Genomic DNA, 55,396 nt, shown 5'->3' with positions numbered 1-55,396 from the left:
GCACGTCAAACACCTCATCGACCTCGCCAGCCTGGGCGCGGGGCTGAAACGGGGCATGCACCCGCGCCATAACAGGCGTTACGTCAAAGCCGGTGACGGTTTCATGTTTGGGCAGGTATCCGAGCACCTCGACATTGCCGGGATCCAGACCGATTTCCTCGGACGCCTCGCGCAGGGCGGTTGCGGTGATGTCCGGATCCTGCGCATCCTGCTTGCCACCCGGAAAGGCGATCTGGCCGGGATGATGCTTGAGCGCGGAGGAGCGTTTGGTCAGGATCACCCGCGCCGGGCCATGGCCGCACAGCACCGGCACGAGCACCCCGGCTGCGCGCAGCTTGCGCCCCGGCGGCAGGATGACGCCGGGGTTGAGGTCATAGTCGGAAGAGCCCGTGCGCGCATCGCCCAGCGCCGCGAGAATCCGGTCGAGCGGATCAGTCGCCATCACCGGACCCCTCCGGCGCATCAAAGCCCACGGTCGCCGGATCCAGCCGGTAATGAGCGCCGCAGAACTGGCAATCGGCGGTCACGATCCCGTCGGCGGTGGTCATCGTCTGGATGTCCCTGGCGGAATAGATCGACAGGCTGTTGCGCACGCGCTCCTCGGAGCAGGTGCAGCCGAAACGCACCGCCTGAAGGTCGAACACGCGCGGCCCCTCCTCGTGAAACAGGCGCACCAGCAGATCGGTGGGCGCGACCGACGGGCCGATCAGTTCCAGATCCTCGACCGTATCGAGCAGCAGATTGGCGCGGGACCAGTTCTCGGCATCCGCGCCGCCGACGATATCCCGCGCCGCCAGCAGCCCGCCCTCGCCCGATCCGCCACCGGTGGCAAAGGGCGAAGCCTTGGGCATATGTTGCAGCATCACGCCGCCCGCGCGCCAATGCTCAATGCCGCCTGCCTCGGTCGATTTGCCAAAGCTGAGGGCGAAGCGGGTGGGCAGTTGTTCGGACTGGGCGAAATAGGCCTCGGCGCAGTGCCTGAGCGCGGAACCTGCGATGGGCGTGATGCCCTGATAGGGTGTGGTCCCCTCGCCCTGGTCGATGAGCACGGCGAAATACCCCTCGCCCAGATGGTCGAAGGGGCGGGCGTCGGACAGGCGGGCGCGGTCGAAACTGGCATAGGCGCGCATGCGGGCCGGTTCGCCCTCGGCAGAGGGGCCGTAGTAATCGGTCGCGATCATCCGCACCGGGCCGCGCGACTGAACCTGAAGCGAGAGTTTCCAGCGCAGCTTGATCGCCTGGCCGATGAGCGCGGTCAGCAGGGCCATTTCCGCGATCAGCGCCTCGACCTGCATAGGGTAATCATGCTGTTTCAGGATGCCGTCGAGCACCCCGTCAAGGCGCGCGACGCGCCCACGGATGTCCGCAGTGTCAAGCTGGAACGGCAGGATCGTGTCATCCCACGCGATTTTCTGGCCGAGAGTCATGGGGTTTCCTTTGGTGCCTTGGTTTGGCATATCGCGAGTATATAGGCAGGGCAAGACACGGTCCAAGAGGGGCGGGGCATGATCAGACGGTTCGGAGAGGCGCCAAGACCGGGCATCCGCTATCGTCTGCGGCCCGGTGTCTATGCAATCCTGCCGCGCGGGCGGCAGATTCTGGTGACGCATCAGTCAGAGCCGGTGCCGGAATTGCAACTGCCCGGCGGCGGGATTGATCCGGGCGAATCGCCGCTGCGGGCGCTGCATCGCGAGGTGTTCGAGGAAACCGGATGGGTCATCGCACAGCCAAGACGGCTGGGCGTGTTCCGGCGGTTTACCTATATGCCGGAATACCGGCTCTGGGCGGAAAAGCTGTGCATCATCTACCGGGCGCATCCGGTGCGCGAGATGGGTCCGCCGTCAGAGCCGGGGCATCGCGCGGTCTGGATCACGCCGGAGCGGGCGGCGCGCGATCTGGGCAACGCCGGGGACCGGCATTTCGTCAACCGGGAATCGGGCTGGGCCTGAATTCGAGCAGAACGCCGGAAATATCGTCGTTGAAATCGGCGTCGCCCGCGAACTCCGACAGTTTCCACATCAGCGATTCCAGAAACGCCATGCCACGGGTCTGGCGCAGGTTGCGCATTATCCCGGCCAGCCCCTCGTCATCCAGCAGCGCCCCGTCGCGGTCGGCGCATTCGGTCACACCGTCGGAATGGATCAGCAGCCGGTCACCGGGGGACATCATCACCTCGAACTCGTCGAATTGCGCGTCGTCGATCAGGCCGACGGGCAGACCGCCGTGCCCGACGAATTCCACAGCACCGCTGGCGCGTTGCAGCGCCGGATACGGATGACCCGCCTGCGCGATGATGATCCGGCCCGTGGCCAGATCGGCATTGGCCAGAACGATGGTAAAGTAATGCTCGGTTTCGATCTCTGACATCATCAGGCGGTTGAGCAGGCCCAGCACTTCGGCGGGTGGGCGGGCGTCAAGCCCGCCATCATCCGTCCTGCGCAGGGCAAGGTTGTGTTCCGGCACGGCGGCCGACAGATAGCCGGCCAGCCGCGCCGTCATCAGCGCCGAACTGATACCGTGGCCGGACACGTCGATACCGTAAAGGCCGATCCGGTTTTCGCCGATCGGAAACGTGCCCACCAGATCGCCGCCGACATGGCCCGAGGATTGCAGCATGAGCGACACCGCCGCCGGGCCGAAATCGCGATGACGCTCGCTGACCAGCGATTGCTGCAGTTTCTTTGCCTCTATCAGGTCGTTGTCGAGCGAATCATAGAGCATCTGCAATTCGTCCAGCGTGGACTTGATCAGGCGGTTCTTGGCGGTCAGCTCGCGTTCCATCCGCAGGATGCGTTCACCGGCGGCGATCCGGGCGCGCAGTTCGGCGGGATCGACCGGCTTGGTCAGGAAATCATCCGCCCCCGCATCCAGGCCCAGCGCCACCTCTTCCTTGTCGCTCTTGGAGGTGAGCAGGATGAAATAGCCATAGCTGTCGCGCGGCATCCGTCTGAATTCACGACAGAATTCAAGACCGTTCAGGCCCGGCATCATCCAGTCGCTCATCACCAGATCCGGCGGCGCCTCGCGGCACAGGCGCTGCGCGTCATCGCCCGAGGCAGCCTCTTGCACCTCGAACCCCCAGCGTTGCAGCAAGGCAATGAGGATGCGGCGCTGAAGGCGGCTGTCATCCACCACGAGCACCCGGCGGATCACCGCGCCGCCCGCATCCGTTTGCACCTCCTGCCCTGTCATCGCCCGCACCGCAGCCACCCCCCGCACCATCCCGATGGATTAGGCGGGCAAATCTTAACGGCTGGTGAATGCTAAAATTCGCCGCAATCTTCATCGTGCCTTCGGGTGTCTGTTAACGCCTTTTCAGGCGATCATGCGGATGATCAGACGCGGATGGAGACCACGGGATGATCGACTGGAACCACGTTCAGCAATTGCGCGTTGAAATCGGCGCGGATGCCTTTGACGAGGTGGTTGACCTGTTTCTCGATGAGGTAGATGCAGCAATCGGCAGGTTGCGCGATTTGCCGGACGGGCATGACCCGGAGGAGCAACTCCATTTTCTCAGGGGCAGCGCGCTCAACCTCGGTTTTTCTGAATTCTCTGGCCTGTGCCACCAGGGCGAAATCGCCGCCGCATCGGGGCAGGGCGATGCTGTCGATCTGACCGGGCTGCTGCGCTGTTACGAGGCGTCAAGAACCGCCTTCATGGAAGGTTTGCGACAGGCGCGCGAAAATCCGGGTCAGGGCCGGGTCGGAGTGGGTTGATTGCGACATGCAATAGCGATTGTGAAATTATATCAAACGCTTCTACGCTGTAATCGCCGGCACGACAAGCACGGAGGCACTCCCGGTCGCGCGCAGCAATATGCATCTGGCGGAGGATTTATGGGTTCGGTGACTAGCGGCTATAGCAGGACGACCGCTGGCCAAAACCGGCGGGGGAGCAAACCCAATTGCTGTTACCCCATGTCAGGGCTACAGCCTGACGTTGTGCGCGGGCGTTTGACCGGGCCTGATCCTGAACCACGGGCGCGCGGTTGGCGTGCCAGTCGAAAGAGACGACGGTCGGTTTGGGAATGCGTTTGCCCGAGTTGGCCCCGCTACCGGCCAGCGGGGACACTGTCATGGCCAAGATTATGGCCGACAAGGATGCGCTGCGGACAGCTGTAAAGCGCGATTTTCTCATATGCTCAACCTACTTGAGTGCAGACGGCTTTAAGCCGCCCTTCTGAAGGTTAAGCAAATCAATAGGACGTGAGTGCGCCGCCTTTGAGGCGATTCCGTGGCCTGCGGATATGTACTATTCCAGTTCGCGGTATTCCAGCCGCCAATCGGGAAATCCGAATCCATCGGGCCAAGGATAGACCTCTTTCTGGTTGAAGTAGATCACACCGACCAGCTGCTCCATCGTCGGGCGTGGCAGGCGCACCGAGTTTTCCCACTGGGCGACATAGTCCGCGCTGCCTGAATAGCCCAGTTCGACGACCACGACCGGCTTGTTGAAGACCGCCGCCCGATCATAACGTTCGGTCAGGATTTCCGCGAAGGTGCGGGGTTCGCCGAATGTCGCGCGTTCCCACGGTTCGTAGCCAAAAATCGACAGCCCCACCAGATCGACGTAGTCGTCACCCGGATAATAGTCAGCCATGCCTTCCTCGCCCAGGGGCGACCAGACGGCGTTGATTCTTGGTGCTTCGGCGCGGCAGATTTCTATCATCCGGCGGTAGGCCGCGATGTAGTCGGCCGGAGTCCACGCCGCCCAGATGAACTGACCGTCGTTAACCTCCATCTCGTGGCCCCAGCGCACCGAAATCGGGCTTTGCAGCGTTCCGATCACGCGACAGATGCTGCGCATGTTGGCGTCATAATAGCCGCCCTTGATCCCGTTGCGCAGAAACTCGGCGGTGTTGCGTTCGTCGCGGCTCCAGGTCCAGGGCTCGACGGTGATGAACAGTGCGCGGTTGCGTTCGAGCGCATAGTTGTCGGCATCAACCAGCGTGCTCAGGTTCACGTCCTCCCACGGCATGAAGAGATGTTCGATCGTGAGGTCCGGATCGTCGGAAAAATCGCCGTCCGGGTCATAGGCGCCGAATGGCAATGTGCCGGGGGGCGCGGCGAAAACGGGGGTGACGATCAGCCACGCCACGGCGGCCATCTGGATAAACCTATTGCAACGCATACCTTTTTCTCCTCACATTCCAAACCTTTACGACGAGAGTCTCCATCATCGCAACGACAGTTTGAAGAAATAATCGATCTCACCCGCGCCCGCGCCCGCGCCCGCCACACGGCTGCGTATTCCGACAATCTCCAGCCGTTCGAGGCCAATCGCAAGAGCATAGGTGCTTTCGGCGGCCCGCAGCACGAGAGACTGACTCAGAAGGGCGATCAGCCCGGCAACCAACGCCCCCTGCACCAGCCCGTCCCGCCAGGTGCCGATATAGCGAAAACCGTTCTCGGTAACGTGGCGGATCACCGTCATCGCCAGTGCCAGTGTATAGAGGCAACCGGCGAAAAGCGTAAGCAGGTAGAAGCCCTGTGCCTCCTGCACGTCATTGATCAGCAGGACCGGCAGTATGCAGCCGGCGGCCAGTACCCCGTTGACCGTCAACACCTTGAGCGGCAAGCGCCCTTTCGCGGCCTCGCCCTTGGGCGTGATGCGAAAGTCGACAAAGCCGCCGGCGAGCGTGTCGCGCACCGCCATGATGCTGCCCCAGAGCACCCAGGGCCATTGCACCATGATGAACAGGATTCTTTCCCAACTTATCACGCGGGCATTGGTGGGGCGAAAACTGTGGTCCAGCCGCAAGGAGATGGCGATCAGCATCAGCGCCCCGATCGGTGGCAGGGCGTGCGCCAGATAGTCGGGAAAGGTGACCATCGCATAGCGGAAATCGAACACCACCGCGAGGATCGGGATCAGATACATCGCCAGATAGGTCAGCGCGAGGATCGGATAGAGCGCCTGGCAGAACAGGAATTGCGCCTTGAGCCGCAACGGCAGGCCGGGCAGGTAGCGGTGCGTGTGCTGCAACAGCAGCGTCACCAGGGACCGTGACCATTGAAATTCCTGCGTGACCATATCGGCCACGCTGGCCGGTCCGTCGCCCACGGCGATCGCGTCGATCGCATGGACCCCGCGCCATCCGCCCGCATTCAGGATCATCGTGGTTGAATGATCTTCGGCCAGTTCCGGGCCCAGACCGCCAACCTGTTTCAGCGCCACCGTGCGCACGGCATAATGCGACCCGATGCACATCGGTGCAAAGCCATTGGAATAGCCCGCCTGCAGGATGCCGTGAAACGCGCCTTCGGTATCCAGCCGCATCCGCGCGGCCCAGTTGTCGGGCGCGTTCGACGCGCAGATCGACGGCGCGCTGACATAGCCCACGGTCGGATCGGCGAAGGGGCGCAGGATTTCGCGCAGATAACCGGGCTGGGGCACATGGTCGGTATCGAGCTGGCTGACGATATCGTAGTTCTCATAACCGTGATGGTCGTAGAAATAGGCAAGGTTGCCTTCCTTGCAGCGTGTCCGACGCGGCCAGACGGGGCGGTGATAGGCGGCAACCCCCTTGCGGGTGCAGATCCTGACGCCGTTGGCGGCGCACCAGTTCAGGGTTTCCGCGTCGGGGTCTTCGTCAGCGAGCCATGTGTCATGCGGATAATCCTGTGTCAGCATCGCCTCAAGCGTGCGGCGGGCGACCGAAAACGGCTCTGCCGGGGTTTTGGTCGTGATCATTGCGACGCGGTATTGGCCGGGCTGCGGGTCCGGTCCGTTGGGCCGCACCGCGCGCATCAGGAACACCACGAAATAGCCTTGCAGAAAGGTGATCCAGCCGAGCAGCCCCGTCACTGTCCAGTAGCGCAGAGGCTCGATCACATGGGCGGGGTTCAGCCACCACACCCAGAACCAGATGGCAGCTACAAGCCAGAGCGCAACAAGCGCGAGATACCGGACCCGCCGCTTTCCTGAAAAGACGGGCGCCAGCAGCGGGGTGATGTCATGCGGCGCGGACATGGGCGATTCCGAACCAGGGTGCGGCGTGGCACAGGATGGTGTCGATCTCTGACAGTTCGGTCTGAAAGCCAAGCCTTTGTCGCGCCAGCGACGGATCGGCGGTCAGAACCGGGGGATCGCCCGCGCGGCGGTCCTGAAAGGTTACCGGCAGCGGGCGTCCGGTCAGCCGCTCGATGGCGGCGATGATCTGGCGGATCGACAGGCCCTCACCGGATCCGAGGTTGAGCCGCAGCGGCGCTCCGCCGTCCAGCAGGTACCGCAGCGCCAGCACATGCGCGCGCGCCAGGTCGTGAACATGGATATAGTCGCGGATGCAGGTGCCGTCGGGCGTCGGATAATCGGTGCCGAAAACCGACAGGGCGCCCCCCCGCCCCGATGCGGCCATCAGCGCCAGCGGGATCAGGTGGGTTTCGGGATCGTGAAATTCGCCCAGTTCGCCCTCGGGATCGGCCCCGGCGGCGTTGAAATACCGCAGCGCGACATGATCCAGCCCATGCGCCGCCGCCTGATCGGTCAGCATCTGTTCGCCGATCAGCTTGGTCCGGCCATAGGGGTTGATCGGGTTTTGCGGGCTGTCTTCGGTGATCGGCAGATGCGCGGGCACGCCGTAGGTGGCGCAGCTTGAGGAAAACACGATCCGTGTCACGCCCGAGCCCTGCATCGCCCGCAGCAGCGACGCCATGCCCCCGACGTTATTGTCATAATAGGCCAGCGGATCGCGCATGCTGTCGCCGACATAGGCGCTGGCCGCGAAATGCATGACAGCCACGGCACCGTGATCCGTCAGCGCGGTCTGAACCGCCGCGGTATCGCGCAGGTCGCCGCGCACCAAGGGGCCAAAGCGCGCGTTCTCGGATCGCCCGGTGGTCAGATTGTCAAAGGCGACGGGTCTGTAGCCCGACGCCCGCAGCAGCTTGCAGGTGTGTGAACCGATAAAGCCCGCGCCGCCGGTCACAAGGACTGTCGGCGCGGTCGTCATGACACGCGCGCCTCCACGCTCTGCGCGTTGAGAACCGACCAGAACCAGCGGATCGTCAGGTCAAGCCCCTGATCCAGCGCGACCTTGGGCGCCCAACCCAACAGTTCGGCTGCGCGACTGATGTCGGGGCGGCGCTGGCGCGGGTCGTCCTGCGGCAGAGGCTGGTTGATCAGGCCGACGCTGGCGCCGGTCTTGTCCAGCACCTTGCGCGCCAGTTCCAGCATGGTGAATTCATCGGGATTCCCGAGGTTGACAGGCATCTTTTCGTCCGAGGCCATCAGCGCGATCAGCCCGTCGACCAGATCGTCGATGTAGCAGAACGACCGCGTCTGTGACCCGTTGCCATAGATTGTCAGATCCTGACCCCGCAGCGCCTGCACGATAAAGTTCGACACCACGCGGCCATCATCGGGGTGCATGCGCGGGCCATATGTGTTGAAGATGCGCGCAATGCGGGTTTGAACACCCAGATGCGCGCCATATTCCCAGAACAGGGTTTCGGCGGCGCGCTTGCCCTCGTCATAGCAGGCACGCGGGCCACAGGTGTTGACGTTGCCGCGATACCCCTCGTGCTGCAAGCTGATCTCGGGGTCGCCGTAAACTTCGGAGGTTGAGGACAACAGGACTTTTGCGCCCTTGTCCCGCGCCAGATTCAACAGGTTCATCGCGCCGTCGGTGCAGGTGCGGAATGTGTGGATCGGGTCCAGCTGATAGCGTGGCGGTGACGCCGTACAAGCCATATTGTAGATTTCATGAACCGGCCCATCCAGTGCAAGCGGCGCGGTCACGTCATGCAGTACGAACCGGAAGTCGTGATGCGCCAGAAGGGACGCGATATTGTCCCGCGACCCTGTCTGCAGGTTGTCCACGCAGACAACCCTGTGGCCCTGGTTGATAAATCTTTCGCAAAGATGCGAGCCGACAAAGCCCGCGCCACCAGCAATCACTATCGTCTTTATTCTGGCCACACCCGAGAAGGATGGCCGCTTTACAGAAATCGTATTCATGACCCATTTCCCCAGCAACAAATTCAGTGATACTGGTGGCCTTGGTCACAAATTGCCCGTAATTTGGCCCAGGTATTGAACTCACCGCCATCACAGAAAAATCATCGCTAACAACGCGTTAATGGATACATTACGGCCCGCTTGCGCAATTCTGTCAACTACTAGACACTTTTTGAACACTTTTTGGACACAGTGTGGCGCTGTGCATACTATTAGTTATCAATAGGAGATAGCTGCCCATGAGGGGCACAACCGGGGATTGCCAAAACTGATGTCAACGCGCAAACGACGTCATCACACGCGGCCATGCCGCACAGATGATTCGGGTGACGCCCTGAATGACGGGCGGTCAAGCCGCCTATCTGTCCGACAGGACATTGATCAAGGAAAAGTTATTATTTCGGAATGGCTTGGCGGATTTTGCGCCGGATTCGGGGCCATTGGTGGCGTGCAAGAGGCGGGTATGAGTCAAACAGGATATCGCGCCTCAACTCATCCGTCGGATTTGCGTTTGAGATGCGTGAAACGCCGCGCATAGGGATTGCCGTTGATCAGGTTCTTCCCCGGTTCAAACACATGCCATGCGCGCATGTCGCTGGTGGGCGTTTGCCATATCCGTGCGCTGTTATCGCCGGCGTGCGCCCAGCAGCGTTTGTTGTCAACACTGTCATAGTTCGCACTGCTCCACCTGGCTTCGATGCACAGTTCGCCCTTGCCGGTCACATACCATTTTCCTTCGCCGACAGAGTTGTTTTCCGCGGTCGCAGTCAGGGCGCCATTGTTGCCAAAGTAGGCGTGCCCATCCTCCCATCTCCAGGTTTTGCCGAAATACATCCGGGCAACCTCTTGCGCGTCGATGCGCTTCAGCGACAGGCCCTGTTCCTTTCCGCTGGCGATGTCGAAATCGGGTTTGTGGATATTCCCCTGAACCAGTTGCTCTTCAGGATCAAAGATGTTCCAGTCGGCCCGCATTCCGCTTCCGCTCACCGGCGCCTGCCAGAGTTGACCCCTGTCATCGACAACATGTTGCCAGCATTTTCTGGTCGGTTGACTTGTTGCCTGGGTGCGCCAGACAGCGTCGAAACACAGCTTGCCCGTCGAATGGACGACCCATTTTCCTTCCGCGCTCTCTTCGAGTCCGACGGCGGCCTGGAATGTCCCGTCTTGCCCGAAATAGGCGTGGCCGTCAGGCCATTTCCAGGTTTTTCCGGAAAAGAGTAGCGCAATTTCCTGGCCTTCCGCCTTTTGATACGGCTTCGGCAGTGAATTTGCAGAAGCAGTGTTGCTTCCCAGAAGCAACACGATTGACGCTGCTATAACGATATCAATTTTCATGGCGACAAAACCCGGAACTGTCCAAATTACCATTACAGATTTTTCACTATATACGAACTTGCGCAAAATCATATGACTTGAGTTTAGGTAGCCGGGACCCGTTTTGGTCAATCGAAACCATCGCGCGCCGGATCAGGCCGGGGGCAGCCGCGCCCTAGATCAGGAATTCGGCCAGCACCTCGTCACGGGTGATGTCGCGGTAATCGAAACCGGCGGCGTCCAGTTTCTGAAGGATATGGGTGAAATTCTCGGGGCGGGTGGTTTCGATCCCGATCAGGACAGAGCCGAAATTGCGCGCCGATTTCTTGAGATATTCGAACCGCGCGATATCGTCCTCCGGCCCCAGAATCTCGAGGAAATCGCGCAGCGCGCCGGGGCGTTGCGGCATGCGGAGGATAAAGTATTTCTTGACGCCCGAGAATCGCTGCGCACGTTCCTTGACCTCTGGCAGGCGTTCGAAATCGAAATTCCCGCCCGAGGTGACGCATACGACTGTTCTGCCACGGATGGATGCGCCCATGTCCTTGAGCGCATCGACGGCGAGCGCGCCGGCGGGTTCCAGCACCACGCCCTCGACGTTGAGCATCTCGAGCATGGTGGTGCAGAGCCGATCCTCGTCGATCACCAGCGCCTGTGCGGGGTCGATATCCGCCAGCCGGGCAAAGGTGCGCGCGCCGATCTGCGCCACCGCCGCGCCATCGGCAAAGTTGTTGATGTGGTTGAGACGCACCGGCTGACCGGCCCGGAGCGCCGCCGAGAGACACGCGCCGCCCGCGGGTTCGACCAGCGTCAGCGTGGCGCGATCCCCGACATAGCTGCGCACCCCCGCCGAGAGGCCACCACCGCCCACCGGCAGGATCAGGTGATCGGGCAGGCCGCCCAGTTGCGCCTCGATCTCGACGGCGACGCTGGCCTGGCCCTCGATCACGTCCTCATCGTCGAAAGGGGACAGGAAATGCCCACCCACCTGCGCGCAATAGGCCTGTGCCGCCGCGAGCGTGTCGTCGAAATAATCCCCCGTCAGGCGGATCGAGACCGCATCGCCGCCAAAAATCCCGGTCTTGCCGATTTTCTGCTGTGGCGTGGTCACCGGCATGAAGATCACGCCCCGCACCCCGAAATGGCGGCACATGAAGGCCACGCCCTGCGCGTGATTGCCGGCACTGGCGCAGACGAATTGCGTGGTCTCGGGCCGCGCCGCCAGCACCTTGCGCATGGCGTTGAACGCGCCGCGCAACTTGTAGGAGCGCACCGGCGTCAGATCCTCACGCTTGAGCAGGATCTCGGCCCCGTAGCGGTCCGACAGGTGGTCGTTGCGCTGGAGCGGCGTCGGTTCGAACACGGCGCGCATGGCGGCCTCGGCGGTGCGGGCGTTTTGCTGAAACTCGGTCATGCCCGTCTGAGTGACGGAATCGGCGCGCGCTGGCAAGGGGTCGACCTTGCCCCGCGCCCGAAAACCCGCTAAGCGCGCTGGCGATATCGGCACGAAGGGGAACAAGATGTCCGCGCCCAAGAAAGTTGTTCTGGCCTATTCCGGGGGGCTTGATACCTCGATCATCCTGAAATGGTTGCAGACGGAATATGGCTGTGAGGTGGTGACTTTTACCGCCGATCTGGGGCAGGGCGAGGAACTGGAGCCGGCGCGGCAAAAGGCGGAACTGCTGGGGATCAGGCCCGAGAACATCTATATCGAGGATGTGCGCGAGGAATTCGTGCGCGATTTCGTCTTTCCGATGTTCCGCGCCAATGCGGTCTATGAGGGGCTGTATCTGCTGGGCACCTCGATTGCCCGCCCGCTGATTTCCAAACGCCTGGTCGAGATTGCCGCCGAAACCGGAGCCGATGCGGTGGCGCATGGCGCGACCGGCAAGGGCAACGATCAGGTGCGGTTCGAACTGGCGGCCTATGCGCTGAACCCCGATATCAAGGTGATCGCACCCTGGCGGCTGTGGGATCTGACCAGCCGGACCAAGCTGATCGCCTTTGCCGAGGAGAACCAGATCCCGATCGCGAAGAACAAGCGTGGCGAGGCACCGTTTTCGGTGGATGCCAACCTGCTGCATACCTCGTCCGAGGGGCGCGTTCTGGAAGATCCGGCAGAGATGGCGCCCGATTACGTCTATCAGCGCACGGTCCGCCCCGAGGACGCGCCCGACACGCCGGAATTCATCGAGGTGACGTTCGAGCGCGGCGATGCGGTGGCGATCAACGGCGAGGCGCTCAGCCCCGCCACGATCCTGACGCAGCTCAACGAGCATGGCCGCAGGCATGGTATCGGTCGGCTCGATTTCGTGGAAAACCGCTTTGTCGGCATGAAATCGCGCGGCATATACGAGACACCGGGCGGCACCATCCTGCTTGAGGCGCATCGCGGGATCGAGCAGATCACGCTCGACAGCGGATCGGGGCATCTGAAGGATTCGCTGATGCCGCGCTATGCGGAACTGATCTATAACGGGTTCTGGTTCAGCCCCGAGCGCGAGATGCTGCAGGCCGCCATCGACCGCAGCCAGCAGAATGTGACCGGCACGGTGCGGCTGAAACTCTACAAGGGGTCGGTGTCCTGCGTCGGGCGCTGGTCCGATCACAGCCTCTATTCCGAGGCGCATGTGACCTTTGAGGATGACGCCGGGGCCTATGACCAGAAGGACGCGGCGGGGTTCATCCAGCTGAATGCACTGCGGCTGAAACTGCTGGCGGCGCGGAACCGGCGGATCAGGGGGTAGATACCCGCGCGGTCAAAGGCGGCCCCCGAGGTTTCGCCACTTCGGGGGTCGCCTTCGGATTGACGTGCGCGTTACTGCGCCGTGACGACCTGCATGACAAGGTTGCCATCGACCCGGATCGGCCCGTCCTCTTTTGCGCCAAGGGTATATTCGAAAACTCCGGTTGCGCTGCCGCCCTGTTCGGCATGCACCATCAGCATCAGCATCTCGCCGGGCCTCACTTCTTCCTGAAGGATTGCCGCGACATCCGATGTCTCGCCCTTGCGAAGCGGCGCGTAGCCGACCACTGGCCCCGGCTTCATCTCGGCGTCCGTGCGATGCACGACCAGCCAGCCGTTCTCGGCGGCAACGACCGTGTCAGCGGTGACGGTGCCGCCCGCTACGCTCTGATCCGTGGCGGTGACCATCGGGGCCATGTCATGACTGTCGGCGAATACACCGGATGCGCCCAACGCGAGCGCCGCTGCAAGAAGGGGGATCTTCATGATGAACTCCTGTTGCTGTGATGACCGATATTGACCGGCCTGCGCGATAGTCACGTCTTGCGGCAGCAAAAGGTTTCAGGCTGTCGGAGAAATTTTACGCGAGCGGAATCCTGAAGCGCCGCAGACGCTCATAGGCAGGCATTGCCGCCTCGGCCAGCGCCGCGCGCGCCCCGTCGAGGGCGGGCAGCGGCCCCTCGGCGAGGGCAAAGCCGGTGCTGTCGTGCACCGCTCCATACCAGTGCGCGGCCCAGACGCCGTCGTCGGGATGTCCGCCGCGCGGCCAGTGCAGCATTCTCTCTGTCCAGTCGAGACCGATCGCGACACAAAGCCGTTTCAGCATTCCCGCCGGGTCGCGGCGGATATCGCCCGAGTCGATGACCACCGGATGCGCCCCGGCCTGCGCCAGTTGATCGTAAAGCTCGACCTGCTGGACAAAGCCGATATCGGCGAGCGTCGGGTTATCGTATTTCGCGGAAAAACTGGCCGCGACACGGGCGGGGTGGCGGATGAGAAAGACATTGACCATCTCATGCACCCAGTCGCGCGGGATGCCGGGGATCATGTGCTGCGCCATGTGTTTCTGGTAGAAATGCGGCTTTTGCGCCGGAACAGGGCCTGAAAGCTGCGCCACCACCTCTGCCGGGTCGGTCGGCTGTGCGGTGAGTATGTCCTGCCGCATCGGATGATCCAGCCCGGTTCTTGCCAGATAGGCGGCATAGAAAGGTTCGTCCACCACGGCACAGTCGCCACGGGCGGCAAAGCTGTACATCATCGCGGTCGAGAGATTGCGGGGGCCGGACCACATGGCGATGCGCATGTCAGGCCCGCCCCGACACGTCAAGGACAGCGCTTTCCGGATTGTGAAGATGTTTCATGCGGCGCCCCGTTGCTGTCGCTGCGGTCGTGTTAAGGATGTCTAGGATCGTCGAATCACGGATGCAACAGAAGAGGCGGGACATGGAGGCTGATTTCTGGCACAGGCGTTGGGAAAAGGCGCAGATCGGGTTTCACGAGGGTCGGGTGAACCGGATGCTGGCCACGCATGTCGGGGCGCTGCCGATCCCGCCCGGCGCGCGGATTTTCCTGCCGCTCTGCGGCAAGACGCGCGATATCGCCTGGCTCTTGTCGCAGGGCTATCGCGTGGCCGGGGCGGAGCTGAGCGAGATCGCGGTGCAGCAGCTGTTCGACGAAATGGACATCGTGCCAGAGGTGACGGAGGCGGGCCTGCTCCGGCATTATGCGGCGACGGGGGTGGATATCTTTGCCGGTGACATGTTCGCACTGTCCGCGCAGACCCTCGGGCCCGTCGATGCAGTTTATGATCGCGCGGCACTGGTGGCGCTGCCGCAGAAGATGCGCGGGCGCTATGCGGATCATCTGGCCGCGATCACGGGCCTGGCGCCGCAGCTTCTGGTGACGTTCGAATACGATCAGTCGGTGATGGACGGTCCGCCTTTTTCCCTGAGCGATGAGGATGTCGCGGCCTGCCACAGCGCACGATACGACATCGGGCTGCTGGCCGAGGCGGATGTGCCGGGGGGGCTCAAGGGGATCTGCCCGGCGCGGGAAAAGGCGCTGTTGCTGCTGCCGCGTCAGGCGGTTTCGCGCTGAATCAGCGCCTTGTAGAGGCCCTGGATTCGCTGGGTCATCGGCCCGGTCCGGCCATCGCCGATGACCCGCCCGTCAATCTCGCCCACCGGCGTCTGCGCGCCGAAGGTGCCGGTCAGGAACGCCTCGTCGGCGCTGTAGGTTTCGACCAGCGAAAAGTTCCGTTCGAACACGGGAATACCGTTTTCCCGGCAGAGCGCGATCACTTTGGCGCGGGTGATGCCGTTCATGCAGTAGTCGCCCGTAGAGGTCCAGACCTCGCCCTTGCGGACGATAAAGAAATTGCAGGCGTTGGTAGTGTTCACGAAACCATGTACGTCGAGCATAAGCGCCTCGTCAGCACCCGCCTTTTCCGCCGCGATGCAGGCGAGGATGCAGTTCAGCTTGGAATGTGAGTTGAGCTTGGGATCCTGGGTCATCGGCAGGCCGCGCATGTGCGGCACGGTCGCCAGACGGATCGGGCGGGCGATGCGGGGGCGCGAATGTTCCATGATGATCGCGATGGTCGGGCCCTGCCGGCTGAGCGCGGGATGCTGGAACGGCCGGGTTTTCACGCCGCGCGTCACCATCAGCCGCGCATGGGCGTCGGTCTGCATGGCATTGGCCTGTTGCGTCTCTGTTATGGCCTCAAACACCTGTTGCCGGGTCATTCCGATGTCGAGATCAATCGCCTTTGCCGCCTCGAACAGGCGGTCCAGATGTTCCTCCGCAAAGGCCCATTTGCCGTTATAGAGGCGCAGCCCCTCCCATACGCCGTCGCCCAGCATGAAACCGCTGTCATAGACGCTGACCAGCGCCTCGTGCCGGGGCACGACCCGGCCATTGAGCCAGATCAGGATGGAATCGTTGCGGGCGTCGTCCTGTGCCTGATGCGTGGTTTGCTGATCGGTCATCCGCTCTCTCCGTTTCTGCTGAGCGTAGTCCCGCCGAAACCGGGTGCCAAGGGCGAAACATTGCTCAACACCGCGTGACATCACGCTGTCGTCTGTTGGTGCGAGGATCGCCTTGCGGCAGGATGGCCGCAATCAGGAGGACGGGCCATGATCGGATACATACGGGAAATCAAGGCGGCGACCCTGGCGATGCTGATCGTTGTCGGGCTCTGCGTTCATGCCAGGCATGCCGAGGCGGCAGAACCGGAAACTCTTGTCGTGGCGGGCGGCTGTTTCTGGTGCGTCGAGTCGGATTTCGAGCGCGTGTCGGGCGTGATCGAGGCAGAATCGGGATTTACCGGCGGCACGGTGGAAAACCCCACTTACAAACAGGTCACGCGCGGAGGCACCGGACACTACGAGGCGGTACGCATCACCTTTGATCCGGCGACCGTCTCGCGCGAGACACTCCTGGCGCTGTTCCTGCGGTCGGTCGATCCGACCGATGCGGAGGGGCAGTTCTGTGACCGCGGCGACAGCTATCGCACTGCGATTTTCGTATCCGATGCAGAGGAAGAACAGCTCGCCGAGGTAGTCATATCCGCCGCCGCAGCCGATCTGGGGCAGGATATCGTGACCCCGATCCTGTCGCTTGAGTCCTTTTACCTCGCCGACGCCGGGCATCAGGATTACTACAAGAGCAGCGATATCGTGCTCACCCGGTTCGGCCCCCGAACCAAGGCCACGGCCTACAAGCTGTATCGCGAGGCCTGTGGCCGCGACGCGCGGGTGCGCGCGCTCTGGGGGGTGGATGCGCCCTTTGCCGGTCACTTCTGAGCCATGAAGGCCAGAACATCGGACAGATCCGGGATCGCCTCTGCCGTGCCGGGGCGAGTGACCTGAAGCGCGGCGGCGGCGGCGGCGCGGGTCAGGGCGGCCGCCGGGTTCATCCCCTGCGAGAGACCCGCGACGGCATAGCCGGCAAAGGTATCCCCGGCACCGGTGGTATCGACCACATCGACGGAAAAGGCCGGAACAGTGACGCAATCGTCGTGCGTCAGGTCGCGCCATTCCGCCCCCTGCGCACCGCGCGTGATCAGGAGTTGCGGCACCTCAACCCGGCCCAGCGCCGCGCGCAGTTGATCCGCTTCGACCGCGTTCAGGATCAGCAGCGTCACATATGGCAGAACAGCCCTGACCGCATCCGGGCCAAAGGGGGCAGCGGAACAGGCGATCCGCATGCCCCTGTCATGGGCCAGTTGCGCGGTCTCGACCTGAAGGCTGGTCTCGTTCTGCAGGAGCAGCCAGTCGCCCGGTCCGGCCCCGTCCAGCGCCGCCGCGACATCGGCGGGGCGCAGCGCCCGGTTGGCGCCGGGCCAGATCACGATGGCATTCTCGCCCGCCGCGTCCACATGAATCACGGCATGTCCCGAGGGTGCCGCGCTGCGCGCGACATCGCTCACATCCACGCCATGCCCGGCCAACGCCGCGATTAGCCAGTCGCCATCCGGGCCGACCGCCCCGATATGGCGGACGCCTGCCCCGGCCCGCGCCACCGCAACCGATTGATTGGCGCCCTTGCCGCCCAGCATCCGCGCGTAACTGTCCGCCGCCAGTGTTTCGCCGGGCCGGGGCAGATGCGGCAGCCGGTAGATGTGATCGGCGTTGATCGAGCCAAGGTTGTAGATCATCACGCGCCCCCGGTTTCTTCTTGGTCCAAATACCCGAATCCTGCGGCCGGCCCCGGACGCGCCGGGGAAACTATAGACCGGTTCCTGATTGATCGCGACATGCCTGCGCGGCGCGGTTTGGACTTTCGCAGCGCGGCGCAGATTTGTAAGGTCACGCCCAGCAGCAAGGGGGGCAGGGTGAACAACGCGGCATCAACCGTCACGCCGATGATGGCGCAGTATCTTGAAATCAAGGCGCAGTATCCGAATGCGCTGTTGTTCTACCGGATGGGCGATTTCTACGAGCTGTTCTTTGACGATGCCGCCGTCGCCGCCGAGGCGCTGGACATCGCGCTTACGAAACGCGGCAAGCATCTGGGCGAGGATATCGCCATGTGCGGCGTGCCGGTGCATTCGGCCGAGGGCTATCTGCTGACGCTGATCCGCAAGGGATTTCGCGTGGCGGTCTGCGAACAGATGGAGGATCCGACAGAAGCGCGCAAGCGGGGGGCGAAATCCGTCGTGCGGCGCGAGGTGGTGCGGCTGGTCACGCCAGGGACGCTGACCGAGGAAAGCCTGCTGGAGGCGCGGCGGCACAATTACCTTGCCGGTTTCGCCATGGTGCGGGGCGAGGGGGCGCTGGCCTGGGTCGATATCTCGACGGGGGCGTTTCATGTGATGCCGCTTGGTCCGGCGCGGCTGGGGCCGGAGCTGGCGCGGCTGGGGCCGCGCGAGGTGATCATCGCCGAAGGGGAAGAGGGCGATCTGGCTGAAATCGTCTCTGAGTCGGGTGCGTCGCTCACCGCGCTGGGGCGGGCGGCGTTTGACAGCACGGGGGGTGAGAGGCGGCTTTGCGCGCTTTTTGGTGTCGATGCGCTGGATGCCTATGGCGAGTTCACCCACCCCGAGATTGCCGCCATGGGGGCGGTCGTCGAGTGGCTGGAGGTCACACAAAAGGGCAAGTTGCCGCTCTTGCGGCCTCCGATTCGCGAAAATCAGGCGCGCCTGATGCAGATCGACGCCGCAACACGGCGCAATCTGGAGCTGACGCATGCGCTGGACGGGCGGCGTGCCGGATCGCTCCTGGCCACGATTGACCGGACGGTGACGGCGGGGGGCGGGAGGCTGTTGGAGCGGCGGCTGTCGAGTCCGAGCCGCGTGCTCGACGTGGTGCAGGGGCGGCTGGCGGCGGTCGGGTTTGGCGTTGAGCACGTCCGCCTCTGCGCCGATCTGCGTGAGATGCTGCGCAAGGTGCCGGATCTGGACAGGGCGCTGTCACGGCTGGGTCTTGACCGGGGCGGGCCGCGCGACCTGGCTGCGGTGCGCAACGGGCTGTCGCAGGCGACAGAGGTCGCGGCAAGGCTGGGTGACAGTGATCTGCCGCCGCTGTTGAGTGAGGCGGTCGCCGGATTGACCGGCCATGACGCCCTGCTGGACCTGCTGGATCAGGCGCTGATGGCGGAACCGCCGTTGCTGGCGCGCGATGGTGGATTCATCGCGCCGGGATTTGACCCGGATCTCGACGAAGCGCGGCAGTTGCGCGACGAGGGGCGCGGGGTGATCGCCGCGATGCAGGGCGATTATGTCAAGCAGACCGGCATCCCGTCGCTGAAGATCAAGCACAACAACGTGCTGGGCTATTTCATCGAGGTAACCTCGACCCATGCCGAGCGGATGCTCGCGCCGCCGCTAAGTGAGACGTTCAAGCATCGGCAGACCACGGCCAACCAACTGCGCTTTACCACCGTGCCGCTGAGCGAGATGGAGACAAGGATCCTGAATGCGGGCGGGCGGGCGCTGGAGATCGAAAAGCGTCTCTATGACAGCCTGAAATCCGCCATTCTGGACCGATCCGCCGGAATCGCACAGGCCGCGCGCGGGCTGGCGGAGCTGGATATTGCCATGGCGCTGGCCGATCTGGCGCGTTCGGAAAACTGGTGCAGACCGCGCGTCGATCAGAGCCGCACCCTGAAGATAGAGGGTGGCAGGCATCCGGTGGTCGAGCGCGCGCTGCGGGCGCAGGGCGGTGTGCCGTTCATCGCCAATGATTGCGATCTGGGCGGCGACAGCGATATCTGGCTGCTGACCGGCCCGAACATGGCGGGGAAATCGACCTTTCTGCGGCAGAACGCCCTGATTGCGCTGCTTGCGCAGATGGGCAGCTATGTGCCTGCAACCTCCGCGCATATCGGCATGGTGAGTCAGCTTTTCAGCCGGGTCGGGGCCTCTGACGATCTGGCGCGGGGGCGCTCGACCTTCATGGTGGAAATGGTCGAAACGGCGGCGATCCTCAATCAGGCGGACGATCATGCGCTGGTGATCCTGGACGAGATCGGGCGCGGCACGGCCACCTATGACGGGCTGTCGATCGCATGGGCCACGCTGGAGCATCTGCACGATGTGAACGGCTGTCGGGCGCTTTTTGCCACGCATTACCATGAGCTGACCAACCTGAGCGACAAGCTGGAGCGCGTGGAGAACGCCACCGTCACCGTCAAGGAACACGGCGGCGAGGTGATTTTCATGCATGAGGTGCGCCGGGGGGCTGCGGATCGCAGTTACGGCGTGCAGGTGGCCAGGCTGGCCGGTCTGCCCGAAGCGGTCGTGGCGCGGGCGCGCGTGGTGCTGGATGCGCTGGAAAAGGGCGAGCGTGAGGGGCGCGGCGCGCAACGGGGATTGATCGACGATCTTCCGCTATTCGCCGCGACGCCGCCCCCCGCACCGATGCCCCGACGCGATTCGGCGGTCGAGGCGCGGCTGGGCGAGATTCTACCCGATACGCTCAGCCCGCGCGAGGCGCTGGATCTGCTCTATGAGCTGAAGGATCTGGCCGACAAGGCCGGGTCGTAGGGGCGGCGGGGTGAAACCCCGCCCCACCCTCAGCCGTTCCTGTTCGAGGATACGCCCACCTGCGCCGGGCGCAATATGCGGTCATGCAGGATGAAACCCTGGGTCGAGACCTGAATGATCTCGCCCGCGTTGGTGCCCGGCAGCGGTGCCTCGAACATCGCCTCGTGCAGTTGCGGATCGAAGCGGTCGCCGACCTGCGGGTCAATCACGGTGATCCCGTGCTTGGAGAACACGTTGAGCAATTCGCGCAGGGTCAGTTCGATGCCCTCGAACAGCGCCGGCGCGCCGGCGCGCTGTTCGTCGGTCACGGTGTCGAGCGCGCGTTTGAGATTGTCATGCACCGGCAGCATATCGCGCGCCAGTTTCGAGCCGCCGTAGTTCTCGGCCTCGGCGCGATCCTTTTGCGCCCGCTTGCGGGCATTTTCCGCGTCGGCCAGCGCGCGCATGAACTTGTCCTGGAACGCATCCCGCTCGGCGCGCAGCGCGTCGATCTCTGCGGCCTCGTCGGTGATTTCGGCCATTGCCTGTTCCTGCTCTTCCGCGGTCGCCTCTTCGATATCGTCAAGAAAGTCGTCGTCTCTCGGCTCTGCCATTCTTTACCTCTAACTCCGGTCGGAGATCAGTTTGCCCACCAATTGCGCCGTATAGTTCACAATCGGCACGATCCGCCCATAATTGAGGCGCGTCGGGCCGATGACACCGACCGCGCCAATGATCTTACGGTCAGCGTTCATATATGGAGAGACCACCAAAGAGGAACCCGAAAGTGAGAAAAGTTTGTTCTCGGAGCCGATAAAAATGCGCACGCCCTCGCCTTCTTCGGCCAGTTCGAGGAATTCGGCGATATCCCGCTTGCGTTCGAGGTCGTCAAACAGGATGCGGATCCGTTCCAGATCCTCTTCCTCGGCGTGGGAATCGAGCAGATTCGCCCGCCCGCGGACGATCAGCCGCTCGGTCGTGTCGCCCTCGCCGGACCAGACGGCAAGGCCGCTTTCGACCATGTCGCGGGCCAGCTTGTCGATCTGCTGACGCCGCTCGGCGATTTCCCGGACGATCACGCGCTGCACGTCAGAGAGCGTTTTGCCCTCGACGAGGGAATTGAGGAAATTCGCCGCCTCGCGCATCGAACTCGGCGTATGGCCGGGCGGCGGGGTGAAGATGCGGTTCTCGACATGGCCGTCGGAAAACACCAGAACCACGAGCGCGCGGTCATGGCCAAGGCTGACGAATTCGATATGCCGGATCGGGGCCTCGTGTTTCGGGGCCAGAACTAGGGACGCGCCGCGCGTGACGCCCGAAAGCGCGGCGCCGATGCGGTCGAGCGCACCAGCCACATCCTGCGAATTGCTGGCCAGCGTGGCGTCGATGGCCAGACGGTCGGTCGCCTCGAGATCGCCAACCTCGAGCAGGCCGTCCACAAACATGCGCAACCCTTCCTGCGTCGGGACGCGGCCCGCGCTGATATGGGGACTGCCCAGAAGGCCCATGTATTCGAGATCCTGCATCACGTTGCGGATCGTGGCGGCGCTGACCTTTTCGCTGAAATCGCGGGTCAGGGTGCGTGATCCCACCGGATCGCCATTGGCCAGATAACTTTCGACCACGCGGCGGAACACCTCGCGCGAGCGGTCGTTGAGTTGGTCCAGAAGTTTGGCGGCGTCGTTCATCCGGAGGGCTCTCCTGTCTGACATGCCATTAAAGAGGGCCTGCGGCAAAGGTCAATCGGGGTTGCCAATGCTGACCGCTCGCATATATCCCGAAGCCAGCAACGAAAGGGACATGCGATGCGGCCTTCGGGAAGAGATTTAAGCGAAATGCGGGCGGTTTCAATCGAAACCGGCGTTCTGAAACATGCCGAAGGATCCTGTCTGATCAGAATCGGGGATACCCATGTGCTCTGCACCGCGACGATCGAAGAGCGCGTGCCGCCCTTTGTCAAGGGTTCGGGCCTGGGCTGGGTCACCGCCGAATACGGGATGCTGCCACGGTCGACCAACAGCCGCATGCGGCGCGAGGCCACGACCGGCAAACAGGGCGGCCGCACGGTGGAAATCCAGCGGCTGATCGGGCGCAGCCTGCGGGCGGGCGTTGATCGCGTGGCGCTGGGCGAGCGGCAGATCACCGTCGATTGCGATGTGATCCAGGCCGATGGCGGGACACGCTGTGCCGCGATCACCGGCGGCTGGGTGGCGCTGAAGCTGGCGGTGCAGAAATTGATGAAGGCGGGCGATCTGATCAGCGATCCGCTGGTCGATCCCGTCGCGGCGGTGTCCTGCGGGATCTATGCGGGTCAGCCCGTGCTCGATCTCGATTATCCCGAGGACAGCGAGGCGGGCGTGGACGGGAATTTCATCATGACCGGCAGCAAGCGGCTGATCGAGGTGCAGATGAGCGCCGAGGGCGCGACCTATAGCCGGGACCAGATGAACACGCTGCTCGATCTGGCGGAGCAGGGTGTGGATCTGCTGGTTGCCAGACAGCTTGAGGCCACAGGTGCGTAAGTTTACCGACGATACGCTTCTGGTCGCGACGCATAACGCGGGCAAGCTGGAAGAGATCGGGACATTGCTGGCGCCTTACGGCGTGCAGGTGATCGGCGCGGCGGAGCGTGGGCTGTCGGAGCCCGAGGAAACCGAAACGACATTTGTGGGCAATGCGCGGATCAAGGCGCATGCAGCGGCGCAGGCGACCGGGCTACCGGCGCTGTCGGATGATTCGGGTATCGTGATTGATGCGCTGGGCGGTGCGCCGGGGGTTCACACCGCCGATTGGGCCATAACAGAGACTGGTCGTGATTTCGTCATGGCGATGACGCGGGCGTATGACATGCTGGTGGCGAGCAAGCAACCGCAGCCCTGGACAGCGCGATTCTGTTGCACGTTGGTGCTCGCATGGCCCGACGGGCATGACGAGGTTTTCGAGGGCACGGCGGAGGGCTGGATCGTCTGGCCGATGCGCGGAACGCAAGGCCACGGGTATGATCCGATCTTTCAGCCGCTGGGCCATGACGTCACCTTTGGCGAAATCGATCGCTGGGCAAAGAACCGCATCAGCCATCGCGCGGATGCATTTCACAAGCTGGTAAAGGGCTGTTTTGGCTGAGGATTGGCAGGCGGGGGGCTTTGGCCTCTATATCCACTGGCCGTTCTGTCAGGCCAAATGTCCCTATTGCGATTTCAACAGCCATGTGGCGCGCGAGATCGACCAAACCCGCTGGCTGAACGCCTATCTGACCGAGATCGACCGCTATGCGGCCATTGTGCCGGGGCGGGTGCTGAACACCGTTTTCTTTGGCGGCGGCACGCCAAGCCTGATGAACCCGGACGTTGTGGCCGCCATACTGGAGCGCGTGAAGCGATCCTGGCCGACCGCGAACGATCTGGAGGTCACGCTGGAGGCCAATCCAGGATCGGTCGAGGCGGGGCGGTTCAAGGCATATGCCGAGGGCGGCGTGTCGCGCATCTCGATGGGGATGCAGGCCATGAATGACCGCGATCTGCAGCGGCTGGGGCGGTTGCATACTGTAGCAGAGGCAAGACAAGCATTTGATATTGCTAGAAAAAACTTTGAGCGCGTGAACTTTGACCTGATTTATGCGCGGCAGGATCAGACGCTGGCGGATTGGCGCGAGGAACTGCGCCGCGCGCTGGAAATGGCGGTGGATCACCTGTCGCTCTATCAGCTGACGATCGAGGAGGGCACGGCGTTTGGCGATCGCTATGCCGCTGGCAAGCTGAAGGGATTGCCGACCGACGATCTGGCGGTGGACATGTATCAGGCCACGCAGGAGATTTGCGGTGAGGCGGGGATGCCGGCCTATGAAGTGTCCAATCACGCAAGATCTGGCGCGGAATCGCGGCATAACCTGATCTATTGGCGATATGGCGACTATGTGGGGATCGGTCCCGGCGCGCACGGCCGGATTACCGTCGATGGGCAACGGCGGGCGACCGAGGCATTCGCCAATCCCGAGCGCTGGCTGACGGGCGTGGCCGGTTCCGGTGCCGAGAAGCGCGCGGTTCTGCTATCGGGGCGGGATCAGGCGGTCGAATACCTGTTGATGGGCCTGCGGATTTCCGAAGGGGTCGACCTGGCGCGATTTGAGCGGTTGGCCGGTCATCCGCCCAACCGGGACAAGATCGCGCATCTGGTGGAAATCGGCATGGCAGAGCAGGAAAACGGCCAGCTGCGCGCCACCCGAGACGGGCGCGCAGTGCTCAACGCCGTGATCCGGGAGCTTTTGCCGGATCTGCCGTGATGTCAGGCGCTGAGCATTCCGACGAGGCGATCCAGTTGCTCAAGTGACGTATACTGGATGGTCATCTGACCATGTTCCTGACCGGGCCGGTGATCGATTCTGACCTTCATCGTCAGGTTGGCGGACAGATCATCCTCGAGCGCCCTTGTGTCGGCATCCTTGTCATCCGGGGCCGGGCGTTTGGGCTGGGCCACTGTGGCGACATCGGGACGAATTCCGGTCTTGGCCAGCTTTTCCGTGTCGCGCACCGAAAGGCTTTTCTGGATCACCCGTCGCGCCAGAGCGGCAGGATCCTCTGCGGTGATCAGGGCACGGGCGTGTCCCGAGGACAGCTTGCCCTCGCGCAGATAGGCCAGAACCTCCTCTGGCAGATTGAGCAGGCGCACGGAATTGGCAATGTGGCTACGGCTTTTGCCCAGGACTTCGGCCAGTTTTTCCTGTGTATGGCCGAATTTATGCATCAACTGGTTGTATCCGGTCGCCTCTTCGACCGGGTTGAGATCGGCGCGCTGGATATTCTCGACAATGGCGACCTCAAGCACCTCGGTATCATTGAAATCGCGCACCAGCACGGGCACCTCGTGCAGCTGCGCCATTTGCGCCGCCCGCCAGCGCCGTTCGCCGGCCACAATTTCATATTCGCCGGGCCTGCGCGGATTGGCGCGCACGATCAGCGGCTGAATGATTCCCCTGGCGGCAATCGAATTTGCCAGATCCTGAAGCTGTTCTGCATCGAAACTGCGGCGCGGCTGTTCGGGGTTGGGGTGGACCTTTTCGACGGGCACCATCAGATCCGGGCGCCTGGGGCTGCCGGTGGCTGATTCGCGGCTATCCTCTGTCACATCCGCCATGAGGGCCGAGAGACCGCGGCCCAATCCGCGCTGTTGTAGTTTCTTGCTGGCCATGGTGTTTGTCCTTTCCGGTTCAGGCAGCCGCGCGGGCGCTGTTGCGCATGAGTTCCTGTGCGAGATCACGATAGGCTTGCGCCCCTTTTGAGGCGGGATCATAGGCCAGCACGGACAGCGCGTAGGACGGTGCCTCGCTCAACCTGACGTTTCGGGGGATGCGCGTCTTGAACACCAGATCCCCCAGGTTTTCGCGCGCATCCAGTTCGACCTGGGCCGAGAGATTGTTGCGGGCGTCGAACATGGTCAGGACGATCCCCTCGATGCGCAGGCCGGGATTGGCGCTCTGGCGGACTTCGCGAATCGTCAGCATGAGTTGCGACAGCCCTTCGAGCGCGAAGAATTCGCTTTGCAGCGGCACCAGCACGGAATGTGCCGCCACCATCGCGTTGACCGTCAGCAGATTGAGCGAGGGCGGACAGTCGATCAGGATGAAATCGAGCGCATAGGCATCGACGGCGTGCTGCCGCAGGGCGTCATGCAGCAGAAAACTGCGCTTTTCGTTCGAGATCAGTTCGATATCGGCCGAGGACAGATCAACCGTTGCGGGTATGATCATCAGATTATCGTGCGGGGTGGTCTGAACCACCTCGTTCAAGTCGATCTCATCGACAAGAAGGTCATATGTAGTATAGGAGCGTTCATTTACCTCAATACCTAGACCCGTAGAGGCATTGCCCTGAGGATCAAGATCGACGATCAGCACCCGCAGGCCTGTCTCGGCAAGTGCCGCGCCGAGGTTGATCGTTGTCGTGGTCTTGCCAACGCCGCCCTTCTGATTGGCGATCGCGATGATCTTGGGGCCATGCGGGCGGATCGGATCAGGCACGGGCAACTCCTGTGATGGTCAAGATGACGGGGCCGGTTTCTGTCCTGCTTTTATCAAGCCGATAATCGAATTTCCACTTGCTTTGCACCTCTGACAGCTCTTTCTTCCAGGTCGCGCCTTTTAGAAAGATCGCGCTGCCGCCTGACGCAAGGTGCCTCTCGGTATAGGTCAGAAGCGCGTCGAGATCTGCCAACGCCCGCGCCGAGATCACATCGGCCGACAGCGGCGGGATATCCTCGATCCGAGCCGTGATAACGGTGGCATTTGCGCCGGTTTCGCGAATCACGGTGCGCAAAAAGGCGGATTTCCGGGCGTCGCTCTCGATCAGGGTTGTTCTTGACGGGGATCGATCCGCCGCGCCCATGATGGCAACCACCAGACCGGGAAAGCCGCCGCCAGAGCCAAGATCGACCCAATGCGCGACGGGATGCGGCGCGAGATCATAAATCTGGGCCGAATCCTCGATATGGCGTGACCAAAGGTGATCAAGCGTTGCCCTCGACACAAGATTTATGCGCGGGTTCCATTTTTGCAGCAAATCCCCGTATATCTTGAGTCGGTCGATTGTTTCACGTGAAACATCCGCCAACCCGGTCATGCGGTTCTTTCCCGCGGGGCCTGCCGCAGTTTGCCGAGGATGAGCGTCAGGGCGGCAGGCGTCATGCCGTCGATCCGCGCCGCCTGCGCCAGCGTTGCGGGTCTGGCGAATTCCAGCTTGCCTTTCAACTCGTTCGACAGGCCCTGGATTGCGGAGTAGTTGAAATCAGGGGGGATTTCCTGCTTTTCATCCCGCCGCAGCATTTCCACATCGCGGTTCTGTCTTGCGATATAGTTGGCGTAAAGCGCGTCCTTGGCAAGCTGCGCACGGGAATCCGCATCAATGGCACCAAGCGCCGGCTCTAGCCGCAGAAGATCGTCAAAGGTGACATCCGGAAAGGCCAGAATCTGAAAGGCGCTGCGGCGCGCGCCGTCCTGGCTGACCTTTAATCCGATTTCGGAGAGCTGGCGGGGCGAGCAGCTGTGATTCTCCAGCAACGCACGACCGGCGGACAGTCGCTCCATCTTGTCACGAAACGCGCGTTTGCGTGCCTCGCCGACACAGCCAAGGGTCAGCCCGCGCTCTGTCAGGCGTTGATCCGCATTGTCTGCCCGCAAAGACAGGCGAAATTCAGCGCGGGAGGTGAACATGCGGTAGGGTTCCGTCACGCCCTGCGTGGTCAGATCGTCGATCATCACCCCGATATAGCTGTCGGTCCGGCTAAAGGGCGCGGGCGCCTTGCCCTGTGCGGCCAAAGCGGCGTTAATCCCCGCCACCAGCCCCTGCGCCGCCGCCTCTTCATAGCCGGTGGTCCCGTTGATCTGGCCCGCGAGATAGAGGCCCGGCACGGTTTTGACGGCCAGAGTATGATCCAGCGCCCGAGGATCGACATAATCATATTCAATCGCATAGCCGGGTTGCAGAATCTCTGCCCACTCAAGGCCGGAAATGGACCGAACGTAGGTCTCCTGTACATCCAGCGGCAGAGAGGTGGAGATGCCGTTGGGATAGATCACGTTGTCCGAAAGGCTCTCTGGTTCGAGAAAGATCTGATGTGACGTCTTGTCGGCGAAGCGAACGATCTTGTCCTCGATGGAGGGACAGTATCGCGGGCCGATGCCGTCGATATGGCCGCCATACATCGCCGAGCGCGCCAGATTTTCGCGGATGATGTCATGCGTGCGCTCGTTGGTGTGGGTGATTCCGCAAGAAATCTGACGTGCAAAAGGCGTCTTTGACATGAAGGAAAAGAGAACTGGGTCGTCATCACCCGGCTGTTTGTCCAGTTGGTCCCATGCAATCGTCTTGCCGTCCAGCCGTGGTGGCGTGCCGGTTTTCAACCGCCCTAGCGGCAGACCAAAGCTGTCGATGCGTTCCGCGAGCCTGATCGACGGGCGCTCGCCCATGCGGCCGCCAGGCCGGGAGGTGTCGCCGATATGGATCACACCGCGCAGGAATGTGCCGGTGGTCAGAATCACCGCCCGTGCGGCAATCTGGCTGCCATCTGCAAGAACGACCCCCGCAACAATCTGATTCTGAAGGATTAAATCGGCCGCCTCGCCCTCGATCACCGTCAGATTCGGCTGTTCAGAGATTGCGCGCTGCATTTCCGTACGGTAAATCCTGCGGTCCGCCTGCGCGCGCGGACCCTGCACCGCCGGACCCTTGCGGCGATTGAGCAGGCGGAATTGAATCCCGGCGCGGTCGGCGACCCGCCCCATCACCCCGTCAAGCGCATCAATTTCGCGGACAAGGTGCCCCTTGCCAAGCCCGCCGATCGCAGGATTGCAGGACATGACGCCGATCCCGTCGCGCGACAGGGTGACGAGTGCCGTTGCCGCACCCATGCGCGCCGCGGCATGCGCGGCATCCGCGCCTGCATGCCCACCGCCGATAACGATCACGTCAAAATGTTTCACGTGAAACACTCCTCACTTGCCAAGGCAGAAACTTGCAAAGATTTCATCCAGAACGGCCTCGATATCAATACGCCCGACCAGAGAGTCAAGCGCGCGTATGGCGTTGCGCATTTCCTCCGCCGCAAGATCGGCGGCGTCCTCTCCCGCAGGCAAAAGGGCAAGCGCGGCATTCAGCGATTGCAGGCCCCGCGCCATCGCGTCTGCATGACGCATCCGTGTGGCCAGCCCAACCCCGGCGGCCCGCGCCCGCAAGGTTGATGCTATGTTTTCTACCAGATCGGACAGGCCCTCGCCAGTCTTGCCTGAAACGGCGCCCTCAGGGCTATCCAGCAAATCCCCCTTGGCGCGGACCACGATATCCTCCGGCAGCGGCGGAAAATCAGGGGCGGCGTCACCCTCAACAAGAAACACGCGCAGGTCGGCCTGTGCGGCCCTCATGCGCGCCCGATCAATTCCGATGGATTCCACCGCATCCTCGGTATCCCGTAGCCCCGCCGTATCAAGCAGCGTCACCGGCAGGCCGGACAGGTCCATTCGCACCTCGATCACATCCCGCGTCGTTCCAGCATGTTCAGACGTGATCGCCGCATCGCGTCCCGCCAAGGCATTGAGAAGCGTCGATTTTCCAACATTGGGCGCGCCTACGATCGCAACCTCGAAGCCGCTGCGAATCCGCTCTGCCGCACCGACGCCCGCAATCTCGGCCTCAAGCGCCTGTGCCACATCACGGACCAGGGCGGTCACCTCTGGCGAGACATCGACGGGAACCTCCTCATCCGCAAAATCAATGGTCGCCTCAAGAAGGGCCGCCGCACGGATGAGTTTTTGCCTCCAGTCTTCGCATTTTCGCCCCAGATCGCCCGCCAGAACACGCATCGCCTGTCGTCGCTGTGCCTCGGTCTCTGAATCGATCAGATCGGCCAGTGCCTCGACCTGTGTCAGATCGATGCGCCCGTTTTCCAGTGCGCGCCGGGTGAATTCGCCCGGTGCTGCCGCGCGCAGCCCTTCGATATGTCCCAGGACAGCAAGCACGGAGGAAACCACCGCGATGCTTCCGTGAACGTGAAACTCGGCGGTTTCCTCGCCACTAAAGCTCTGATCCTTAGGGAATGTGAAAACCAGAGCCTCATCCAGCCTGTGCCCGTCAAGATCCCGCAGCACGCGCAGCGAAGCGCGGCGCGGCTCTGGCACAGCGCCGCAGAGAGCCCGGCAGGCGGCAAATGCCGCCGGTCCGGAAACGCGGATCACCGCAAGCCCCGCCTTCCCTTGGGCCGTTGACAGCGCATATATTGTGTCCATCAAACACACCCAAACAATTTGTGGCGCGATCAGGTATTCATGGAATCAAAGAACTCGGCGTTGGATTTGGTCTGCTTCAGCTTGGACAGCAGGAATTCCACCGCATCCGTCGTGCCCATCGGGTTGAGAATCCGCCGCAGCACAAAGGTTTTTTGCAGATCCACCTTGTCGATCAGCAGATCCTCTTTGCGCGTACCTGATTTCAGAATGTCGATTGCCGGGAACACGCGCTTGTCCGCGACCTTGCGATCAAGGACGATCTCGGAGTTGCCGGTGCCCTTGAATTCCTCAAAGATCACCTCGTCCATCCGGCTGCCGGTATCAATCAGCGCCGTGGCGATGATCGTCAACGATCCGCCCTCCTCGATGTTGCGCGCCGCGCCAAAGAACCGCTTGGGCCGTTGCAGGGCATTCGCATCGACGCCCCCGGTCAGAACCTTTCCCGATGAGGGCACAACAGTGTTGAAGGCTCTACCAAGTCTTGTGATAGAATCGAGCAAAATAACAACATCTCGCTTGTGCTCTACCAGCCGCTTGGCCTTTTCGATCACCATTTCGGCGACGGCAACGTGTCGTGTCGCGGGTTCGTCAAAGGTCGAGCTGATCACTTCGCCTTTTACCGAGCGCTGCATGTCGGTCACCTCTTCGGGCCGCTCGTCGATCAGCAGCACGATCAGGTAGCATTCGGGGTGGTTTTTTTCGATGCTGTTAGCGATGTTTTGCAGCAGAACGGTCTTGCCGGTCCGCGGCGGCGCCACGATCAGCGAACGCTGCCCCTTGCCGATAGGCGCCACAAGGTCGATCACCCGCGCGGAGCGATCCTTGATCGTCGGATCCTCAACCTCCATCTTCAGCCGCTCGTCGGGATAGAGCGGCGTGAGGTTGTCGAACGCGATCTTGTGCCGGGCACGTTCCGGGTCCTGGAAATTGATCTGTGTCACCGAGGTCAGCGCGAAATAGCGCTCGTTGTCCTCGGGCTGCTTCATCTCGCCTTCGATCGTGTCGCCGGTTCGCAGTGAATACTGCCGGATCATATCAGGCGAGACGTAGATATCGTCTGGCCCCGGCAGATAGTTTGCCTCTGGTGAGCGCAGAAATCCGAACCCGTCCTGCAGCACCTCCAGCACACCGTCGCCATAGACGATCCAGCCCTCCTCGGCGCGCTCCTTGAGGATCGAGAACATCATCTCGCCCTTGCGCATCGTCGAGGCATTCTCGATCTCCAGATCCTCGGCGATCGCGAGCAACTCTTTCGCGCTCAGCGCCTTGAGGTCGGACAGGTTCAGGCGGTCTTCGGACATGGAAAATCCTATACTCGTGCCATCGGGGCACACATATCGTTCATTCATGGGAGTTCTACACCCGGACGGATGCTGACACCTTACATAAATCCCCGAGTGTCCGTCGTCAATCGCGCTCAGAACTTTAACACCACCGACAGCACGATCACGACCATCGCAAGTGTCGGAACTTCGTTCATCATCCGGTGTTGTCGTCCGGTCCTGGTATTCTGGCCGCGCACGAATTCCTTGCGGCGCAGCCCCAGCCAGTGATGAAACCAGGTCATCACCAGAACGCCCGCCATTTTGGAATAAGGCCAGACAGATGCCCAATCGACGATCCCCGGCGTGAGCAAGAGCATCAGACCGAACAGCCAGGTCGCGATCATCGACGGGTTCATGATGTAGCGCAGCAGTTTATGTTCCATGATCTGAAACACTTCGTCCCGGCTGTCGCCCGGCACTGATCGCTCTGTGTGATAGACGAACAATCGCGGCAGATAGAACAGCCCCGCCATCCATGTGATCACCGACATGATGTGAAGCGCCTTGGTCCACGGGTAAAGCAAGGTCAGATAGTCAGTCATTTTCCACCTGTTTCAAACCCTGTCTTTCTATGTTCTTAAAGAAAGATAAGAAAGATTGATGTTTGTTTAGGCTGCCTGGAAACAGGGGATTATCTATTGTCCAACAGGGTTACCAACATGTGAATAAGTCTGTTAACCTTTTTTGCCGTGAAAATACAAGATACAGCAGAATTTTAAAAATACATTTATATTTCATATAGATAATATAAAAACAATAACTAAAAATTCATCTTTTCATCGTGGGATAACTTGTTAATCGGTGTTTTTATACCGACCTCGGACTTATCCTTTCCCACATGTAAAGGAATTCCGGAAATCTCGGCAGAAACCATCCTATCGCATGGAAGACGCACACGGGATGGATTTCCCGCTTTTTTATTCCTAAGACTTCATCAGGTTCTTCACGGGTTATCCACATGTCATCCGATCTTATTCTCGCGTCCGCCTCGGAAATCCGGCAAGCACTGCTCGCCGGTGCCGGGCTGCGCTTTGATGTAAGGCCGGCGCGCGTGGACGAAGCGGCCATGCGCGATTCGATGCTGGCTCAGGCTGCCAGTCCGCGCGACATTGCCGACGCGCTTGCCGAACTCAAGGCGGTAAAGGTCAGCTGGAAATTTCCCGCCGCCCTCGTGATCGGCTGCGATCAGGTTCTGAGCCTTGAGGGGCGGATTCTGTCGAAACCGGAAGACCGCGCCGAGGCGCGCGAACAGTTGCTGGCGATGCGCGGCAAACGCCACGAATTATTGTCCGCCGTGGTGATCTGTGAAGGCGGCAAGCCGGTCTGGCGGCATGTGGGCGTTGTGCGCATGACCGTCCGTCCCTTTTCGGACGACTGGCTTGACGGGTATCTTGACCGCAACTGGGACAGTATCCGGCACACGGTGGGCGCCTACAAGCTGGAGGAAGAGGGCGTGCGTCTGTTTTCACGGATCGAAGGCGATTATTTCACCGTTCTGGGGCTGCCGCTGCTCGATCTTTTGTCCTATCTCACGCTCCGGGGGGAACTCGACCAATGAGTCTGACACCGATTCCACTGGCAGGGGTTATCGGATCACCGATCGCCCATTCAAAATCGCCTCAGCTGCATGGCCACTGGCTCATGACACATGGGATCCAGGGCTATTATATCCCGATGGATGTGGCGGCGGAGGATCTCGAGAACGTGATCCGCACATTGCCCAAGGCAGGTTTTGTCGGGGTGAACATCACTGTCCCGCACAAGGAACGGGTGCTGGACATGGCCGATCAGGTGACTGACCGCGCCACGCTGATCGGGGCCGCCAATACGCTTATCTTTCTCAAGAATGGCCAGATTCATGCCGACAATACGGATGGGTATGGATTCATTCAGAACCTGCGTCAGAATGCGCCGGATTGGGATCCCAAGGCCGGGCCGGCCGCGGTGCTGGGGGCCGGGGGCGCGGCGCGCGCCGTGGTGACCTCTCTGCTGGATGTGGGCGTTCCCGAAATTCTGATCGCCAACCGCACGCGTATCCGGGCCGAGGCCCTGCAATCGGAATTCGGGAACCGTCTGACGGTGGTGGATTGGGTACAGGCAGGCAATATGTTTGAGGACGCCACCACGGTCGTCAACACGACCTCGCTGGGCATGCTGGGCAAGCCGCCGTTGCGTGTGCCGCTTGACGGGTTGCGCAAGGGGGCGCTGGTCACCGATCTGGTCTATGCGCCGCTCAGAACCCGCCTGCTGGTCGAGGCCGAGGAAATGGGATGCGTGACCGTGGATGGTCTGGGCATGCTCTTGCATCAGGCGGTTCCGGCGTTCGAGCGTTGGTTCGGAGTGCGGCCAACGGTGGACAGCGCGGCCCGTGCTGCGGCGTTGCGGTGAGCGTTCTGATCGGTCTTACCGGGTCTATCGGCATGGGCAAGTCCACTACGGCGCGGATGTTTGCCGATGCGGGCTGTGCGCTGTGGGATGCCGATGCAGCGGTGCATCGCCTCTATGCGCCGGGTGGTGCCGCGGTCGCGCCTGTCGCGGCGGCTTTTCCCGATGTGATTGAGAAAGGCGCGGTGTCGCGTGTGCGGTTGCGGCAGATCATTGCGGAGGATCCTGCGGCGTTGGACCGGATCGAAGGCATCGTGCATCCGCTGGTGGCGCAGGACCGGGAGCAATTCGTCAAGGAGGCCCGTGTGCAGGGTATCGAATGTGTCGTGCTGGATATTCCGCTGTTGTTCGAAACCGGGGCGGATCGGGGCATGGACGTGACCGTGACTGTGAGCGCGCCGCCCGACCTGCAACGCGCCCGTGTCCTGGAACGGGGCACGATGACGGTGGCGCAGTTTGACGCGATGCTGCAAAAGCAGATGCCGGACCGGGACAAGCGCGCCCGCGCTGATCATGTGATCGAGACCGACACGCTTGAGCATGCGCGCGAACAGGTGCAGGCTGTTCTGGCGGAAATCAGGAGAAAGCGGAACCATGCGTGAGATCGTTCTGGACACCGAAACCACCGGGTTCGAGCCCGAGGCGGGGGACCGCATCGTCGAAATCGGGGCGATCGAGCTGTTCAATCACATGCCCACGGGCCGCAAGTTTCACAAATATATCAACCCTCAACGCGCCATGCCGCAAGAGGCCTTTGCGGTGCACGGGCTGGGTGATGAGTTCCTGCAGGACAAGCCGCTGTTCGCGGAGATCGCCGAGGAGTTGCTGGAGTTCATTGGCGATGCGATGCTGGTCATTCACAACGCGGCCTTTGACATGAAGTTTCTCAACGCCGAGCTGGGCTGGCTCAAACTGCCCAATCTGCCATGGGAGCGGGCGGTTGATACGCTGGCCATCGCGCGTCAGAAATTCCCCGGCGCGCCGGCCTCGCTCGATGCGCTTTGCCGCCGCTTTGCCATCGACAATTCGGCCCGCACGCTGCACGGCGCATTGCTGGATTCCGAGATTCTGGCCGAGGTTTATCTGGAGCTGATCGGCGGACGGCAGCCGGATCTGACTCTGTCGGTCACGCAGACGCGATCGGAGGGCGGACAGGTGCCACGGCAGAACTGGCGACCGGAGCCCCGGTCAAATCCCCTGCCGTCCCGCCTGACACCAGAAGAGCAGGCCGCCCACCGGGCCTTTGTCGACCAGATGGGCGAGGCGGCGCTCTGGAACAAGTCGGATCAGGCGTCGGCGCGCTGACCTGTGGTCTCGGCCTGACGCCGGGCGACTTCGTTGCGATAGAGCTGCATGAAGTCGATGTTCTCGAGGTTGAGCGGCGGAAAGCCACCGTCGCGGGTCACATCGCTGACAATCCTGCGGATGAACGGAAAGATCATGCGCGGGCATTCGATCAGCAGGAAGGGGTGCAGTTGATCCTCTGGCACGCCCTCGATGTGGAACACGCCCACATAATCCATCTCCAGAACGAAAAGCGGATCCTCGGCCCCCTTGTTGCGCGAGGTGATGGTCAACTTGACCGAGGTTTCGTACTGGTGTTCGGCGCTACGTTTCTTGGCGTCCAGGTTGACGGCGACCTGCACATCGGGCTGCACCTCGCCGCCCGTGCCGCGCTGTGCCAGCACATTCTCAAAGGACAGATCGCGGATGAATTGCGACAAGATGTTCATCCGGACTTGCGGTGCCTGTTGTGCGGCGCCATTTTCCTGTTCGGCCATTGGGCTCTCTCCTGAAGGGTCAGATATGGTCTGGCAATCCCTTATCAGCAAGCGTCTGCGGCCTCAATGCCTGGTCCATCCAGATGTGCCGCGCGCGTTGCGCCCGGGCTGCTCGACCTCATGATATTCCCCGTCGATGACATCGGGGCCTGATGGCTGACGCGGATCGTCCGGATGCGGTCTGCCCATTTCGAAGTGCTGAACATGGACCCGTTGGCGGATGAACTCGAATACCCGGCGGCGGACCGGCGGCATCAACAGCAGAAAGCCGATGGAATCGGTGAAAAATCCCGGCGTCAGCAACAGCGCGCCGGCGAACAGAATCATCGCGCCATGCGCCAGCGGTTCAGAGGGATCGTCGAGATCGGAAAAGGACCGGCGCAGACTGGAGATCGCCATAGCCCCCTGCGCTCGCAGCAGAAACGTGCCCAGAATTGCGGTAAGAATGACAATCGCGAGCGTCGGCCACAATCCGATTGCACCGCCCACCTGAATGAACAGGGCGATCTCGATCAATGGAACCGCGATGAATGCGATCAAGAGCCACATGTCCGTCCTCCTTTGTTATGCGCCGCAAGGTGGACTTGCTCCGGCGCCTCCCCTACATAGAGACAAGCGTCACTGCTTACCATGCCCCGCACAACAAGAGGTGCCCATGAATTCGCCGATTTTGCAGTTACTGGTCCTGGCCGGTATCGCTATATTCCTGATCCTGCGGTTAAAGAGCGTTCTGGGCACGCGGGACGGGTTCGAAGGTCCGCCGCGCGCGCAGTCCGGCCCGACACCAAGCCGCCGGGACTTCGAAGTGATCGAAGGTGGCCCGGATCGCGATATCGTGGATCATGTGCCCGAGGATTCGGATGCCGCAGGCGCATTGGCCGACATGAAGCGCATAGAACCGGATTTCAGCGTGACGGGTTTCCTTCAGGGCGCGCGCGGGGCCTATGAGATGATCCTGATGGCGTTCGAGCGCGGCAAGCTGGACGATATCACGCCGTTTCTGGACAAGGATGTCTATGAGACATTTGCACAGGTGGTCGACGCACGCGAGCAGCAGGGCCTGAGCATCGAGGCCGAATTCCTCGGCGTGCGGGACCTCTCGCTTGCGAATGCGCGGTTCGACAGCGAAACGCGGCGCGCGGAGATCACCGTGAAATATGTCGGCGAACTGACCTCGGTCGTGCGCGACAGCAGCGGCGAGATCATCGAGGGCGTGCCAGGCCAGTCGAAGCGCCAGAAAGATGTCTGGACCTATGAACGCATCATGGGGTCGGACGATCCGAACTGGCGGCTCGTCTCAACCGGCGAATGACGCGGGCGCTGCGGGGCATCGGTCTGGCGCTGAGTCTGTCGCTGCCCGCCGCAGCACAGGATCTCAGCCACGATATCCTGCAGTTCGGCGATTTGCGGGGATGGGAGGCGGACGATCACGCCGCTGCGCTCGAGGTGTTTCTGAACACCTGCCCGGACCTGCAGGATGCGGACTGGCGCGCACTTTGCGCACTGGGACAGCAGGTCCCTGACGCCAGGACGTTTTTCGAGCTGTTCTTTCGCCCGGTGATGATCAGCGACGGCAGGCCTGCGTTGTTCACCGGCTATTTCGAGCCGGAACTGCGCGGTGCGCTGCGGCCTGATGAGCGGTTTCGCTATCCGGTCTATCGCGAGCCACCCGAGGCCAGGCTGAGCAATCCGTGGCTTACACGACGAGAAATCGAAACCACCGATGCGATGCGCGACCGGGGGCTGGAGATTGCCTGGGTGGACGATCCGGTCGAATTGTTCTTTCTTCAGGTTCAGGGATCCGGGCGCATCCGGCTGGACAATGGCCAGATGATCCGAGTGGGATACGCCGCTGCGAACGGGCATCCGTATCATTCGATCGGTGTCGAACTGGTGCGGCGCGGTATCTATGCGGCGCATCAGGTGTCCGCCGATGTGATCAAGAGCTGGGTGCGCCGCAATCCTGACGAGGGGCGCGAATTGCTGTTTCACAACCCGTCCTACGTGTTCTTTCGCCGGATCGACGAGGTGCCGCCGCATCTTGGCCCGCTGGGTGCGATGAACCGCCCTGTCACCGAAGGGCGCACGATTGCTGTCGATCCGGCCCATGTGCCGCTGGGCGCGCCGGTATGGATCGAGAAGGATGGCGAGGATCCGATCCGCCGCCTGATGGTGGCGCAGGATACCGGCTCTGCGATCAAGGGGCCGCAGCGGGCGGACATCTTTTATGGTGCGGGCGATGCGGCGGGGCGCGCCGCCGGGCGGCTGCGCGATCCCGGAAGGTTGGTTGTGCTCATGCCGATCCAGCGCGCCTATGCCATGCTGACGGAGCAGGAGCCATGAGCCGCCGCCGGGTCAGGCCCGAGGAACTGGAACTGTGGCAGCAGGTCGCCCGCACCGCACGGCGGCTGACCCCGGACAGGCCGGACAAGCCGGCGCTGTTTTCCGAGTCTCTCAAGACGCCGCCGGCCAAGTCCCCGGTCGCGCCGCTGATTGGCGCCTTTGAAATCGGGCAGAAGGCCCGGTATGCACCGCCCGCGCAGGATGTGCTGCCCGGCGTCGCCGCGCCCGTCGCGATGGACAAAAAGACGTTTCAGCGCCTCAGGCGGGGCAAGTTGTTGCCCGAGGCAAAGATCGACCTGCACGGCATGACGCTGGATCAGGCGCATCCGGCGCTGACCGGATTCATCCTGCGGTGTCATGCGGCGGGCATGCGGCTGGTGCTCGTGGTCACCGGCAAGGGCAAGGATCGCGATACCGGCGGCCCGATCCCGGTGCGCCCCGGTATCCTGCGCCACGCGGTGCCGCAATGGTTGCGCCTACCGCCGCTAGGCCCGCTGGTTCTGCAGGTTAGCGAGGCGCATCTGAAACATGGCGGGGGTGGCGCCTATTATGTCTATCTAAGACGACAGAGACAGTGACAAGAGCGGTCGCGCGCGCGCCACACCGATCGTCACCATCGCCGTGGTAAAGACGAAATAGCCCGCGACGATCACATACTGCGCCTCGATCCCCAGCCCCAGATCAATGCCCAGCCCGGTGATTCCCGGACCGATGGCCGACCCCAGCACCATCACCGCCGCCGCCATCGCCTTGATCCCGCCGAGATTGGCGGTGCCGTAGAATTCCGCCCAGAAGGCATTTGGCAGCGTGCTGTTCGCGCCTGTCGTCAGCGCCAGAAAGACAAAGCCGAGCAGCACCATGCCGGACCCCTCGGCAAAGGCAAACAGCAGAAAGGCCGCGACCATCGGCAACTGCATGAAAGGCAGCAGCCGCGCGGTGCCCACCCGGTCCAGCGCCCAGCCAGAGGCGACCATCGCCACGATACCTATGGCGGTATAGATCGGGAACATCGCCACAAGCTCGACATGGCTGATGGCCTTGATCCCGGCGAAATGCACCTGATGGAAAAAGAACGCGGTGTTAAAGGCCGAAGGCCCCAGAAGCGCCGGAACCATGAACCAGAACAGAAAGTGCCGCAGCGCCTCGCCGCGTGTCCACTGTCGCTCGCCCATGCCGAGCGACTGGCCGGTCTGTGCCCAGCTTTGCGGTGTGCGCTCGCGGCGGAGCAAGAGCATCAGCAGCGGAATGCCGATCACACCCACGGCCCCGGCGGCGACCCAGAGCATCCGCCAGTCGTAGATCACCAGCAATGATACAAAGATCAGCGGCAGGAACGCCTCGCCTATGGCAAAACCCAGGGTGGCAATCGAGAGCGCCTTGCCGCGCGCCGCAACGAACCAGCGCGCCATGGCGACCACGGCAAGGTGGCTCAGCATACCCTGGCCGGTGAATCGCAGGGCAAAGATCACCAGCGGCAACAGCCACCAGACCGGATTGAGCGCCATGAAGAGACAGGCCCCGGCCATCATCAGCAGGACCAGCGGCGCCAGACGACGCACGCGAAACAGATCCGTCAGCCCCCCGGCCCAGATCATCACGACCGCCGATGCGGTGGTGCCCAGCATGTAGATCCCGCCCCACTGACCGTGGCTGAGCGCAAAGGTCTCGCGGATTTCACCGGCGAAGATCGAGATGAAATAGGTCTGCCCGAAGCTGCTGAGAAAGGTCAGCAACACCCCGGCGGTCAGCCAGGGCGCGTTGTCGCGGAGGAATGCGAGAATCGGCATGTGCCTTGTTCGCGTGAAACGGGGGGAGAGGAAAGCGGTTTTCGGTCGGGGGTGTACCCGCGTCGGTGCGGATTGCGCGGCCCCGGACGGGGGTCAGTGGGCGGGGATGGGGAGGGTGGGCGGGGGTGTTCGCCCGAAGCCTGATTCCATCTTGACGTAAGTAGATGTCAGGGAAGCGCAGGAAGCGGGATTTGCAAATTTGTGGGTGCTTCCCGACACCGGGCCTTCGTGCTATGTGTGGCGAATTCGGACTTAGAGCCCAGAGTTACGGATGCTGCACGTTGCACCAATGGCAGCTTTTCCGGCGCAAGTCACAAGTGTATCGACTTCTAAGTACTTATATGTTATTTCGGATATAACTAGTTAGATGTAGGTAGACTGATGGACCCTGTAAGAAACCCATTCGCGCCCGGCGCGGGCTCACAACCACCGGAACTTGCCGGTCGAGATGAGATAGTCGCAGATGCAACCACCGCTTTGAGGCGAATGCTAGTTGGCAAGCACGCGCAGTCACAAATGCTGCTTGGACTGCGCGGAACTGGCAAAACTGTATTGCTCAACACCATTGAAAATGCAGCCGAAGATATTGGTTATTTGACGTCTGTTATCGAAGCTCCGGAGGACAAACCACTTGCCGAGCTTTTGTACCCAAAGATGCAGCAAGTCCTCCGAAAGCTCTCATTGATAGAGGCCGCCAAAGCAAAAACGCACGCCGCTATGAAGGCTCTGAGAAGCTTTGCAAGTGCATTCAAAGTACAGATCGGTGATTTGTCAGTTTCTGTCGACCCGGAACCAGGTGTAGCAGATAGCGGAAACCTAGAATATGATCTTTCTGACATGTTTGTCGCGATTGGAAACGCCGCAAAAGCAGCTGGCAAGGGTTGGTGCCTCCTCATCGACGAGGTTCAATACCTCAAATCAGATGAGCTTGCGGCGCTCATTGTGGCTATCCACAAAGTTGGTCAAAAACAGCTTCCAGTCATCTTCTTTGGCGCAGGGCTTCCACAGTTAGCTGGCCTTTCTGGAGATGCCAAATCATATGCGGAACGTCTCTTTTCTTACCCAAAAGTTGGCGCACTGGATGAAGAAGCTGCCTTGAAAGCGGTGCGCGGACCAATCAACGACGAGGGAGAAGAAATAACCGCTAGTGCTCTAAGTGACATTTGTAGAATTACTGAAGGTTATCCGTACTTTCTGCAAGAGTGGGGTTTCCAATCTTGGAACACTGCTGAGGGGTCACCCATTGATGTCAGCGACGTCGAAAAGGCCACTGAGAGTGCTTTGAAGAGACTAGATGACGGCTTCTTCCAAGTCCGGTTTGACAGGTTAACACCAAAAGAACGCGAGTACGTGATTGCGATGGCAGAACTGGGCAAGGGGCCTTACCGCTCCTCAGAGGTCGCCGAACGCTTAGGTGAGCCGCCTTCCAAGCTAGGACCTCGTCGCGCACAAATTATAGACAAGGGCATGATTTACAGTCCTCAGTACGGCGACATAGATTTCACTGTACCAATGTTCGACGACTATCTTCGTCGGAATTGGGAACTGAGCGACTGAAAGAAGCTCAGCCGTGATCGTAGGTAGGTTTCGGGTGCAGATAAGGATCATGAAAGCAGACCATTGAAAGGCTGACGCCAATGGCAGCCTTGTCCGCATACTACCAGCCCACCAACCACGCGGTGAAGGGCAGCTATCGCGAATTCGAGCCAAGGGCTGCGGGTCTGCTCTGGAGCTGGAAACTCCCCCTCACAAAACATACCTGCTCAAATCCGCTGACCGCATCAGCTCACCCAGGTTCTTCTCCACAAAGCCCGCATCCACCGTCACGCGCTCGCCCGCGCGGTCGGGGGCGGTGAAGGAGAGGTCCTCGAACACCCGTTCCATGACGGTATAGAGCCGCCGCGCGCCGATGTTTTCGACCGATTGGTTGACCTCTGCCGCGATATGGGCCAGCGCGGCGATGCCGTCCTCGGTGAAGTTCACGGTCACCTCCTCTGTGCCCATCAGCGCGGTATACTGGAGCGTGAGGGCATTGTCGGTCTCGGTCAGGATGCGGACGAAATCGGCCTCGGTCAGGGCGCGCAGTTCGACACGGATGGGCAGGCGGCCCTGCAATTCGGGCAGCAGGTCCGAGGGTTTGGCGATGTGAAACGCACCCGAGGCGATGAAGAGGATATGGTCGGTTTTGACTGCCCCGTATTTGGTGCTGACCGTCGTGCCCTCGATCAGCGGCAGGAGGTCACGCTGCACGCCCTCGCGGCTGACATCGGCGCCGCGTGCGTCGGAGCGGGCGCAGACCTTGTCGATCTCGTCCAGAAAGACGATGCCGTTCTGTTCCACCGCCTCCAGCGCGGTGCGGTTCACCGTCTCGTCGTCCAGCAGCTTGTCGGCCTCTTCGCCGATCAGCAGGTCGTGGCTCTCGGCGACGGTCACCCTTTTGGTCGTGGTGCGCTGGCCGAATGCCTTGCCAAAGAGGTCGCCCAGATTGAGCATCCCCATCTGGCTGCCGGGCTGGCCGGGAATATCCATCATGCTCATCGGGTTCGAGGTATCGCTGACCTCGATCTCGATCACGGTATCGTCGAGCAGCCCGTCGCGCAGTTTCTTGCGAAACATCTCGCGGGTGCCTTCGCGGGCGTCGGTGCCGGCAATCGCGGTGATGACCCGATCCTCGGCGGCGGCCTCGGCGCGTGCCTTGACATCCTCGCGCATCCACTCGCGGGTCTGGGCGATGGCGGTATCGACAAGATCGCGGATGATCTGTTCGACATCGCGGCCGACATAGCCCACTTCGGTGAATTTCGTGGCCTCGACCTTGATGAAAGGGGCGCGGGCGAGTTTGGCGAGGCGGCGGCTGATCTCGGTCTTGCCCACGCCGGTGGGGCCGATCATCAGGATGTTCTTGGGGTATACCTCGTCGCGCAGGTCGTCCGACAGCTGCTTGCGCCGCCAGCGATTGCGCAGGGCGACGGCGACGGCGCGTTTGGCGTCCTTCTGGCCGATGATGAAGCGGTCAAGCTCCGAGACGATCTCGCGCGGGGTCAGGTCGGTCATTCAGCATTCCTTTACCAGTTCAGGCACAGATACGCAGAGAGCGGGCGGATTTGAAGGGGGTTGACTATTGTATATACAATACGTAAATACAAAGTAAGCAGGCAGCGTTTGGCGAAACCCCCAAAGCAAGGAGGCTCGAGGAATGGCGCCCTTGAGGGGGATTCGGCATGAACTTCGAGTGGGACGAAGAGAAGCGGCGGGCGACGATCAGGAAGCACAGAATCGACTTTTCCGACGCCGTGGAAGTGATCCTGGGAGAGCCGATGATTCTGCCCGCAAGAAGCGACATCGAGGATCGTTTCATTGCGGTGGGACCGTTGGCCGGAAAACTTGTTGCGGTCGTCTTTACAATGCGCGGCGACACGGTGCGGCTGATCACGGTGAGAAGGGCACGATACGATGAGCAAAAGCGATATCAGACAGTACACGCTGGAACAGGTCCGCGCGCTTAAGAGCGAAACGGACTGGAAAGCGCTGAAGGACTCTCCTCCCTACGATGGCGAGCAGGAGTTCGACGTCGATTGGTCGAAGGCGCGGATTGGACTGTCCGAGCCAAAAACGGCGGTTTCGATCAGGCTTGACCCCGACGTGCTGGCCTATTTCAAGCGGCAGGGCAAAGGCTATCAGACCCGGATGAACGCGGTTCTGCGCGCCTATATGGAGGCGATGGAGAAGAAGGGCTAGGATTTGCCGATCTTCTCCACCGTCAGGTTGCCGTTGGTGTAGACGCAGATATCGGCGGCGATGGCCATGGCGGCGCGGGCGATTTCCTCGGCGGTGCGGTCGCTGTCCATCATGCCGCGTGCAGCCGCCAGCGCGTAATTGCCGCCCGATCCGATGGCGGTCACGTCATGTTCGGGTTCCAGCACGTCGCCCGCGCCGGTGATCACATAGAGCTGGTCGCCATCGGTGACGATCAGCATCGCCTCGAGTTTTTGCAGGTATTTGTCGGTGCGCCAGTCCTTGGCCAGTTCGACGCAGGCGCGTTGCAATTGCCCCGGCGTTGCCTCCAGCTTGGATTCCAGTCGTTCCAGCAGGGTAAAGGCGTCTGCCGTGGATCCGGCAAAGCCAGCAACCACGTCATAGCCGCCGGGGCTGAGGCGGCGCACCTTGCGCGCGGTGCCCTTGATCACCGTCTGGCCCAGGCTGACCTGACCGTCACCGGCGACGACAACCTCGCCGCCCTTGCGCACGCCGATGATCGTGGTGCCGTGCCATCCGGGAAAATCGTTGCTCATGCGGCCCTCCGTTCTGCTGTGGCCTATATGCGCGGCGGGCGCGGGCGTTGCAAGGCGGGCAAGTAAAAGGGGGCCGCGACGGGGGCGGCCCCCTTGCAAAAACCAGGCTGTGATCAGATGCTTTCTTCGATCCAGCTTTGCAGCGCGGCCTTGGGGGCGGCGCCGGCGCGGTTCGAGACGACCTTGCCCTTGTTGAAGATGAACAGCGCCGGGATGCCGCGGACGCCCATGGCGACGGCGGAATTGGGGTTGCTGTCCACATCGACCTTCACGATCTTGACGCGACCATTCATCTCTGCCGACAGCTCTTCGAGAGCGGGGCCGATCTGTTTGCAGGGGCCGCACCATTCGGCCCAGAAATCCACCACGACGGGGATATCGGAATTCTTTACTTCGGCGTCAAAGGTGGCGTCGGTTACGGCAACGGTGGCCATGGCAATCTCTCCTAGAGGTCAGCGGTTCGACCCAGAACCTATGTAGCGCGGCGCGGCGCGTCAAGCGATGGCGGTGGTCCTGAGCGCATCGGTCACGAGATCGTGGGGCAGCGGCATGAGCGTGGCGGTGCGGGTCCAGAGGATCGCGGTTTCGATCCGGCGGTCGGGATAGAGCAGTGCGAGGGCGTGCGCATAGGCCCCCATCTGCCGCAACAGGGCGTCGGGGCAGTCGGCGGGTGTGTCGGGCACAAGGGCGTTGGTCTTGAAATCCACGGCCAGGACGCGGGCGTCGTCGATGATGAGCCGGTCGATGATCCCGTGGATGCGCCGCCCGTGCAGCGCATCGAGGTTGGCCGTGACCGCGACCTCGGCCAGCGCATCCGTGGCAAAAAGAGGTTGCAGGCCGGGGCGGGTCAGCACCTTTTCAGCCTCGGCCAGCAGCAGGGCCAGTTCATCCCCGGTGGTCGCGTCATTTCCGCCCGACAAGAGCCGCGCGGCAGTGGCGGACCAATCGGTTGCGGGCACCTGAGGCAGGATTTCGAGCAGGCGATGCACCTGCCGCCCGCGCCGTTTGGCGGCCTCTTCGTCAAGACCGCGCTCGCCCGGCAGGGCTTTGGCGCCGCCAAGCTCCGAGGGGGTGAGAGTGTCGGTCCGGGAGGGTTTCCGGGCCGCCTGATGAAAGTGTGGATCAAGCGGGACCGGGGGGGTGTCTGCGGTGTCGTCGAACACCGATTCAGTCTCTGTTTCAGCCCAAATCCCGTGCTCGAGCCGCAGACCCGGCCCGTGGTCAAAGTGATGCGGCATAGCGCCCGCCTGTTCGAGGCCGCGCCGCACCTTGTCATACCAGGTATCGTCAAGTTTGCCGGGACTGCCGTGCGCCGTGACGATCAACCAGGTTTGCGCCCGCGTCATCGCCACGTAGAGCAGCCGCTCGCGCTCTGCCTGTTGTGCGGCGCGTTCGGCCTCGATCGCGGCGCTGATCGCGGGCGGCGCGTCCTCGGCCCGGCCTGTCCAGAGCGCGGTGTCGTCCGCCAGCGCGATCTGTGCCGGCGCAGAGGCCCGCCATGCGCCGGTTTCGGGCAGGATGACGATGGGCGCCTCAAGCCCCTTGGCCCCGTGGACCGTCATCACCCGGATGCGATTGCCCGCGGTGTCCATCTGCCGCTTGATTTCCAGATTGTCGGTTTCCAGCCAGACGAGAAAACCCGTCAGGCTGTCAACGGCGCGTTGCTCATAGGCCATTGCCTGCGCGAGCAGCGCGTCGATACCGTCCTCGGCCTCTGGCCCAAGCCGGGCCAGCAGTTTCCTACGTCCGTCATGGCGCGTCAGAATCCGCTCGATCAGATCGTAAGGCCGCAGATAGTCCGCTTGATCCCGCAGATCGCTGATCACGTTCATCTCGGCGGAAAATTCCGCCGCACGTTCGCGCATTTCGGCCCAGAGGTAGCGCTCCTTGCGCCCATGGGCGAGATCGTAAAGCTGTGCTTCGGACCAGCCGAAGAGCGGCGATTTCAGGGCGGTCGCCAGCGCCAGATCATCCTCTGGTGTAGAAAGAAAAGACAAGAGGGCCGCCAGATCGCGCACCGCCAGTTCCGCCCCGACCTTGAGCCGGTCGGCACCGGCAATCGGCAGGCCCTGCGCCTTGCATTCGCGGATGATTTCGTGAAACAGCGCCGAGCGGCGGCGCACGAGGATCAGGAAATCGCCGGGCCGGACGGCGCGGAACCCGCTGGCGGATTTGGCATCGGGGATGGCCTGCCGGGTCTCGATCATGGTGCGGATGGCCCCGGCCACCCGGCGCGCCAGGATGATCGCGGGATCGCTGCTGACGCGGATGTCCACCGGCATGAACCAGGCGGGGTCGTCGTCCGCGTCGGGTTTTTCGACCAGAGGCCACAGATCGACGCGACCGGGCAGGGCGTCAAAGAACGCCTTGTGACCTTCCTCGGAGGCAAACCCGCTGTCCGCGCTCTGGTCAAAGCAGCAATCGACGGTCGTCAGGATCGCCCGAGACGAGCGGAACGAATAGGCCAGCACCCTTGATTGCAACCGGGCGTTCGTGGCCGCGAGTCGTGCCGCGAACTCCTGCTGCATCCGGTCGAATTCGCGTGGATCTGCCCCCTGAAAGGAATAGATCGACTGTTTCTTGTCGCCGACGACAAAGATCGTGCGCGGCACGTCGGCCCGCGATCCCTGACCGCTGGTGAATTCCTGCGCAAGGCGTTCGATCACCTGCCATTGCACGGGGCTGGTGTCCTGTGCCTCGTCCACAAGGATGTGGTCGATCCCGCCATCGAGCCGATAGAGTACCCAGGCCGCCACATCAGGGCGGGTCAGCAGATCGCGGGCGCGCAGGATCAGATCGTCGAAATCCAGCCAGCCCCGCACCTGTTTGGCGCGTTCATAGGCGGGCAGGAAAAGCTGCGCGAAATCATGTAACGCGCGGGTTTTCCAAATCGCCAGAAGGGCGAGGCGCGCGGGACGCGCCTCTTCGACACGCAGCATCCATTGCTCGATCTGCGGCATGACATGGGCGAGCGTCTCGCGGGTCGCCTTGGTCGGGAAAGAGCCTGTCTTGGCGGAAAACGGCGATTGCGCGCCCTTGCCGGTCAGGAATACGCCCTCGAGCAGGGGCAGCGCGCCGATGTCCAGCGCGGTGATTTGCGCCAGCTTTGCGGCGGCTCTAGTGTCATTGGATGACCCCGCCCTGAGCGCGGGCAAAAGCTGGTCCAGCAACGTCTGCTCATTGCCCAGAAACACGCGGTCGCGGATCGTCTCGGGACTCAGGTCGGGGGGTTGATCAAAGAGCGCGGCGAGATCCGCATCGGTCACGGGATGCGCGAAGGCGCGGCGATGCCGGACGATCTCGGCGGTCAGCTTTTCCAGAGAGTCGCCGGAAATATGCCGCGCCAGCGCATAGAAGACCTCTGCATCCGGCCCGTCGGCCAGGTTCTCGACGATTTCGGCGCGCAGCAGGGTGGCTGTGCGGTCCTCCATCTCGGTGAAATGCGGGGTGACGTCGGCCTCGAGCGGGAAGCGGCGCAGCAGGGAGGCGCAGAACGAATGGATCGTCTGGATCCTGAGGCCGCCGGGCGTTTCGATGGCGCGGGCAAAGAGGCGGCGGGCGTTGCGCAGGGTTTCATGGGTGATCTGCCCATCGACACCCAATGTGCCCAGATCGCCAATCAGGTCGGTATCCGCGCGCATCGCCCATTCGCCCAGACGCTTGAAGAGGCGGTTCTGCATCTCGCTCGCGGCGGCCTTGGTGTAGGTGAGGCACAGGATATGCTGGGGATCGACCCCCGCCAGCAACAGCCGCGCCACCCGGTCGGTCAGCACCCGCGTCTTGCCCGACCCGGCATTGGCCGAGAGCCATGTCGAGAGGTCGGGCCGGGCGGCATCCACCTGCGCCTGCGTGGCGGCGTCGCGGGGGGTCATTGGCCCACCTCTGTCACGTCAGGGGGATCGGTCATGTCCCATTCGCCATAGCGTGCGAGTTGATCGTAATTGCCGACATCCCCCGTATTGTGCGGGGCGCGGCGGGCGGTATAGCCCTGCGCCGGGTCCAGATAGGCCGCGATCAGCGCATGAAGTTCCGCCCAGATCTTGTCAGGCGGCTCTGCGTCCAGCGGCGCGTCCAGTTCCCTGGGATCGCTGCCCAGCCCGATATAGGCCGCGCGCGCCACCCGTGTCGGACCCATATCGCCAAAGCCCGCACGCTCTGCCATCGCGACCTCGAGCAGCAACTGCTTGTCGAAACTGGCCTGTTGCCCGGCGGTGGGCACCGTGCCGGTCTTGTAATCATAGATATGAAGCCGCCCGAGATCATCGAGGTCCAGCCGATCGGCCTTGGCCGAGAGGGTGAAACCGAGGTCGGGCAGGGTGGCCCGGCTCTTGATCTCGAATTCGAACGGGCGGGCGGTTTCGCGGCGCTTCATCTCGGTCTCGATGAACCAGTCCGCCACCCGCTCCAGCCGCGCCAGCCAGAGCGCGCGCGCCTCGGCCCAAGGCACCTTTTGCGCCAGAACAGTGACTGCATGCATCATCAGCACCTCGTGCGTGCAGCGTTCGGGATGGTCCCGTGTTTCGCGGATGAACAATTCGAGGATCTCGTGCAGCACCGTGCCGCGCAACAGCGCATCGGGAACGCGCATCAACGGGTCAAGCGGAGAGAGGCGCAGCACATGCCGCGCGTAGATCGCATAGGGGTCGCGGATGAGCCGTTGAATTTCCGTGACCGTCAGGTGGTCGGGGCGTGCCGTCGCGGGCGGACAGGGCGCGGGGCGGGGTGCGCGCGGCACCTCTGTTGGCGCCTCCAGTGCTGCCGCCTTTTGCAGCCAGGCATCACCGCGCGCGCGCATGTCTGCCAGCGCCTCGGGGCCGCCCTGATCCGGCAGACCCGCCAGCAGGTTCTGAATCCGGTTGAGCCAGCGCGAGACAACGGTTTGCGCATCGTCGGTTCGCAGTGACCGGGTAAGCCAGACCTCGGGCGCGGCGACCGCCTGCTGGAAATCATGCGCCGACAGACCGATGCGCCGTTCGGGCAGCAACAGTCCCGCCTGATGCCGCAGCGCGCGGTTGAGCCACGGGTCGGGCCTGGGGGTCTCTGGCCAACTGCCTTCGTTCAGGCCCGCGAGGATCAGCAGATCGGCTCCCTGCACCCGCGCCTCGAGCGTGCCCCAGATCAGGATATGAGGATGTGGATCGACCGGGTTGCGCACCTCGCGCGCGGCCAGAATGCTATGGAACAGATTGGCGTAATCGGTGGCGTTCAGCGCGCCCGCGACGCCAGCCTCGGCGCGCAATTCGGTCATGGCCTTCAGCGCCGCCTGCCCGGCATCCCTGTGCCAGAGCGTGCCGGAGGCGTCGCCACGGCAGCCCTGCGCGATCCTTTCGGCGAGGGTCTGATGCGCGATGGCGCGGGTTTCCAGGGCGACATCGCCGGGATCGTCCCCGTCCACGAAACAGGCGCAAAGCCAGTTCACCCAGTCCGGGGCGAGGTCATCCTTTTGCTTCTCGCCCCACTGACGCAGGCTGTCGCCGGTCGGATAGGGCGGACCATTGCGGCGCAGATGCAGTTCCAGTTCGCGGGTCAGGCGCAGATGCGTACCGCGTTCTGATCCGGTGTGGGTCAGCGGGTGCTTGAGCAGGGTCAGCAACGCCTCGGCGCTCAGCTTATGGCGAAAGAGATCGGCCACATGGCGCAGGAAGCGGCCCGGCGGTGACAGGTGCAGCGGCTGACCGGCGCTGTCGTCGGGCAGGATGTCCCAGCGGTCCAGCGCGGCGGTGACCTGCCGGGTCAGCATCCGGTCGGGGGTGATCAGCGCGGCGGTGATCCCGTCCTCTGCCGCCTGCCGCAGGCGCATGGCGATGGCCAGCGCCTCTTGCCGGGCAGAGGGTGCCTCGAGCAGGGTCACACCACCCATCGCTTCGGCGATATCGCTGAGGCTAGGGCCGTCGCGCAGCCATTGATCGGTCACGGGCGCGGGACGCAGCGCCAGTGAAATCACGGCATTGCGCGCGGCGTTGACCGGGGCCTGCGCGGTCCATGGGCGGATGTCGCCGGGCGTGATCCCGGCCCCAACTGCCACGCGGTAAAAGCGATACTGCGGATGATCCTCGGACAGCATCGGATCGTCGAGCGCGCCCCAGACAGCGCCCGGCATGTCAAAGTCGAATCCCGGCAGCACGACCGCGCCCTGCGGCAGCCGCGCAACCGCCTGCATCAGCAGCTGCGTCGCCCCGCGCGAGCCGGTCGAGCCCGCCAGAATGACCGGATGCTGAGGCGGGTTCTCGGCCCACAGATCGCATAGCCGCGCGATCACCAGCCGTTGCCGGGTTTCCACATCGGGATGCGTCGGGTCGGCCTGAAAATAGTGACGAACTATGCCCAGAAACGATTTTACACGCGCCCAGTGGCCGGATTGATCGGTCACGTCGAGATCGGCGATCACATCGGGCGAGACGCCTTCGCCGTGCATTTCATCCATCAGCCCCGCAAGGCTGTCGGCAAGATCGAAGATCGCGCTGCGGGGCGCCAGATCGGGCGCGCGGTCGAGCAGGGCCGCGATCAGCTGCACCAGCTCCAGCCGTCGGCGCAGGGGCGGGACGGCATCGGGAACATGCGCCAGATCCCAGCCCTCACCCAGATCCGTCACCAGGCTGAGGCGTGGCAGCAGGCACGCCGGTCCCTGATCAAACAGATCGCGGATGCGCCGCGCCATGCGTCTGGTGTTGACGATGAGATGCACCCGCGCCAGCGCCTCGGGCGGTTGTCCGGCGTGGCGCGCGATCAGCCCGTCGACCAGCGCGCGGGGGAAATCGACGCCGGGCGGCAGACCAAAGATGCGGGGCGTATCGCCGGGTTCAAACATCGGGCGTCTCCAGCATGGATTCGGCCAGCGCGATCCCCTCGGGTCGTCCGACATCGCACCATTGCCCGGTGTAGGGAATCGCAAAGAGCCGCCCCTGCGCCAGCACCCGGTCCCAAAGCAGGTTGAGCGAGAATGCCCGCTCCGCGATATCGTGCAGGAGGTCGGGCTTGATGATCTGCACGCCGGAATAGACGGCACCGGCTCCGCGCCTCGCCCGGCCATCCCTGCCGATGGCGAAATCCCCGGCGCCGTCATGCCCCGTCGCCCGCGCCTTGGGGATACAGAGCAGGAGGGCGTCCATCGTGCCGGGATCCCACCGATCCGCCAGGTGGCGCAGCGGGTTGGGTCCGCGCCAGACCGCATCGGTATTCATGGTAAAGACCGGCCCCGGTCCCAGAAGCGGCAGTGCCGCGCGCAGACCGCCGCCGGTTTCCAGGATATCAGGCGTCTCGTGCGACAGCAGGATGCCGCGCCCGGCCAGATGCGTCTCGATCTGGTCGGGGAGGTAATGCAGATTGACCACGATCCGATCCGCGCCGTAATCGTCCACCAGGCCCAGCGCGTGATCGAGGAGCGTCTTGCCCGCCACCCGTATCAGCGGTTTGGGGCGATCCGCCGTCAGCCGCCCCATCCGCGTGCCAAACCCCGCGGCAAAGAGCATCACGGGCAGAGTCACGCGGGGCATTGGTCTTTGAGCCTTTGCAGGACGCCAGGGCCGGGTTCGGGCAGGATGCCGCGCAGGATTTCGGCCACCGGCAACAGTGCGGGATGCGCGAGATCGCGTTCGAGATGCGCCCAGACGCGCGGGATCAGATCGACATAGCCCGGCTTGCCGTCGCGCAGGCAGAGGCGGGCAAATACCCCCAGAATGCGCAGGTTCCGTTGCGCGCCAAGGCAATGATAGGCGGTCACGAAGCCCCGCGCCTCGATCCCGGAGGCGGCGATATAGTGGTCGATCATGGCGGTTTCGATGGCGGGCGGGACATCGCGGCGTGCGTCTTGCAAAACCGACACCAGATCATAGGCCCGGTGACCCGTCATGGCATCCTGAAAATCCAGCAGGCCGACGCGCGCAACGCCCGCACGGTCCGGCAGCCAGAGCAGATTTTCGGCGTGGTAATCCCGCTGGATCAGCACATCCGCCGTGCCGGCATGGGTGACGAGCGTATCGCGGATGCAGGTATGAAAGCGCGCGCGCTCGGGGCTTTGTGCGCCGGTCGCGCCGGTCAGATACCAGTCAAAGGCCAGCGCCGCCACATCGGCCATGATGGGTGGTGAATAGGGTTTCAGGTCGGGCGGCGGCGCGTGGCGGTGCAACTTGGCAAGCAGATCGGTGGCGGCGGCATAGAGCGGTTGTTCCATCGCGGGGGCGGCGGCGATGACTCGTGCAAAGAGCGCATCGCCCAGATCCTCGAGGATCAGAAATCCATTGTTGGCGTCTTCGGCCAGAATGCGCGGCGCGCTCAGCCCAAGGCCGGTCAGGTGGCGCGCGATCCGCAGAAAGGGGCGCACGTCCTCGCCCTTGTCGGGCGGGGCATCCATCAGCACGGCGGTCTCGCCCGTCACGGCGCGCGACAGCCGCAGATAGCGCCGGTTCGACGCATCCCCGGCCAGAGGTGCGAGGTCAGCCCCGACCCAATCAGTGCCCGAGATGAAATCCTGCAAGGCGGCAGCGCGGTCAGGCATGCGCAAACCCTTTCAGCCGGGAATGCCAGCGGGGATCCGACCATGTAAGGCGCAGGTGGCGCTCATCATCCCGTGCGCCGGGTTCGAAGTGGAGCGCAAGCGCCGTCTGGGGCACCAGATCGGCAAGGCGGTCCGGCCATTCCACAAGGCAGATCGAATCGCAGAACGCCTCTGTCAGGCCAAGCTCGATCAGGTCCAGCGGATCGCTCAGCCGGTAGAGATCGGCGTGCCAGATGTCGGCGCCTTGGCCCGGATAGGTTTGCACCAGCGTGTAGGTCGGCGAGGGAACATCCTCGGGTTGCGGCAGCAGGGCCTGAATCAGGCAACGGGCGAAATGGGTCTTGCCCGCGCCAACGCCACCCGACAGAAGCAGCACATCGCCGGGTCCGAGGCGCGGCGCGAGGGCCTGCGCGAGGGCGCAGGTCGCTTCGGGGCTTGCCAGGGAAATAGTCGTTGCCTGCTCGGACATGGCATGACACTACACGCGCCACGCCCGCCCGCAACCGGGTTCAGCCGGTTTTCAATGACGCCAGGTGCAAATGTCCTGCCTGATGTTGCGCCAGAGTCAGCATCGTGTGTCCCCGGCCCAGCGATATCACCTGCAGATCGAGCCGGGCATCGCCGGGCAGGTCGAGGGTTCTGGCGATCGGCGCGCCGAGGGGTCCCTGCGCGATTCCGTGTTCGATGCCGGGCCAAAGGCCGGCATCGGGATAGCGTGCATGGCAGGCGGCGATGACATCGTGCAGGCCCATCCCGGCAAGGTGGCTGTCAGGATCAATGCCTAGGAGAATGCCAAACGCGGTGTTGCAGAACATCAGGCGACCCTCGCCGGACAGCACCGCGATACCCTGCGTCAGCCTGTCGAGCACGGACTGGCGCAGGTCGATCTGAGCGCGGTGCCGCCGCATCGTCGAAATCTCGACCGAGATATCCTCGAACACAAAGGCCACGTCGCCATCGGGATGCGGACGCCCGGTGACGCGATAGATCTGGCCGGTTGTCAGGCTCCAGACCTCCTGGTAGAGGCCGCCGCGCGCGGTCCTGACCATATCGTTGATCTGGCTGCGCCAATTGCCGTAATTGCGGGGTTCGGGCATCACCTGCCGGTCGCGCAGCGCGTCGAAAAAGCTGATCAGCCCGGGCCGTGAGCTGAGAAACTCTGGTGCAAGTCCCGTCAGGTCGATCATGGCGGGATTGAACAGGGCGAGCGTCCTGTCGCGGTCAAAGACGGTCAGGCCGACCGTCAGGCTGGCGAAGGTTCTGCTCAGCGTCTGGACAAAGTCGCGCCGGGCGGTCTCTGCCCGGACGATCCGGGTGACGTCGGTGGCACAGAGCACAAGGCCCCGATCCGTTCCGGTCACGCGCAGGTCATAGGATGTCTCTGTCCGGCCGTTATCGCCGACGAGCGATATCCGTTCGGTCACGGTGTCCCCCGGTGCGGGCGGCTGGCCGGCTGCGCGCAGCATTTCGGCCCGATGATCTGGGTTCATGGCCTCGCCGGCCTCGTTCTGCCATAGGGTTTCGCCCGCCTTGTCACGGATCCAGACCGGGCAGGGCGCGTGAAACAGCGCGGCGGACTGATCCTGAAGCGATTGGCAGAGGCGCAGCCGCTCGTGGATTATCGCGGGTTCCGGTTGCGCGGTATCGGTCAGTGTCACATGTACGGTGCGGCGCGACGGGCAGAGATCGAGGCGGGTGGCGATGTCGCCACTTTGGCTATGGAGCGAGGTGGCGCGATCAGGGTCCAAATCCGCCAGCCGGACCGGCAGGTCGGGAAAACGGAACGTCAGCCACGCCCGGAACCGCGCCCAGTCGGTCTGCGCGGTGTCGTCCGGGTCTGGCAGGGAAAAGCCACTGGCGTCGTGATCTATCAGCCGCTCGTCGCGGAAGAGAAAATGGTTGCTGCACGAGCCGGTGAGGTCAGGCCGTTGCCCCCCGGCAGAGCGCGGGCCCGCCATGCCGAGGACCAGCAGCGCAACAATGCAAACCACCAGCGTGAGAGAGGCGAGAAACAGCCCGTCAGCCCATGTCAGATCAGCCATATGCAGCCCTTTCACACCAGATGCCCAAAGGATCGGCTTATCTGGTTAAGAGTGTGTTAACAGGTGCGGTGCGCTGCCGGCCTCAGGGTCTGATCGGCTCGTTCTGCCCCAGGGCAGAGGTATCCTGACGGATCGGGGCCTCGATCATGCTGCGTGGCCAGGTGATCTGGACAAAGGCGCCGGTGCGCGCCGAATGGCTGGCCATGGTGCTGAACGAGTCGGCGCCGTTGGCAAAGGCAAGGTCCGCGCCCGACCGCTCAAGAAGCGTCTTGGCGATGAACAGGCCAAGCCCCATGCCTTCGTATTCCGGGCGCTGCGGAGCGCTGACCGGCGCGCGGCGGCGGATGAACGGATCGCCGATCCGGCCCAGCATGTCCTGCGGAAAGCCGCGCCCGTCATCCATGATCCGGAGCGTGATGGTCCTGTCGGTCCAGCGGCTCTCGATCCAGACGTTTTCGCGGGCGAAATCCACGGCATTCTGGATCAGGTTGCGCAGGCCATGGATCACGTCGGGCCGGCGCAGCACCGTCGGTCGATCCGGCTGGCCGTCACCTTCCGGCGCATGGTCGAAATGGATCCGCTTGCCCCGGTCGACATGCGGCTCTGCGGCCTCTTCGATCAGGGCGGTCAGGGGCGCGCGGCGCAGGTGCAGGTCATCCTTGCCCGCCCGTCCCATCGACCGCAGGATATCG

54 protein-coding genes (2 of these 54 running past the window's edge) are annotated in these 55,396 nt (G+C 62.8%); 19 read left to right on the top strand and 35 right to left on the bottom strand.

Annotation, left to right across the window (positions count from 1 at the left end; all coding sequences use genetic code 11):
* Together BSG08_RS05155 and hslO are read right to left on the bottom strand one after the other, a co-directional pair.
* Positions 1-442 carry the 5' portion of a CoA pyrophosphatase gene (locus BSG08_RS05155; protein ID WP_093033055.1) on the bottom strand. It extends 161 nt beyond the left edge of the window, so only the first 442 of its 603 coding nucleotides appear in the window; its start codon is at positions 440-442; the stop codon falls past the left edge of the window.
* The gene (gene hslO, locus BSG08_RS05150) at positions 432-1,427 is read right to left on the bottom strand and encodes an Hsp33 family molecular chaperone HslO (protein WP_093033052.1); all 996 of its coding nucleotides are present in this window, start codon (positions 1,425-1,427) and stop codon (positions 432-434) included. Before hslO ends, BSG08_RS05155 begins: the two co-directional genes overlap by 11 nt.
* A 78-nt stretch (positions 1,428-1,505) precedes the next feature.
* Here hslO and BSG08_RS05145 point away from each other — a divergent pair, with 78 nt between their 5' ends.
* A complete protein-coding gene (locus BSG08_RS05145) occupies positions 1,506-1,949 on the top strand; it encodes an NUDIX hydrolase (protein ID WP_093033049.1) in 444 nt (147 codons plus the stop codon).
* Here BSG08_RS05145 and BSG08_RS05140 read toward each other — a convergent pair.
* Positions 1,924-3,192 (bottom strand): PP2C family protein-serine/threonine phosphatase, encoded by a 1,269-nt coding sequence (locus BSG08_RS05140; RefSeq protein WP_093033348.1) that lies wholly within the window; start codon positions 3,190-3,192, stop codon positions 1,924-1,926. The two genes, BSG08_RS05145 and BSG08_RS05140, sit on opposite strands and share 26 nt — an antisense overlap.
* Before the next feature lie 167 nt (positions 3,193-3,359).
* Here BSG08_RS05140 and BSG08_RS05135 point away from each other — a divergent pair, with 167 nt between their 5' ends.
* A complete protein-coding gene (locus BSG08_RS05135; RefSeq protein ID WP_093033046.1) occupies positions 3,360-3,719 on the top strand; it encodes an Hpt domain-containing protein in 360 nt (119 codons plus the stop codon).
* Positions 3,720-4,254: 535 nt separating this feature from the next.
* On the opposite strand, the gene BSG08_RS05125 is transcribed toward BSG08_RS05135, so the two are convergent.
* From BSG08_RS05125 to ilvA, 6 genes are all read right to left on the bottom strand, one after another.
* The gene (locus BSG08_RS05125; RefSeq protein ID WP_139274535.1) at positions 4,255-5,133 is read right to left on the bottom strand and encodes a glycoside hydrolase family 26 protein; all 879 of its coding nucleotides are present in this window, start codon (positions 5,131-5,133) and stop codon (positions 4,255-4,257) included.
* Between the two features lie 45 nt (positions 5,134-5,178).
* Positions 5,179-6,975, bottom strand: a complete 1,797-nt coding sequence (locus BSG08_RS05120) for a glycosyltransferase family 2 protein (protein ID WP_093033037.1) — start codon at positions 6,973-6,975, stop codon at positions 5,179-5,181.
* Positions 6,959-7,954 (bottom strand): UDP-glucose 4-epimerase GalE, encoded by a 996-nt coding sequence (galE, locus tag BSG08_RS05115; protein ID WP_093033035.1) that lies wholly within the window; start codon positions 7,952-7,954, stop codon positions 6,959-6,961. Before galE ends, BSG08_RS05120 begins: the two co-directional genes overlap by 17 nt.
* The gene (locus tag BSG08_RS05110; RefSeq protein WP_093033032.1) at positions 7,951-8,961 is read right to left on the bottom strand and encodes a UDP-glucuronic acid decarboxylase family protein; all 1,011 of its coding nucleotides are present in this window, start codon (positions 8,959-8,961) and stop codon (positions 7,951-7,953) included. Before BSG08_RS05110 ends, galE begins: the two co-directional genes overlap by 4 nt.
* A 492-nt stretch (positions 8,962-9,453) precedes the next feature.
* Positions 9,454-10,296, bottom strand: coding sequence for a DUF995 domain-containing protein (locus BSG08_RS05105; RefSeq protein ID WP_175544694.1), 843 nt, complete (start codon positions 10,294-10,296; stop codon positions 9,454-9,456).
* Between the two features lie 154 nt (positions 10,297-10,450).
* Positions 10,451-11,689, bottom strand: coding sequence for a threonine ammonia-lyase IlvA (gene ilvA / locus BSG08_RS05100; protein WP_093033026.1), 1,239 nt, complete (start codon positions 11,687-11,689; stop codon positions 10,451-10,453).
* Positions 11,690-11,795: 106 nt separating this feature from the next.
* On the opposite strand from ilvA, the gene BSG08_RS05095 reads away from it, so the two are divergent.
* A complete protein-coding gene (locus BSG08_RS05095) occupies positions 11,796-13,022 on the top strand; it encodes an argininosuccinate synthase (RefSeq protein WP_093033345.1) in 1,227 nt (408 codons plus the stop codon).
* 71 nt (positions 13,023-13,093) lie between these two features.
* On the opposite strand, the gene BSG08_RS05090 is transcribed toward BSG08_RS05095, so the two are convergent.
* Positions 13,094-13,507: a DUF7282 domain-containing protein gene (locus BSG08_RS05090; RefSeq protein ID WP_093033342.1), complete on the bottom strand. Its 414-nt coding sequence runs from the start codon at positions 13,505-13,507 to the stop codon at positions 13,094-13,096.
* Between the two features lie 94 nt (positions 13,508-13,601).
* Complete coding sequence (locus tag BSG08_RS05085; RefSeq protein ID WP_093033023.1) at positions 13,602-14,324, bottom strand: sulfotransferase-like domain-containing protein; 723 nt, start codon at positions 14,322-14,324, stop codon at positions 13,602-13,604.
* A 140-nt stretch (positions 14,325-14,464) separates the two neighbouring features.
* Between BSG08_RS05085 and tmpT the strand changes: the two genes are divergently transcribed.
* Positions 14,465-15,118 (top strand): thiopurine S-methyltransferase, encoded by a 654-nt coding sequence (tmpT, locus tag BSG08_RS05080; RefSeq protein ID WP_093033020.1) that lies wholly within the window; start codon positions 14,465-14,467, stop codon positions 15,116-15,118.
* Here tmpT and BSG08_RS05075 read toward each other — a convergent pair.
* Complete coding sequence (locus BSG08_RS05075) at positions 15,100-16,008, bottom strand: D-amino acid aminotransferase (RefSeq protein ID WP_093033017.1); 909 nt, start codon at positions 16,006-16,008, stop codon at positions 15,100-15,102. The genes tmpT and BSG08_RS05075 overlap by 19 nt on opposite strands.
* Before the next feature lie 147 nt (positions 16,009-16,155).
* Between BSG08_RS05075 and msrA the strand changes: the two genes are divergently transcribed.
* Entirely contained in the window at positions 16,156-16,824 is a 669-nt protein-coding gene (gene msrA / locus BSG08_RS05070) for a peptide-methionine (S)-S-oxide reductase MsrA (protein ID WP_093033014.1), read from the top strand.
* Here the strand turns inward: msrA and BSG08_RS05065 are convergent.
* Entirely contained in the window at positions 16,815-17,678 is an 864-nt protein-coding gene (locus BSG08_RS05065) for a ribokinase (RefSeq protein WP_093033010.1), read from the bottom strand. The two genes, msrA and BSG08_RS05065, sit on opposite strands and share 10 nt — an antisense overlap.
* A gap of 207 nt (positions 17,679-17,885) precedes the next feature.
* Here BSG08_RS05065 and mutS point away from each other — a divergent pair, with 207 nt between their 5' ends.
* Positions 17,886-20,507 carry a DNA mismatch repair protein MutS gene (gene mutS, locus BSG08_RS05060; RefSeq protein WP_093033339.1) on the top strand — a complete coding sequence of 874 codons (2,622 nt, stop codon included), beginning with the start codon at positions 17,886-17,888 and terminating at the stop codon, positions 20,505-20,507.
* Positions 20,508-20,536: 29 nt separating this feature from the next.
* On the opposite strand, the gene BSG08_RS05055 is transcribed toward mutS, so the two are convergent.
* Together BSG08_RS05055 and hrcA are read right to left on the bottom strand one after the other, a co-directional pair.
* Positions 20,537-21,100: a nucleotide exchange factor GrpE gene (locus tag BSG08_RS05055; protein ID WP_093033007.1), complete on the bottom strand. Its 564-nt coding sequence runs from the start codon at positions 21,098-21,100 to the stop codon at positions 20,537-20,539.
* Between the two features lie 9 nt (positions 21,101-21,109).
* Positions 21,110-22,174: a heat-inducible transcriptional repressor HrcA gene (gene hrcA, locus BSG08_RS05050; RefSeq protein WP_093033004.1), complete on the bottom strand. Its 1,065-nt coding sequence runs from the start codon at positions 22,172-22,174 to the stop codon at positions 21,110-21,112.
* A 117-nt stretch (positions 22,175-22,291) separates the two neighbouring features.
* On the opposite strand from hrcA, the gene rph reads away from it, so the two are divergent.
* The 3 genes from rph to hemW are packed head-to-tail and all read left to right on the top strand — an operon-like array spanning position 22,292 to position 24,765.
* On the top strand, positions 22,292-23,008 hold the full coding sequence (gene rph, locus BSG08_RS05045) for a ribonuclease PH (protein WP_093033002.1): 717 nt from the start codon (positions 22,292-22,294) through the stop codon (positions 23,006-23,008).
* A complete protein-coding gene (gene rdgB, locus BSG08_RS05040; RefSeq protein WP_093032999.1) occupies positions 23,001-23,609 on the top strand; it encodes an RdgB/HAM1 family non-canonical purine NTP pyrophosphatase in 609 nt (202 codons plus the stop codon). Before rph ends, rdgB begins: the two co-directional genes overlap by 8 nt.
* Positions 23,602-24,765, top strand: coding sequence for a radical SAM family heme chaperone HemW (gene hemW, locus BSG08_RS05035; RefSeq protein ID WP_093032996.1), 1,164 nt, complete (start codon positions 23,602-23,604; stop codon positions 24,763-24,765). Before rdgB ends, hemW begins: the two co-directional genes overlap by 8 nt.
* Before the next feature lie 2 nt (positions 24,766-24,767).
* Here hemW and BSG08_RS05030 read toward each other — a convergent pair whose 3' ends face one another.
* The 7 genes from BSG08_RS05030 to hemJ form a co-directional block, all read right to left on the bottom strand.
* The gene (locus BSG08_RS05030) at positions 24,768-25,670 is read right to left on the bottom strand and encodes a ParB/RepB/Spo0J family partition protein (protein ID WP_093032993.1); all 903 of its coding nucleotides are present in this window, start codon (positions 25,668-25,670) and stop codon (positions 24,768-24,770) included.
* Between the two features lie 19 nt (positions 25,671-25,689).
* Complete coding sequence (locus tag BSG08_RS05025) at positions 25,690-26,499, bottom strand: ParA family protein (RefSeq protein ID WP_093032990.1); 810 nt, start codon at positions 26,497-26,499, stop codon at positions 25,690-25,692.
* Positions 26,492-27,097, bottom strand: coding sequence for a 16S rRNA (guanine(527)-N(7))-methyltransferase RsmG (rsmG, locus tag BSG08_RS05020; protein WP_093032987.1), 606 nt, complete (start codon positions 27,095-27,097; stop codon positions 26,492-26,494). Before rsmG ends, BSG08_RS05025 begins: the two co-directional genes overlap by 8 nt.
* A complete protein-coding gene (gene mnmG / locus BSG08_RS05015; RefSeq protein ID WP_093033336.1) occupies positions 27,094-28,956 on the bottom strand; it encodes a tRNA uridine-5-carboxymethylaminomethyl(34) synthesis enzyme MnmG in 1,863 nt (620 codons plus the stop codon). Before mnmG ends, rsmG begins: the two co-directional genes overlap by 4 nt.
* Positions 28,957-28,968: 12 nt before the next feature.
* Positions 28,969-30,255 (bottom strand): tRNA uridine-5-carboxymethylaminomethyl(34) synthesis GTPase MnmE, encoded by a 1,287-nt coding sequence (mnmE, locus tag BSG08_RS05010; RefSeq protein ID WP_093032984.1) that lies wholly within the window; start codon positions 30,253-30,255, stop codon positions 28,969-28,971.
* A 29-nt stretch (positions 30,256-30,284) separates the two neighbouring features.
* On the bottom strand, positions 30,285-31,556 hold the full coding sequence (gene rho / locus BSG08_RS05005) for a transcription termination factor Rho (protein ID WP_093032981.1): 1,272 nt from the start codon (positions 31,554-31,556) through the stop codon (positions 30,285-30,287).
* A 116-nt stretch (positions 31,557-31,672) separates the two neighbouring features.
* Positions 31,673-32,122 carry a protoporphyrinogen oxidase HemJ gene (gene hemJ / locus BSG08_RS05000; RefSeq protein WP_093032978.1) on the bottom strand — a complete coding sequence of 150 codons (450 nt, stop codon included), beginning with the start codon at positions 32,120-32,122 and terminating at the stop codon, positions 31,673-31,675.
* Between the two features lie 416 nt (positions 32,123-32,538).
* On the opposite strand from hemJ, the gene BSG08_RS04995 reads away from it, so the two are divergent.
* From BSG08_RS04995 to dnaQ, 4 genes are read left to right on the top strand one after another with little or no spacing between them, the layout of a single operon-like run.
* On the top strand, positions 32,539-33,138 hold the full coding sequence (locus BSG08_RS04995; RefSeq protein ID WP_093032975.1) for a Maf family protein: 600 nt from the start codon (positions 32,539-32,541) through the stop codon (positions 33,136-33,138).
* Positions 33,135-33,968, top strand: coding sequence for a shikimate dehydrogenase (locus BSG08_RS04990; RefSeq protein ID WP_093032972.1), 834 nt, complete (start codon positions 33,135-33,137; stop codon positions 33,966-33,968). The genes BSG08_RS04995 and BSG08_RS04990 overlap by 4 nt, the downstream gene beginning before the upstream one ends.
* Positions 33,965-34,567 (top strand): dephospho-CoA kinase, encoded by a 603-nt coding sequence (gene coaE / locus BSG08_RS04985; RefSeq protein ID WP_093032969.1) that lies wholly within the window; start codon positions 33,965-33,967, stop codon positions 34,565-34,567. Before BSG08_RS04990 ends, coaE begins: the two co-directional genes overlap by 4 nt.
* Positions 34,560-35,270, top strand: coding sequence for a DNA polymerase III subunit epsilon (gene dnaQ / locus BSG08_RS04980; protein ID WP_093032965.1), 711 nt, complete (start codon positions 34,560-34,562; stop codon positions 35,268-35,270). The genes coaE and dnaQ overlap by 8 nt, the downstream gene beginning before the upstream one ends.
* On the opposite strand, the gene secB is transcribed toward dnaQ, so the two are convergent.
* Both secB and BSG08_RS04970 read right to left on the bottom strand, forming a co-directional pair.
* The gene (gene secB, locus BSG08_RS04975; RefSeq protein ID WP_093032962.1) at positions 35,252-35,746 is read right to left on the bottom strand and encodes a protein-export chaperone SecB; all 495 of its coding nucleotides are present in this window, start codon (positions 35,744-35,746) and stop codon (positions 35,252-35,254) included. The two genes, dnaQ and secB, sit on opposite strands and share 19 nt — an antisense overlap.
* A gap of 63 nt (positions 35,747-35,809) precedes the next feature.
* Positions 35,810-36,295 carry an FxsA family protein gene (locus BSG08_RS04970; protein ID WP_093032959.1) on the bottom strand — a complete coding sequence of 162 codons (486 nt, stop codon included), beginning with the start codon at positions 36,293-36,295 and terminating at the stop codon, positions 35,810-35,812.
* 106 nt (positions 36,296-36,401) lie between these two features.
* Here BSG08_RS04970 and BSG08_RS04965 point away from each other — a divergent pair, with 106 nt between their 5' ends.
* The 3 genes from BSG08_RS04965 to BSG08_RS04955 are packed head-to-tail and all read left to right on the top strand — an operon-like array spanning position 36,402 to position 38,667.
* The gene (locus BSG08_RS04965; protein ID WP_093032956.1) at positions 36,402-37,058 is read left to right on the top strand and encodes a Tim44/TimA family putative adaptor protein; all 657 of its coding nucleotides are present in this window, start codon (positions 36,402-36,404) and stop codon (positions 37,056-37,058) included.
* Positions 37,055-38,089, top strand: coding sequence for a murein transglycosylase A (mltA, locus tag BSG08_RS04960; RefSeq protein WP_093032953.1), 1,035 nt, complete (start codon positions 37,055-37,057; stop codon positions 38,087-38,089). Before BSG08_RS04965 ends, mltA begins: the two co-directional genes overlap by 4 nt.
* Entirely contained in the window at positions 38,086-38,667 is a 582-nt protein-coding gene (locus BSG08_RS04955; RefSeq protein ID WP_093032950.1) for a Smr/MutS family protein, read from the top strand. Before mltA ends, BSG08_RS04955 begins: the two co-directional genes overlap by 4 nt.
* Here BSG08_RS04955 and BSG08_RS04950 read toward each other — a convergent pair.
* A complete protein-coding gene (locus BSG08_RS04950; RefSeq protein WP_175544693.1) occupies positions 38,647-39,876 on the bottom strand; it encodes an MFS transporter in 1,230 nt (409 codons plus the stop codon). The genes BSG08_RS04955 and BSG08_RS04950 overlap by 21 nt on opposite strands.
* 381 nt (positions 39,877-40,257) lie before the next feature.
* Here BSG08_RS04950 and BSG08_RS04945 point away from each other — a divergent pair, with 381 nt between their 5' ends.
* Positions 40,258-41,433, top strand: coding sequence for an ATP-binding protein (locus BSG08_RS04945; RefSeq protein WP_093032947.1), 1,176 nt, complete (start codon positions 40,258-40,260; stop codon positions 41,431-41,433).
* A 189-nt stretch (positions 41,434-41,622) separates the two neighbouring features.
* Here BSG08_RS04945 and hslU read toward each other — a convergent pair whose 3' ends face one another.
* A complete protein-coding gene (gene hslU, locus BSG08_RS04940) occupies positions 41,623-42,930 on the bottom strand; it encodes an ATP-dependent protease ATPase subunit HslU (protein WP_093032944.1) in 1,308 nt (435 codons plus the stop codon).
* Positions 42,931-43,097: 167 nt separating this feature from the next.
* Between hslU and BSG08_RS19895 the strand changes: the two genes are divergently transcribed.
* Together BSG08_RS19895 and BSG08_RS04930 are read left to right on the top strand one after the other, a co-directional pair.
* Positions 43,098-43,382, top strand: a complete 285-nt coding sequence (locus tag BSG08_RS19895; RefSeq protein ID WP_093032941.1) for a BrnT family toxin — start codon at positions 43,098-43,100, stop codon at positions 43,380-43,382.
* Positions 43,330-43,614, top strand: a complete 285-nt coding sequence (locus BSG08_RS04930; protein ID WP_093032938.1) for a BrnA antitoxin family protein — start codon at positions 43,330-43,332, stop codon at positions 43,612-43,614. Before BSG08_RS19895 ends, BSG08_RS04930 begins: the two co-directional genes overlap by 53 nt.
* Here the strand turns inward: BSG08_RS04930 and hslV are convergent.
* From hslV to regB, 9 genes are all read right to left on the bottom strand, one after another.
* A complete protein-coding gene (hslV, locus tag BSG08_RS04925) occupies positions 43,611-44,168 on the bottom strand; it encodes an ATP-dependent protease subunit HslV (protein WP_093032935.1) in 558 nt (185 codons plus the stop codon). The two genes, BSG08_RS04930 and hslV, sit on opposite strands and share 4 nt — an antisense overlap.
* 113 nt (positions 44,169-44,281) lie before the next feature.
* Positions 44,282-44,602 carry a thioredoxin gene (gene trxA / locus BSG08_RS04920; RefSeq protein WP_093032932.1) on the bottom strand — a complete coding sequence of 107 codons (321 nt, stop codon included), beginning with the start codon at positions 44,600-44,602 and terminating at the stop codon, positions 44,282-44,284.
* Between the two features lie 60 nt (positions 44,603-44,662).
* Positions 44,663-48,040 carry a double-strand break repair helicase AddA gene (gene addA / locus BSG08_RS04915; RefSeq protein ID WP_093032929.1) on the bottom strand — a complete coding sequence of 1,126 codons (3,378 nt, stop codon included), beginning with the start codon at positions 48,038-48,040 and terminating at the stop codon, positions 44,663-44,665.
* Positions 48,037-50,976, bottom strand: a complete 2,940-nt coding sequence (addB, locus tag BSG08_RS04910) for a double-strand break repair protein AddB (protein ID WP_093032926.1) — start codon at positions 50,974-50,976, stop codon at positions 48,037-48,039. The genes addA and addB overlap by 4 nt, the downstream gene beginning before the upstream one ends.
* Positions 50,969-51,661, bottom strand: a complete 693-nt coding sequence (locus BSG08_RS04905; protein ID WP_093032923.1) for a nucleotidyltransferase family protein — start codon at positions 51,659-51,661, stop codon at positions 50,969-50,971. The genes addB and BSG08_RS04905 overlap by 8 nt, the downstream gene beginning before the upstream one ends.
* Positions 51,649-52,662 carry an aminoglycoside phosphotransferase family protein gene (locus BSG08_RS04900; protein WP_093032920.1) on the bottom strand — a complete coding sequence of 338 codons (1,014 nt, stop codon included), beginning with the start codon at positions 52,660-52,662 and terminating at the stop codon, positions 51,649-51,651. The genes BSG08_RS04905 and BSG08_RS04900 overlap by 13 nt, the downstream gene beginning before the upstream one ends.
* Positions 52,655-53,131: a tRNA (adenosine(37)-N6)-threonylcarbamoyltransferase complex ATPase subunit type 1 TsaE gene (gene tsaE / locus BSG08_RS04895; protein ID WP_093032917.1), complete on the bottom strand. Its 477-nt coding sequence runs from the start codon at positions 53,129-53,131 to the stop codon at positions 52,655-52,657. Before tsaE ends, BSG08_RS04900 begins: the two co-directional genes overlap by 8 nt.
* Before the next feature lie 40 nt (positions 53,132-53,171).
* Positions 53,172-54,704: a PAS-domain containing protein gene (locus BSG08_RS04890; RefSeq protein ID WP_245770594.1), complete on the bottom strand. Its 1,533-nt coding sequence runs from the start codon at positions 54,702-54,704 to the stop codon at positions 53,172-53,174.
* Positions 54,705-54,786: 82 nt separating this feature from the next.
* On the bottom strand, positions 54,787-55,396 hold the 3' end of the coding sequence (gene regB, locus BSG08_RS04885) for a sensor histidine kinase RegB (protein WP_093032914.1). It continues 785 nt past the right edge of the window; only the last 610 of its 1,395 coding nucleotides appear in the window; its start codon lies beyond the right edge, outside the window — the gene reads right to left on this strand; it ends in the stop codon at positions 54,787-54,789.

The sequence above is a fragment of the Roseovarius azorensis genome (assembly GCF_900109455.1).
Lineage (GTDB): Bacteria > Pseudomonadota > Alphaproteobacteria > Rhodobacterales > Rhodobacteraceae > Roseovarius > Roseovarius azorensis.
This window is presented reverse-complemented; position numbering and strand designations above follow the sequence as displayed.

What these genes read in the sequence shown, in the direction of transcription:
- hslO (WP_093033052.1), bottom strand. Translation starts at nt 1,427, where the DNA reads ATGACTCTCGGCCAGAAAATCGCGTGGGATGACACGATCCTGCCGTTC.
- BSG08_RS05145 (WP_093033049.1), top strand. Translation starts at nt 1,506, where the DNA reads ATGATCAGACGGTTCGGAGAGGCGCCAAGACCGGGCATCCGCTATCGT.
- BSG08_RS05140 (WP_093033348.1), bottom strand. Translation starts at nt 3,192, where the DNA reads ATGACAGGGCAGGAGGTGCAAACGGATGCGGGCGGCGCGGTGATCCGC.
- BSG08_RS05135 (WP_093033046.1), top strand. Translation starts at nt 3,360, where the DNA reads ATGATCGACTGGAACCACGTTCAGCAATTGCGCGTTGAAATCGGCGCG.
- BSG08_RS05125 (WP_139274535.1), bottom strand. Translation starts at nt 5,133, where the DNA reads ATGCGTTGCAATAGGTTTATCCAGATGGCCGCCGTGGCGTGGCTGATC.
- BSG08_RS05120 (WP_093033037.1), bottom strand. Translation starts at nt 6,975, where the DNA reads ATGTCCGCGCCGCATGACATCACCCCGCTGCTGGCGCCCGTCTTTTCA.
- galE (WP_093033035.1), bottom strand. Translation starts at nt 7,954, where the DNA reads ATGACGACCGCGCCGACAGTCCTTGTGACCGGCGGCGCGGGCTTTATC.
- BSG08_RS05110 (WP_093033032.1), bottom strand. Translation starts at nt 8,961, where the DNA reads ATGAATACGATTTCTGTAAAGCGGCCATCCTTCTCGGGTGTGGCCAGA.
- BSG08_RS05105 (WP_175544694.1), bottom strand. Translation starts at nt 10,296, where the DNA reads ATGAAAATTGATATCGTTATAGCAGCGTCAATCGTGTTGCTTCTGGGA.
- ilvA (WP_093033026.1), bottom strand. Translation starts at nt 11,689, where the DNA reads ATGACCGAGTTTCAGCAAAACGCCCGCACCGCCGAGGCCGCCATGCGC.
- BSG08_RS05095 (WP_093033345.1), top strand. Translation starts at nt 11,796, where the DNA reads ATGTCCGCGCCCAAGAAAGTTGTTCTGGCCTATTCCGGGGGGCTTGAT.
- BSG08_RS05090 (WP_093033342.1), bottom strand. Translation starts at nt 13,507, where the DNA reads ATGAAGATCCCCCTTCTTGCAGCGGCGCTCGCGTTGGGCGCATCCGGT.
- BSG08_RS05085 (WP_093033023.1), bottom strand. Translation starts at nt 14,324, where the DNA reads ATGCGCATCGCCATGTGGTCCGGCCCCCGCAATCTCTCGACCGCGATG.
- tmpT (WP_093033020.1), top strand. Translation starts at nt 14,465, where the DNA reads ATGGAGGCTGATTTCTGGCACAGGCGTTGGGAAAAGGCGCAGATCGGG.
- BSG08_RS05075 (WP_093033017.1), bottom strand. Translation starts at nt 16,008, where the DNA reads ATGACCGATCAGCAAACCACGCATCAGGCACAGGACGACGCCCGCAAC.
- msrA (WP_093033014.1), top strand. Translation starts at nt 16,156, where the DNA reads ATGATCGGATACATACGGGAAATCAAGGCGGCGACCCTGGCGATGCTG.
- BSG08_RS05065 (WP_093033010.1), bottom strand. Translation starts at nt 17,678, where the DNA reads ATGATCTACAACCTTGGCTCGATCAACGCCGATCACATCTACCGGCTG.
- mutS (WP_093033339.1), top strand. Translation starts at nt 17,886, where the DNA reads ATGATGGCGCAGTATCTTGAAATCAAGGCGCAGTATCCGAATGCGCTG.
- BSG08_RS05055 (WP_093033007.1), bottom strand. Translation starts at nt 21,100, where the DNA reads ATGGCAGAGCCGAGAGACGACGACTTTCTTGACGATATCGAAGAGGCG.
- hrcA (WP_093033004.1), bottom strand. Translation starts at nt 22,174, where the DNA reads ATGAACGACGCCGCCAAACTTCTGGACCAACTCAACGACCGCTCGCGC.
- rph (WP_093033002.1), top strand. Translation starts at nt 22,292, where the DNA reads ATGCGGCCTTCGGGAAGAGATTTAAGCGAAATGCGGGCGGTTTCAATC.
- BSG08_RS05030 (WP_093032993.1), bottom strand. Translation starts at nt 25,670, where the DNA reads ATGGCCAGCAAGAAACTACAACAGCGCGGATTGGGCCGCGGTCTCTCG.
- rsmG (WP_093032987.1), bottom strand. Translation starts at nt 27,097, where the DNA reads ATGACCGGGTTGGCGGATGTTTCACGTGAAACAATCGACCGACTCAAG.
- mnmE (WP_093032984.1), bottom strand. Translation starts at nt 30,255, where the DNA reads ATGGACACAATATATGCGCTGTCAACGGCCCAAGGGAAGGCGGGGCTT.
- rho (WP_093032981.1), bottom strand. Translation starts at nt 31,556, where the DNA reads ATGTCCGAAGACCGCCTGAACCTGTCCGACCTCAAGGCGCTGAGCGCG.
- hemJ (WP_093032978.1), bottom strand. Translation starts at nt 32,122, where the DNA reads ATGACTGACTATCTGACCTTGCTTTACCCGTGGACCAAGGCGCTTCAC.
- BSG08_RS04995 (WP_093032975.1), top strand. Translation starts at nt 32,539, where the DNA reads ATGTCATCCGATCTTATTCTCGCGTCCGCCTCGGAAATCCGGCAAGCA.
- BSG08_RS04990 (WP_093032972.1), top strand. Translation starts at nt 33,135, where the DNA reads ATGAGTCTGACACCGATTCCACTGGCAGGGGTTATCGGATCACCGATC.
- dnaQ (WP_093032965.1), top strand. Translation starts at nt 34,560, where the DNA reads ATGCGTGAGATCGTTCTGGACACCGAAACCACCGGGTTCGAGCCCGAG.
- secB (WP_093032962.1), bottom strand. Translation starts at nt 35,746, where the DNA reads ATGGCCGAACAGGAAAATGGCGCCGCACAACAGGCACCGCAAGTCCGG.
- BSG08_RS04970 (WP_093032959.1), bottom strand. Translation starts at nt 36,295, where the DNA reads ATGTGGCTCTTGATCGCATTCATCGCGGTTCCATTGATCGAGATCGCC.
- BSG08_RS04965 (WP_093032956.1), top strand. Translation starts at nt 36,402, where the DNA reads ATGAATTCGCCGATTTTGCAGTTACTGGTCCTGGCCGGTATCGCTATA.
- mltA (WP_093032953.1), top strand. Translation starts at nt 37,055, where the DNA reads ATGACGCGGGCGCTGCGGGGCATCGGTCTGGCGCTGAGTCTGTCGCTG.
- BSG08_RS04955 (WP_093032950.1), top strand. Translation starts at nt 38,086, where the DNA reads ATGAGCCGCCGCCGGGTCAGGCCCGAGGAACTGGAACTGTGGCAGCAG.
- BSG08_RS04950 (WP_175544693.1), bottom strand. Translation starts at nt 39,876, where the DNA reads ATGCCGATTCTCGCATTCCTCCGCGACAACGCGCCCTGGCTGACCGCC.
- BSG08_RS04945 (WP_093032947.1), top strand. Translation starts at nt 40,258, where the DNA reads ATGGACCCTGTAAGAAACCCATTCGCGCCCGGCGCGGGCTCACAACCA.
- hslU (WP_093032944.1), bottom strand. Translation starts at nt 42,930, where the DNA reads ATGACCGACCTGACCCCGCGCGAGATCGTCTCGGAGCTTGACCGCTTC.
- BSG08_RS19895 (WP_093032941.1), top strand. Translation starts at nt 43,098, where the DNA reads ATGAACTTCGAGTGGGACGAAGAGAAGCGGCGGGCGACGATCAGGAAG.
- BSG08_RS04930 (WP_093032938.1), top strand. Translation starts at nt 43,330, where the DNA reads ATGAGCAAAAGCGATATCAGACAGTACACGCTGGAACAGGTCCGCGCG.
- hslV (WP_093032935.1), bottom strand. Translation starts at nt 44,168, where the DNA reads ATGAGCAACGATTTTCCCGGATGGCACGGCACCACGATCATCGGCGTG.
- trxA (WP_093032932.1), bottom strand. Translation starts at nt 44,602, where the DNA reads ATGGCCACCGTTGCCGTAACCGACGCCACCTTTGACGCCGAAGTAAAG.
- addA (WP_093032929.1), bottom strand. Translation starts at nt 48,040, where the DNA reads ATGACCCCCCGCGACGCCGCCACGCAGGCGCAGGTGGATGCCGCCCGG.
- addB (WP_093032926.1), bottom strand. Translation starts at nt 50,976, where the DNA reads ATGTTTGAACCCGGCGATACGCCCCGCATCTTTGGTCTGCCGCCCGGC.
- BSG08_RS04905 (WP_093032923.1), bottom strand. Translation starts at nt 51,661, where the DNA reads ATGCCCCGCGTGACTCTGCCCGTGATGCTCTTTGCCGCGGGGTTTGGC.
- BSG08_RS04900 (WP_093032920.1), bottom strand. Translation starts at nt 52,662, where the DNA reads ATGCCTGACCGCGCTGCCGCCTTGCAGGATTTCATCTCGGGCACTGAT.
- tsaE (WP_093032917.1), bottom strand. Translation starts at nt 53,131, where the DNA reads ATGTCCGAGCAGGCAACGACTATTTCCCTGGCAAGCCCCGAAGCGACC.
- BSG08_RS04890 (WP_245770594.1), bottom strand. Translation starts at nt 54,704, where the DNA reads ATGGCTGATCTGACATGGGCTGACGGGCTGTTTCTCGCCTCTCTCACG.